Annotated in this window: 43 protein-coding genes (1 of these 43 running past the window's edge); 25 read left to right on the top strand and 18 right to left on the bottom strand. The window is 71.3% G+C overall.

The window, feature by feature from the left end:
• From ABZY33_RS20115 to ABZY33_RS20095, 5 genes are all read left to right on the top strand, one after another.
• Positions 1-55, top strand: partial view of a 3' terminal RNA ribose 2'-O-methyltransferase Hen1 gene (locus ABZY33_RS20115; RefSeq protein ID WP_356492962.1) — the end only. Its footprint begins 1,463 nt before the window's first position; the window shows 55 of its 1,518 coding nt (coding positions 1,464-1,518); its start codon lies beyond the left edge, outside the window; the stop codon is at positions 53-55.
• Positions 52-2,649: a polynucleotide kinase-phosphatase gene (locus ABZY33_RS20110; RefSeq protein WP_356492961.1), complete on the top strand. Its 2,598-nt coding sequence runs from the start codon at positions 52-54 to the stop codon at positions 2,647-2,649. The genes ABZY33_RS20115 and ABZY33_RS20110 overlap by 4 nt, the downstream gene beginning before the upstream one ends.
• Positions 2,650-2,927: 278 nt before the next feature.
• Positions 2,928-4,157: an arginine deiminase gene (locus ABZY33_RS20105; RefSeq protein ID WP_356492959.1), complete on the top strand. Its 1,230-nt coding sequence runs from the start codon at positions 2,928-2,930 to the stop codon at positions 4,155-4,157.
• Between the two features lie 105 nt (positions 4,158-4,262).
• The gene (gene argF, locus ABZY33_RS20100; RefSeq protein ID WP_356492958.1) at positions 4,263-5,279 is read left to right on the top strand and encodes an ornithine carbamoyltransferase; all 1,017 of its coding nucleotides are present in this window, start codon (positions 4,263-4,265) and stop codon (positions 5,277-5,279) included.
• 119 nt (positions 5,280-5,398) lie between these two features.
• Positions 5,399-6,880, top strand: a complete 1,482-nt coding sequence (locus ABZY33_RS20095) for an amino acid permease (RefSeq protein WP_356492957.1) — start codon at positions 5,399-5,401, stop codon at positions 6,878-6,880.
• On the opposite strand, the gene ABZY33_RS20090 is transcribed toward ABZY33_RS20095, so the two are convergent.
• Complete coding sequence (locus ABZY33_RS20090; RefSeq protein ID WP_356492956.1) at positions 6,837-7,289, bottom strand: ATP-binding protein; 453 nt, start codon at positions 7,287-7,289, stop codon at positions 6,837-6,839. The genes ABZY33_RS20095 and ABZY33_RS20090 overlap by 44 nt on opposite strands.
• 287 nt (positions 7,290-7,576) lie before the next feature.
• Here ABZY33_RS20090 and ABZY33_RS20085 point away from each other — a divergent pair, with 287 nt between their 5' ends.
• Both ABZY33_RS20085 and ABZY33_RS20080 read left to right on the top strand, forming a co-directional pair.
• Entirely contained in the window at positions 7,577-8,407 is an 831-nt protein-coding gene (locus tag ABZY33_RS20085; RefSeq protein WP_356492955.1) for an enoyl-CoA hydratase family protein, read from the top strand.
• A gap of 7 nt (positions 8,408-8,414) precedes the next feature.
• Complete coding sequence (locus ABZY33_RS20080; RefSeq protein WP_356492954.1) at positions 8,415-10,703, top strand: bifunctional salicylyl-CoA 5-hydroxylase/oxidoreductase; 2,289 nt, start codon at positions 8,415-8,417, stop codon at positions 10,701-10,703.
• 206 nt (positions 10,704-10,909) lie between these two features.
• On the opposite strand, the gene ABZY33_RS20075 is transcribed toward ABZY33_RS20080, so the two are convergent.
• Both ABZY33_RS20075 and ABZY33_RS20070 read right to left on the bottom strand, forming a co-directional pair.
• Complete coding sequence (locus ABZY33_RS20075) at positions 10,910-11,746, bottom strand: PaaX family transcriptional regulator C-terminal domain-containing protein (RefSeq protein ID WP_356492953.1); 837 nt, start codon at positions 11,744-11,746, stop codon at positions 10,910-10,912.
• A gap of 4 nt (positions 11,747-11,750) precedes the next feature.
• A complete protein-coding gene (locus ABZY33_RS20070; RefSeq protein ID WP_356492952.1) occupies positions 11,751-13,388 on the bottom strand; it encodes an AMP-binding protein in 1,638 nt (545 codons plus the stop codon).
• 133 nt (positions 13,389-13,521) lie between these two features.
• Here ABZY33_RS20070 and ABZY33_RS20065 point away from each other — a divergent pair, with 133 nt between their 5' ends.
• Together ABZY33_RS20065 and ABZY33_RS20060 are read left to right on the top strand one after the other, a co-directional pair.
• Positions 13,522-14,706 carry an acyl-CoA dehydrogenase family protein gene (locus ABZY33_RS20065; protein ID WP_356492951.1) on the top strand — a complete coding sequence of 395 codons (1,185 nt, stop codon included), beginning with the start codon at positions 13,522-13,524 and terminating at the stop codon, positions 14,704-14,706.
• The gene (locus ABZY33_RS20060) at positions 14,703-15,122 is read left to right on the top strand and encodes a RidA family protein (protein ID WP_356492950.1); all 420 of its coding nucleotides are present in this window, start codon (positions 14,703-14,705) and stop codon (positions 15,120-15,122) included. Before ABZY33_RS20065 ends, ABZY33_RS20060 begins: the two co-directional genes overlap by 4 nt.
• Positions 15,123-15,245: 123 nt before the next feature.
• Here ABZY33_RS20060 and ABZY33_RS20055 read toward each other — a convergent pair whose 3' ends face one another.
• Positions 15,246-16,244, bottom strand: coding sequence for a helix-turn-helix domain-containing protein (locus ABZY33_RS20055; RefSeq protein WP_356492949.1), 999 nt, complete (start codon positions 16,242-16,244; stop codon positions 15,246-15,248).
• A gap of 157 nt (positions 16,245-16,401) precedes the next feature.
• On the opposite strand from ABZY33_RS20055, the gene ABZY33_RS20050 reads away from it, so the two are divergent.
• From ABZY33_RS20050 to ABZY33_RS20040, 3 genes are all read left to right on the top strand, one after another.
• Positions 16,402-16,986 (top strand): isochorismatase family protein, encoded by a 585-nt coding sequence (locus ABZY33_RS20050; protein ID WP_356492948.1) that lies wholly within the window; start codon positions 16,402-16,404, stop codon positions 16,984-16,986.
• Positions 16,986-17,702: an isochorismatase family protein gene (locus ABZY33_RS20045; protein ID WP_356492947.1), complete on the top strand. Its 717-nt coding sequence runs from the start codon at positions 16,986-16,988 to the stop codon at positions 17,700-17,702. The genes ABZY33_RS20050 and ABZY33_RS20045 overlap by 1 nt, the downstream gene beginning before the upstream one ends.
• Positions 17,703-17,882: 180 nt before the next feature.
• Positions 17,883-18,998: a hypothetical protein gene (locus tag ABZY33_RS20040; RefSeq protein WP_356492946.1), complete on the top strand. Its 1,116-nt coding sequence runs from the start codon at positions 17,883-17,885 to the stop codon at positions 18,996-18,998.
• 55 nt (positions 18,999-19,053) lie between these two features.
• Here the strand turns inward: ABZY33_RS20040 and ABZY33_RS20035 are convergent, their stop codons facing one another.
• From ABZY33_RS20035 to ABZY33_RS20020, 4 genes are all read right to left on the bottom strand, one after another.
• A complete protein-coding gene (locus ABZY33_RS20035) occupies positions 19,054-21,294 on the bottom strand; it encodes a SpoIIE family protein phosphatase (RefSeq protein WP_356492945.1) in 2,241 nt (746 codons plus the stop codon).
• Between the two features lie 303 nt (positions 21,295-21,597).
• A complete protein-coding gene (locus tag ABZY33_RS20030) occupies positions 21,598-23,127 on the bottom strand; it encodes a hypothetical protein (RefSeq protein ID WP_356492944.1) in 1,530 nt (509 codons plus the stop codon).
• A gap of 545 nt (positions 23,128-23,672) precedes the next feature.
• Complete coding sequence (locus ABZY33_RS20025) at positions 23,673-25,202, bottom strand: UDP-N-acetylglucosamine 1-carboxyvinyltransferase (protein ID WP_356492943.1); 1,530 nt, start codon at positions 25,200-25,202, stop codon at positions 23,673-23,675.
• Positions 25,203-25,278: 76 nt separating this feature from the next.
• Complete coding sequence (locus ABZY33_RS20020) at positions 25,279-25,479, bottom strand: DUF4236 domain-containing protein (protein ID WP_356492942.1); 201 nt, start codon at positions 25,477-25,479, stop codon at positions 25,279-25,281.
• A gap of 345 nt (positions 25,480-25,824) precedes the next feature.
• Here ABZY33_RS20020 and acnA point away from each other — a divergent pair, with 345 nt between their 5' ends.
• Positions 25,825-28,539: an aconitate hydratase AcnA gene (acnA, locus tag ABZY33_RS20015; RefSeq protein ID WP_356492941.1), complete on the top strand. Its 2,715-nt coding sequence runs from the start codon at positions 25,825-25,827 to the stop codon at positions 28,537-28,539.
• 93 nt (positions 28,540-28,632) lie between these two features.
• Here acnA and infA read toward each other — a convergent pair whose 3' ends face one another.
• The 4 genes from infA to ABZY33_RS19995 all read right to left on the bottom strand — a co-directional run bounded on the left by infA (position 28,633) and on the right by ABZY33_RS19995 (position 30,816).
• A complete protein-coding gene (gene infA / locus ABZY33_RS20010; protein WP_356492940.1) occupies positions 28,633-28,851 on the bottom strand; it encodes a translation initiation factor IF-1 in 219 nt (72 codons plus the stop codon).
• Complete coding sequence (locus ABZY33_RS20005) at positions 28,851-29,615, bottom strand: GNAT family N-acetyltransferase (RefSeq protein WP_356492939.1); 765 nt, start codon at positions 29,613-29,615, stop codon at positions 28,851-28,853. The genes infA and ABZY33_RS20005 overlap by 1 nt, the downstream gene beginning before the upstream one ends.
• 179 nt (positions 29,616-29,794) lie before the next feature.
• Complete coding sequence (locus ABZY33_RS20000; RefSeq protein ID WP_356492938.1) at positions 29,795-29,995, bottom strand: DUF397 domain-containing protein; 201 nt, start codon at positions 29,993-29,995, stop codon at positions 29,795-29,797.
• Complete coding sequence (locus tag ABZY33_RS19995) at positions 29,992-30,816, bottom strand: helix-turn-helix transcriptional regulator (RefSeq protein ID WP_356492937.1); 825 nt, start codon at positions 30,814-30,816, stop codon at positions 29,992-29,994. The genes ABZY33_RS20000 and ABZY33_RS19995 overlap by 4 nt, the downstream gene beginning before the upstream one ends.
• 114 nt (positions 30,817-30,930) lie before the next feature.
• On the opposite strand from ABZY33_RS19995, the gene ABZY33_RS19990 reads away from it, so the two are divergent.
• On the top strand, positions 30,931-31,350 hold the full coding sequence (locus ABZY33_RS19990; protein WP_356492936.1) for an ATP-binding protein: 420 nt from the start codon (positions 30,931-30,933) through the stop codon (positions 31,348-31,350).
• A 271-nt stretch (positions 31,351-31,621) separates the two neighbouring features.
• On the opposite strand, the gene ABZY33_RS19985 is transcribed toward ABZY33_RS19990, so the two are convergent.
• Both ABZY33_RS19985 and ABZY33_RS19980 read right to left on the bottom strand, forming a co-directional pair.
• A complete protein-coding gene (locus ABZY33_RS19985; RefSeq protein WP_356492935.1) occupies positions 31,622-35,449 on the bottom strand; it encodes a GH92 family glycosyl hydrolase in 3,828 nt (1,275 codons plus the stop codon).
• A 180-nt stretch (positions 35,450-35,629) separates the two neighbouring features.
• Positions 35,630-35,962, bottom strand: coding sequence for a hypothetical protein (locus tag ABZY33_RS19980; RefSeq protein ID WP_356492934.1), 333 nt, complete (start codon positions 35,960-35,962; stop codon positions 35,630-35,632).
• Positions 35,963-37,153: 1,191 nt separating this feature from the next.
• Between ABZY33_RS19980 and ngcE the strand changes: the two genes are divergently transcribed.
• From ngcE to ABZY33_RS19930, 10 genes are all read left to right on the top strand, one after another.
• Positions 37,154-38,563 carry an N-acetylglucosamine/diacetylchitobiose ABC transporter substrate-binding protein gene (ngcE, locus tag ABZY33_RS19975; RefSeq protein ID WP_356492933.1) on the top strand — a complete coding sequence of 470 codons (1,410 nt, stop codon included), beginning with the start codon at positions 37,154-37,156 and terminating at the stop codon, positions 38,561-38,563.
• A 7-nt stretch (positions 38,564-38,570) separates the two neighbouring features.
• Positions 38,571-39,632 (top strand): sugar ABC transporter permease, encoded by a 1,062-nt coding sequence (locus ABZY33_RS19970; RefSeq protein ID WP_356492932.1) that lies wholly within the window; start codon positions 38,571-38,573, stop codon positions 39,630-39,632.
• Entirely contained in the window at positions 39,629-40,537 is a 909-nt protein-coding gene (locus ABZY33_RS19965) for a carbohydrate ABC transporter permease (RefSeq protein WP_356492931.1), read from the top strand. Before ABZY33_RS19970 ends, ABZY33_RS19965 begins: the two co-directional genes overlap by 4 nt.
• 216 nt (positions 40,538-40,753) lie before the next feature.
• Complete coding sequence (locus ABZY33_RS19960; protein WP_356492930.1) at positions 40,754-41,953, top strand: ROK family transcriptional regulator; 1,200 nt, start codon at positions 40,754-40,756, stop codon at positions 41,951-41,953.
• Between the two features lie 121 nt (positions 41,954-42,074).
• A complete protein-coding gene (locus ABZY33_RS19955; RefSeq protein ID WP_356492929.1) occupies positions 42,075-43,199 on the top strand; it encodes a substrate-binding domain-containing protein in 1,125 nt (374 codons plus the stop codon).
• Between the two features lie 180 nt (positions 43,200-43,379).
• On the top strand, positions 43,380-44,171 hold the full coding sequence (locus tag ABZY33_RS19950) for an ATP-binding cassette domain-containing protein (protein WP_356492928.1): 792 nt from the start codon (positions 43,380-43,382) through the stop codon (positions 44,169-44,171).
• On the top strand, positions 44,168-45,448 hold the full coding sequence (locus tag ABZY33_RS19945; protein WP_356492927.1) for a sugar ABC transporter permease: 1,281 nt from the start codon (positions 44,168-44,170) through the stop codon (positions 45,446-45,448). Before ABZY33_RS19950 ends, ABZY33_RS19945 begins: the two co-directional genes overlap by 4 nt.
• A gap of 226 nt (positions 45,449-45,674) precedes the next feature.
• Positions 45,675-47,603 (top strand): 1-deoxy-D-xylulose-5-phosphate synthase, encoded by a 1,929-nt coding sequence (gene dxs, locus ABZY33_RS19940; protein WP_356492926.1) that lies wholly within the window; start codon positions 45,675-45,677, stop codon positions 47,601-47,603.
• A gap of 142 nt (positions 47,604-47,745) precedes the next feature.
• Entirely contained in the window at positions 47,746-49,251 is a 1,506-nt protein-coding gene (locus ABZY33_RS19935) for an amino acid permease (protein ID WP_356492925.1), read from the top strand.
• Between the two features lie 72 nt (positions 49,252-49,323).
• Complete coding sequence (locus ABZY33_RS19930) at positions 49,324-50,787, top strand: glycosyltransferase family 39 protein (protein ID WP_356492924.1); 1,464 nt, start codon at positions 49,324-49,326, stop codon at positions 50,785-50,787.
• A 29-nt stretch (positions 50,788-50,816) separates the two neighbouring features.
• Here the strand turns inward: ABZY33_RS19930 and ABZY33_RS19925 are convergent, their stop codons facing one another.
• The gene (locus ABZY33_RS19925) at positions 50,817-51,167 is read right to left on the bottom strand and encodes an NTP pyrophosphohydrolase (protein WP_356492923.1); all 351 of its coding nucleotides are present in this window, start codon (positions 51,165-51,167) and stop codon (positions 50,817-50,819) included.
• A gap of 64 nt (positions 51,168-51,231) precedes the next feature.
• Here ABZY33_RS19925 and ABZY33_RS19920 point away from each other — a divergent pair, with 64 nt between their 5' ends.
• Entirely contained in the window at positions 51,232-52,266 is a 1,035-nt protein-coding gene (locus ABZY33_RS19920; RefSeq protein WP_356492922.1) for a hypothetical protein, read from the top strand.
• Between the two features lie 419 nt (positions 52,267-52,685).
• On the opposite strand, the gene ABZY33_RS19915 is transcribed toward ABZY33_RS19920, so the two are convergent.
• The 3 genes from ABZY33_RS19915 to ABZY33_RS19905 all read right to left on the bottom strand — a co-directional run bounded on the left by ABZY33_RS19915 (position 52,686) and on the right by ABZY33_RS19905 (position 57,566).
• Positions 52,686-54,818, bottom strand: coding sequence for a 3-hydroxyacyl-CoA dehydrogenase NAD-binding domain-containing protein (locus tag ABZY33_RS19915; RefSeq protein ID WP_356492921.1), 2,133 nt, complete (start codon positions 54,816-54,818; stop codon positions 52,686-52,688).
• On the bottom strand, positions 54,815-56,041 hold the full coding sequence (locus ABZY33_RS19910; RefSeq protein ID WP_356492920.1) for an acetyl-CoA C-acyltransferase: 1,227 nt from the start codon (positions 56,039-56,041) through the stop codon (positions 54,815-54,817). Before ABZY33_RS19910 ends, ABZY33_RS19915 begins: the two co-directional genes overlap by 4 nt.
• A gap of 253 nt (positions 56,042-56,294) precedes the next feature.
• Positions 56,295-57,566 (bottom strand): ribonuclease D, encoded by a 1,272-nt coding sequence (locus ABZY33_RS19905; RefSeq protein WP_356492919.1) that lies wholly within the window; start codon positions 57,564-57,566, stop codon positions 56,295-56,297.
• Positions 57,567-57,671 lie beyond the last annotated feature (105 nt).

Genomic DNA, 57,671 nt, shown 5'->3' with positions numbered 1-57,671 from the left:
GACCCACACCGAGCCCGAGAAGAAGCCTGAGAAGAAGAAGGAGGAGGCGGCATGAGTACCACCGGCACCGTGGAGCGGGGCAGCGGGCGGACGCTGCCCGTCACCGACCTCTCGCTCGTCGTGCTGGTCGGCGCGTCCGGCTCGGGCAAGTCCACCTTCGCCCGCGCCCACTTCGCGCCCACCGAGATCATCTCCAGCGACTTCTGCCGGGGTCTGGTCGCCGACGACGAGAACGACCAGAGCGCGAGCGGCGACGCGTTCGACGTGCTGCACTACATCGCGGGCAAGCGGCTCGCCGCGGGCCGGCTGACCGTCGTCGACGCGACCAACGTCCAGCAGGACGGTCGTCGCCAGCTCATCGAGCTGGCGCGGGCGCACGACGTGCTGCCGATCGCCATCGTCCTCGACGTCCCGGAGGAGGTGTGCGCCGCGCGCAACGCGCAGCGCACCGACCGCGCCGGCATGCCGCGCCGCGTCATCACCCGGCACATCCGTGAACTGCGCCGCTCCATCAGGCACTTGGAGCGTGAGGGCTTCCGCAAGGTGCACGTGCTGCGCGGCGTCGCGGAGGTCGGGAGCGCGAGTGTCGTGCGCGAGAAGCGGTTCAACGACCTGCGGCACCGCACCGGACCGTTCGACATCGTCGGCGACGTCCACGGTTGCGCGAGTGAACTGGAGTCCCTGCTCGGCGCGTTGGGGTACGTGGACGGCGTGCACCCCGAAGGCCGTACCGCCGTGTTCGTCGGCGACCTCGTCGACCGCGGCCCCGACACCCCCGGCGTGCTGCGCCGCGTGATGGGGATGGTGCGGGCCGGCACCGGCCTGTGCGTGTCCGGCAACCACGAGAACAAGCTGGAGCGCTGGCTCAAGGGCAAGAGCGTGCGGCACACGCACGGACTCGCCGAGACCGTCGCGCAGCTGGAGGGTGAGAGCGAGGAGTTCCGCGCCGAGGTGCGGGAGTTCGTCCGCGGCCTCGTCAGCCACTACGTCCTCGACGGCGGCGGCCTCGTCGTGTGCCACGCGGGGCTCCCCGAGAAGTACCACGGGCGGACCTCGGGCCGGGTGCGCGCGCACGCGCTGTACGGGGACACGACCGGGGAGACGGACGAGTTCGGGCTGCCCGTGCGCTACCCGTGGGCCGAGGACTACCGCGGCCGGGCCGCCGTGGTCTACGGCCACACCCCGGTGCCCACGGCGACCTGGCTGAACAACACGATCTGCCTCGACACGGGCGTCGTCTTCGGCGGCAAGCTGACCGCGCTGCGCTGGCCGGAGCGCGAACTCGTCGCCGTACCGGCCGAGCGGGTCTGGTACGAGCCCGCCAGGCCGCTCGCGACCGAGGCGCCGGGCGGGCACGAGGGCCGGCCCCTCGACCTGGCCGACGTGCACGGGCGCCGGACCGTGGAGACCCGGCACATCGGCCGGGTCACGGTGCGCGAGGAGAACGCGGCGGCGGCGCTGGAGGTGATGAGCCGGTTCGCGGTCGACCCGCGCCTGGTGCCGTACCTGCCGCCGACGATGGCGCCGGCCGCGACGTCCGAGGTGCCCGGGTACCTGGAACACCCGGCCGAGGCGTTCGCCCAGTACGCCGCCGACGGGGTGGCCCGCGTCGTGTGCGAGGAGAAGCACATGGGGTCGCGGGCCGTGGCGCTGGTCTGCAAGGACGCGGAGGCCGCGCGCGAGCGGTTCGGGGTGTCCGCAGTCTCCGGGGCGTCCGAGGCGGGCGGTGCGCAGGGCGGCGTCGTCACCGGGTCGCTGTACACGCGCACCGGGCGTCCGTTCTTCGACCGGGCGGAGACGACCGAGGCCGTGCTCGGCCGGATCCGGGACGCCGTGACGGCGGCCGGGCTCTGGGCGCGGCTCGACACCGACTGGCTGCTGCTGGACGCCGAGTTGCTGCCGTGGTCGCTCAAGGCGTCCGGGTTGCTGCGCGCGCAGTACGCGGCGGTCGGCGCGGCCTCCGGGGCCGTCTTCCCCGCGGCGCTCGGCGCCCTGGAGTCGGCGGCCGCGCGCGGCATCGACGTGGGCGGGCTCCTGAAGCGGCAGCGCGGGCGGGCCGCGGACGCGGAGGCGTTCACGGCGGCGTACCGGCGGTACTGCTGGAGCACGGACGGGCTCGACGGGGTGCGGTTCGCGCCGTTCCAGATACTCGCCGCGCGGGGCCGCTCGCTCGCCGGGCTGCCGCACGACGAGCAGCTCGGGCTCATCGACCGGCTCGTCGAGCACGACGGGAGCGGGTTGCTGCGGACCACGCGGCGGCTGTACGTCGACACCGGGGACCCGGAGTCGGTGCGGGGCGGCGTGGACTGGTGGCTGGAGATGACCGGGCGCGGCGGCGAGGGCATGGTCGTCAAGCCCCTCGGGGCGCTGGTCCGGGACGCGAAGGGGCGGCTCGTGCAGCCCGGTGTGAAGGTCCGGGGGCGGGAGTACCTGCGGATCGTCTACGGGCCGGAGTACACGCGGGCGGAGAATCTGGCGTCGTTGCGGCAGCGGTTTCTCGGGCACAAGCGGAGTCTCGCCGTTCGGGAGTACGGGCTCGGGGTGGAGGCGTTGGAGCGGCTGGGGGAGGGGGAGCCGTTGTGGCGGGTGCATGAGGCGGTGTTCGCGGTGTTGGCGCTGGAGTCCGAGCCGGTTGATCCTCGGCTGTGATGCTTTGGATCGGGCCGCCTGTGGCGCGTTCGCGCCCGTGCCGGTCGGGGGGGCTTGTGCGGGTGCGGCGCCGTTGGGGTTGCTCGCGCCGTTCCCCGCGCCCCTTTCGGGGCGCCTTCGCGCCGTGGTTGGTTGCGTGGGGTGTGCGGGTGCGGCGCCGTCGTGGTTGCTCGCGCCGTTCCCCGCGCCCCTGACGGGCGCCTCGCGCCGTTCCCCGCGCCTCTTGTGGGGCGGCCTCGACCCGGTCTGTGTGGTCCCTGGCGGGGCAAGGATGTCGCATGGGATTTCACGTGGACTCCGAGGCCGGGCGGCTGCGCCGCGTCATATTGCACCGGCCCGATCTGGAGCTGAAGCGGCTCACGCCCAGCAACAAGGACCAGCTGCTCTTCGACGACGTGCTCTGGGTGCGCCGGGCCCGGCAGGAGCACGACGGGTTCGCCGACGTGCTGCGGGACCGGGGTGTCGTCGTGCACCTCTTCGGTGACCTGCTCACCGAGACGCTGGAGTCCGGCGCTGCCCGCTCGCTCGTCCTGGACCGGGTCTTCGACGAGAAGGAGTACGGGCCGCTGGCCACCGACGCGCTGCGGGCCGCCTTCGAGACGCTGCCGGCGCGGGAGCTGGCGCAGGCGCTCATCGGCGGGATGACCAAGCGGGAGTTCCTGGCGCGGCACGCCGAGCCGACGTCGGTGCGGTTCCACGTCATGGAGCCCGACGACTTCCTGCTCGGCCCGCTGCCCAACCACCTCTTCACGCGCGACACCTCGGCCTGGATCTACGACGGCGTCTCGATCAACGCCATGCGGTGGCCGGCCCGGCAGCGCGAGACCGTGCACTTCGAGGCGATCTACCGGCACCACCCCCTCTTCCGCGACGAGGACTTCCACGTGTGGTCGGAGGGGCAGGCCGACTTCCCGAGCACGATCGAGGGCGGCGACGTGCTCGTGATCGGGCAGGGCGCCGTGCTGATCGGGATGAGCGAGCGCACCACGCCGCAGGCGGTCGAGATGCTCGCGCACAAGCTCTTCGCGGCGGGCTCGGCGCGGACCATCGTCGCGCTCGACCTGCCGAAGCGGCGGGCCCTGATGCATCTGGACACCGTGATGACGATGGTCGGCGCGGCGACGTTCACGCAGTACGCGGGGCTCGGCATGCTGCGCTCGTACACGATCGAGCCGGGCGGTTCGGCCCGGGAGCTGAAGGTCACCGACCATCCGCCGGAGCACATGCACCGGGCCATCGCGGCGGCGCTCGGGCTGAGCGGCATCCGGGTGCTGAGCGCCAGCCAGGACGTGCACGCCGCCGAGCGCGAGCAGTGGGACGACGGGTGCAACGTCCTGGCGGTGGAGCCCGGTGTCGTCGTCGCCTACGAGCGGAACGCGACCACCAACACCTATCTGCGCAGGCAGGGCATCGAAGTGATCGAGATCCCCGGCAGTGAGCTGGGCCGGGGCCGGGGCGGGCCACGGTGCATGAGCTGTCCGATCGAGCGGGACCCCGTCTCGCCCTGACCTGTGCGGCGGGCGGCGGACAGGCTGTATAGAAATGTGCGGTGTCGTATAGACTTCCATTCGTACGTGTACTGCCCTGTCCCGTCGTATCCCAGGAGCGCCCCCATGGCGACTGACCAGCGTCCCGACCTCACCGGCCGCCACTTCCTCAAAGAGGTGGACTTCACCGCCGAGGAGTTCCGCGGCCTGGTCGGGCTGGCCGCGGAGCTGAAGGCCGCCAGGAAGGCGGGGGCCGAGCCGCAGTACCTGCGCGGGAAGAACATCGCGCTGATCTTCGAGAAGCCCTCGACCCGCACCCGGTGCTCGTTCGAGGTGGCCGCCGCCGACCAGGGCGCCGCCACGACCTACCTCGACCCGGCCGGCTCGCACATAGGCAAGAAGGAGTCGGCCAAGGACACCGCCCGGGTGCTCGGCCGGATGTTCGACGCCATCGAGTTCCGGGGCGACGCGCAGGAGACCGTCGAGACGCTCGCCGCGCACGCGGGCGTCCCCGTCTACAACGGCCTGACGGACGACTGGCACCCCACCCAGATGCTCGCCGACGTGCTGACGATGACCGAGCACAGCACGAAGCCGCTGACGGACATGGCCTTCGCCTACCTCGGCGACGCCCGGTTCAACATGGGCAACTCCTACCTGGTCACCGGCGCCCTGCTCGGCATGGACGTACGCATCGTCGCGCCCCGCTCGTACTGGCCCGCGGACGAGGTCGTCGCGAAGGCGCGCGAGCTGGCCGCCGGCAGCGGGGCCCGCATCACCCTCACCGAGACCGTGGACGAGGGCGTCGCGGGCGCCGACTTCGTCGTCACCGACGTCTGGGTCTCCATGGGTGAGCCGGAGGATGTCTGGGCCGAGCGCATCGCCTCGCTCGCGCCGTACGCGGTGACGATGGACGTGCTGCGCGCCACGGGCAACGCGGACGTGAAGTTCCTGCACTGCCTGCCCGCCTTCCACGACCTGGACACCGAGGTCGGCCGCGCGATCCACGCGCAGTACGGCCTGGAGTCGCTGGAGGTCACCGACGAGGTCTTCGGGTCGGCGCACTCCGTGGTCTTCGACGAGGCCGAGAACCGGATGCACACCATCAAGGCCGTCATGGTCGCCACACTCGGCCAGAAGTGATCAGCGCCCCCTCCCGCGTCTGACCGTTCAGACTGGTGGGACCGGACCACCCCCTCCGGACCCACCGGCCCGCGGCCCCACCCCGGCCGCACCGCACCACAGGAAAAGAGCACCATTCCATGTCGAGGCAGTCGAGGCAGCCGAGGCAGTCGTCGCGGCCCCCTACCGGCCTGCGCATCAAGTCCCCCGCGTCCCTCCTCGCCGAATCCGGCGCCGACCTGGAAGGGCACGGCCTCAGGCGCACCATGGGGCTCTTCCAGCTCGTCTGCTTCGGGATCGGCGCGATCGTCGGCACCGGCATCTTCGTCGGCCTCTCCGACACCGTCGCCGAGGCCGGGCCCGCCGTCATCGTCTCGTTCGTGCTCGCCGCGCTCACCTGCGTCTTCACGGCGTTCTCCTTCGCCGAGCTGGGCGGCGCGATCCCGGTCTCCGGCTCCTCGTACTCGTTCGCCTACGCGACCCTCGGCGAGCGCGCCGCGTTCCTCGTCGGCTGGTGCCTGCTCCTGGAGTACGGGGTTTCGGTCTCGGCGGTCGCCGTCGGCTGGAGCCAGTACCTGAACGAGCTGCTGCACAGCCTCGTCGGACGGCAGCTGCCCGCGGCGCTCTCCGCGGGGCCCGGCGACGGCGGCGTCGTCAACCTGCCCGCCGTCCTCGTGATCCTGATGGCCGCCGCCCTCCTGGTGCGCGGCGTGCGCGAGAGCGCGCGGGCCACCGCCGCCATGGCGATCCTCAAGCTCGGCATCCTGGCCGCGTTCTGCGCGATCGGCTTCAGCGCCTTCCGGGCGGGCCATCTGACGCCGTTCCTGCCGGCCGGGATCGGCGGCCTCACCTCGGGGGCCTCGCTCGCCTTCTTCTCGTACATCGGCTTCGACGCGATCACCACGGCCGGCGAGGAGGTCAAGGACCCGCGGCGGAACATCCCGCTCGCGATCCTGATCTGCATCGGTCTGGTGACGCTGCTGTACTGCGCCGTCGCCGTCGCGGCCATCGGCGCGCTCGGCGCGGAAGCCGTCGGCGACAAGCCCGCCGCGCTCTCGCTCGTCGTCGACCAGGTCACGGACTCCACCGTCGGCGGCGGCATCATCGCGTTCGGCGCGGTCGTCGCCATCGCCTCCGTCGTGCTGGCCGTGATGTACGGGCAGACCCGCATCCTGCTGTCGATGTCCCGCGACGGGCTGATCCCGCGGATCTTCGAGCGGGTCTCCCCGCGGACGTCGACACCGGTCGCCAACACCTGGATCGTCGCGCTGGTCTTCGCGGTCCCCGCGGCGTTCTCCTCGCTCGACGCCGTCGTCGGTCTGACCACCATCGGCACGCTCGCCGTCATGGCCGTCGTCAACGTCACCGTGATCGCCCTGCGCCGCTCCCACGCGGCCCTGCCGCGCTCGTTCCGGGTACCGCTGTACCCGCTCAGCCCGGTCCTGGGCGTGGCGATGTGCCTGTACCTGATCTGGGGGACGGGCTGGACGACCTGGGTCCAGTTCCTGGTGTTCCTCGTGGCGGGCGCGGTGGTCTACGCGTGCTACGGCCGCCGGAACTCGCGGTTCGGCCGGGCGGCTACTCCGACGGCGGGCGCTGGCGCGGCACCGCGGGAAGAGTGAACCAGACCGCCTTGCCGGACTCGGTGGGGCGGTGCCCGCACGACGCGCTGAGCGTGCGGATGAGCAGCAGGCCGCGGCCGTGCTCCTGCCACGGGTCGGGCATCCGCGGGTCGTCCGGGTTGGTGAGGTCCGCGGGCGGTGACGGGTCGGGGTCGTGCACCTCGACCTGGCAGCCGGTCTCGAGCAACTCGACCACCAGCTCGATCGGGGTCTCGCCCGTGGTGTGCTCCACCGCGTTCGCGACCAGCTCCGCCGTGAGCAGTTCGGCGGTGTCCGTGTCGGTCGCGGGCGACTCGATCTCGGCAAGGGCGGTGCGGACGAGGGCGCGCGCGACCGGTACCGCCGCAGCCGTGTGCGGCAGGGCCAGGCGCCACAGGGCGGGGGTGGGCGGGCCGGCGGAAGGAGGCAAGGCGAGTCCTGAGTGGGATGGCTCGGGGACGGGCGGCAGGACGGCCGGGGACCGCCGTCCTGCTTTCAACCTTATGAATGGTACGGCGTGTGCCGATAGAGGCTCCCGGTGGTCTTCCTCGGGACATTGGGCCCTATGGGCCGATCTGCGGCATATCGGCGTGGGCGCGGGCCCCGGACGCGGGCCGGCCCAGACGCTTATCGCGCACTACTGACGGGCGTCACGAACCGGTGATAACTTCGAGGGGCAGCGTCGCGCACGCCCGCCCCGCAGGAGGCCGCACGCGTATGAGTCCCTTCACCGGCTCCACCCCGCGCACCGAGACCTGGCGCCACCTGGGCTACGCCGTGGACGCGCGCGGCGTCGCGACCGTCACGCTGGCCCGGCCCGAGAAGCTCAACGCCCTCACGTTCGGTGCCTACGCCGACCTGCGCGACCTGCTCGCCGAGCTGAGCCGCGAGAAGACGGTCCGCGCCCTCGTCCTCACCGGGCACGGGCGCGGCTTCTGCTCGGGCGGCGACGTCGACGAGATCATCGGCGCCACCCTCGCCATGGACACCGCCCAGCTGCTCGACTTCAACCGGATGACCGGCCAGGTGGTGCGGGCCCTCAGAGAGGCGCCGTTCCCGGTGGTCGCCGCCGTGCACGGGGTCGCCGCGGGCGCGGGCGCCGTCCTTGCCCTGGCCGCGGACTTCCGCATCGCGGACCCCGGCGCCCGGTTCGCGTTCCTCTTCACCAGGGTCGGGCTCTCCGGCGGGGACATGGGCGCCGCGTATCTGCTGCCCCGCGTGGTCGGCCTCGGCCACGCCACGCGTCTGCTCATGCTCGGTGACCCCGTCCGCGCCCCGGAGGCCGAGCGCATCGGCCTGATCAGCGAGCTGGCCGGCGAGGGCCGGGCCGACGAGGCGGCGCTCGCCCTCGCCCACCGCCTGGCCGACGGGCCCGCCCTCGCCCACGCGCAGACCAAGGCCCTGCTCACCGCCGAACTGGACATGCCGCTCGCCGCCGCCGTCGAGCTGGACGCGGCCACGCAGGCGCTGCTCATGCACGGCGAGGACTACGCCGAGTTCCACGCCGCCTTCACCGGGAAGCGCCCGCCCCGGTGGCAGGGGAGGTGACCGGGGCGTGACCCCCCGTGCGCGGCGCATCGCCGTCATCGGAGGCGGCCCGGGCGGCCTGTACACCGCCATGCTCCTGAAGCGACTCGCGCCCGAGCGGGAGATCACCGTCTGGGAGCGCACCGCGCCGCACGACACGTTCGGCTTCGGCGTCGTGCTGTCCGACGAGACCCTCGGCGGCATCGAGCACGCCGACCCGGCCGTCCACGCGGCCCTGCGGAAGGAGTTCGTGCGCTGGGACGACATCGACGTGGTGCACCGCGGGACCCGCCACACCTCCGGCGGCCACGGGTTCGCCGCACTCGGCCGGCGCCGCCTCCTGGAGCTGCTCCAGAGCCGCTGCCGCCACCTCGGGGTCGACCTGCGCTGCCCCGCCCAGGCACCGCCGGTCGCCACCCTCCGCGCCGCGTACGACCTGGTCATCGCCGCCGACGGAGTGCACAGCCGGACCCGCGCCCAGTACGCCGACGCGTTCGGGCCGCGCGTTGAGGAGCACCGCAACCGGTACATCTGGCTGGCCGCCGACACCGCCTTCGCGGCGTTCCGCTTCGAGATCGCGGAGACGCGGCACGGCGTGATGCAGCTGCACGGCTACCCGTACAGCGACCACGCGTCGACCGTCATCGTCGAGATGCGCGAGGAGGTGTGGCGGGCGGCCGGTCTCGCCGCCCTGGACGTGCGCGCGTCGGTCGACCGCGTCGCCACGGTCTTCGCCGACGCCCTCGGCGGCCGCACCCCGCGGTCCAACGACTCCTCCTGGCTCACCTTCCGCACGGTCACCAACGACCGTTGGTCGCACGGCAATTGCGTCCTCCTCGGCGACGCCGCGCACACCGCCCACTTCTCCATCGGCTCCGGCACCAAGCTCGCCGTGGAGGACGCGCTGGCCCTCACCGCGTGCCTGCACGAACTCCCCACCATCGAGGAGGCGCTGGCGGCCTACGAAGCCGAACGGCGGCCCGTCGTCGCCTCCACGCAGCGCGCCGCGCGGGCAAGCCTCGAGTGGTTCGAGGAGCTGGCGCGCCATCTCGACCAGCCGCCCCGGCAGTTCGCCTTCAACCTGCTCACCCGCAGCCGCCGCGTCACCCACGGCAACCTGCGGCTGCGCGACGCCGGCTTCACGGCGGCGGTGGAGGAGGAGTTCGGCTGCCCCGCGGGGACGCCGCCGATGTTCACGCCGTTCGCCCTGCGCGGGCTGCGTCTGCGCAACCGGGTCGTCGTCTCCCCGATGGACATGTACTCCGCGGTGGACGGCGTCCCCGGCGACTTCCACCTCGTCCACCTCGGGGCGCGGGCGCTCGGCGGGGCGGGTCTGGTGATGACGGAGATGGTGTGCGTCAGCCCGGAAGGCCGCATCACCCCGGGCTGCACCGGCCTCTACACCTCCGCACAGGCCGCGGCCTGGCGCCGCATCACCGACTTCGTGCACCGGCAGGCGCCCGGCACCGCGCTCGGCCTCCAGCTCGGGCACGCCGGCCGCAAGGGCTCGACCCGGCTCATGTGGGAGGGCATCGATGAGCCGCTGCCGGTACCGGCGGAGAACTGGCCGCTCGTGGCGGCGTCCGCGCTCCCGTACCGGCCGGACAGCCAGACACCGCACGAGCTGACGCGTGCCGAACTCGGCGCCGTCCGGGCGCAGTTCACGGCGGCGGCCCGCCGCGCGGCGGAGTGCGGCTTCGACCTCCTGGAGCTGCACTGCGCGCACGGCTATCTGCTGTCCGGGTTCCTCTCGCCGCTGACGAACCGGCGCACGGACGCGTACGGCGGTTCGCTGGAGGGCCGCCTGCGGTTCCCGCTGGAGGTGTTCGACGCGGTCCGTGCCGTGTGGCCGCAGGAGCGGCCCATGACCGTGCGGATCTCCGCGACGGACTGGGCCGAGGGCGGCACGAGCCCCGAGGACGCGGTCGCGCTCGCGCGGGCCTTCGCCGCGCACGGCGCCGACGCGATCGACGTGTCCACGGGACAGGTCGTCGCCGAGGAGCGGCCCGCGTTCGGACGCTCCTATCAGGTGCCGTACGCGGACCTGATCCGCGCCGAGGCCGGGGTCCCGGTGATCTCGGTCGGCGCGATCTCCTCCTGGGACGACGTCAACTCCCTGATCCTGGCGGGCCGTACGGATCTGTGTGCCCTGGCCCGCCCGCATCTGTACGACCCGCACTGGACGCTGCACGCTGCCGCGGAGCAGGGGTACACGGGGCCGGGGGCGGTCTGGCCCCGGCCCTACGCTGCGGGGAGCCGGCGGCCGCAGACGGGGCGGCTGGACGCGCCCAGGCCGCGGCTGGCCCTGCCGGGCTGAGGCGGCAGGACGGCGGGTGCGGCACCGTCGTGGCCGGGCGCGCAGTTCCCCGCGCCCCTGGAGCATGCGGCTCCGCCCCAGCCCCCAGGGGAGAGCGCGCGCAGTGCGCCTCTCAGGGACGCGGGGAACTGCGCGCCCAGCCCCCACCGGCCGTCCGCGGACGACACACCTCACCCCCCCCGGGCCTGCCGGCGAGGCCGGACGCGTCACCCCGCCGCGACGAACCGCCCCCCAGCTTCCCGCAACCGCTCATGCAGCGCCCGGAACACCCGCGCGGCCCGCACCCCCGGCCAGTCCCGCGGCAGCAGCGACGCAGGAAGCCCCGGATCCGCGTAGGGCAGATGGCGCCACGAGTCCAGGGCCAGCAGATGGTCCCGGTAGGCCTCCCGCGGCGGGGTGTCGCCCCGCGCCTGCCAGGCCCGCAGCACCGGCTCGTGCTCGTCGAGGAACGCGTCGTGCAGCGCGGCCAGCCCCTTCAGGTCCCACCAGCGGGCCACCGCCTCGGCCGTCGCCGCGAACCCCAGGTGCTCACCGCGGAACAGGTCGACGTACCCGGCGCAGCCGGCCCGCTCCAGCGTGTGCCGCGCCTCCTCGTACAGGGCCGCCGGGGCGAGCCACACGCCGGGCGCGGCCGTGCCGAAGCCGAGGCCGGCCAGCGTGGAGCGGAGCACGTGCCGCCGGGCCCGCTCCGTCTCGGGCACGGAGAAGACCGCGAGCACCCAGCCCCCGGCGGCCGGTTCCGTCGGCACGGGCGCGTACACGCGCCGGTCACCGTCGGAGAGGAGCTGGCGCGCGTCGTCCGACAGCGCGTACCCGGCGGCGCCCGCGCCGGCGCGGGCGGGCACGAGCAGCCCGCGCCGCTTCAGCCGGGAGACCGCCGAGCGCACCGAGGGCGCGTCGACCCCGGCGGCGCCCAGCAGCCGGATCAGTTCGGCGACCGGGACGGGCCCGGGAAAGCCGCGCCCGTAGGCGCCGTAGAGGGTGACGATCAGGGAGCGGGGGGTGTGGGGCCGGCCGGGGGGCGAGGTCTGCTGCTCGGACACCTGGTCACTCTACGGTCGTGGCCCGGCGCAACCGGAACCGCTGGAGCTTGCCGGTGGCGGTCCGCGGCAGCGCGTCCAGGAAGACGATCTCGCGCGGGCACTTGTACGGCACCAGTTCCGCCCGGACGAAGGCGCGCAGCGCGTCCGGCTCCGGCCGGGCTCCGGGCCGCGGCACCACGTACGCCACCGCGATCTGCCCGCGCGCCTCGTCGGGGCGGCCGACGACCGCGGCCTCCGCCACGTCCGGGTGGCGCAGCAGCGCGTCCTCGACCTCCGGGCCCGCGATGTTGTACCCGGCGGAGATGATCATGTCGTCGGCGCGGGCCACGTACCGGAAGTAGCCGTCCGGCTCGCGGACATAGGTGTCCCCGGTGATGTTCCAGCCGTGGCGCACGTACGCCGTCTGCCGCTCGTCGGCGAGGTAGCGGCAGCCGACCGGGCCGCGCACGGCGAGCAACCCGGGCTCGCCGTCGGGGAGCTCGGTGCCGTCGGCGTCGATGACACGGGCCTGCCAGCCGGGCACCGGCACGCCGGTGGTGCCCGGGCGGATCGCGTCGTCGGCGGCGGAGACGAAGATGTGCAGCAGCTCGGTCGCCCCGATGCCGTTGATGACGCGCAGGCCCGTCGCCTCGTGCCAGGCGTGCCAGGTGGCGGCGGGCAGGTTCTCCCCGGCGGAGACGCAGCGGCGCAGCGAGGCGATGTCGTACGCGCCCGTGGACAGCTCGGCGAGCATCGCCCGGTACGCGGTCGGCGCCGTGAACAGGACCGACACCCGGTGCTCGGTGACGGCCGCCAACAGGCGGCGCGGGCCCGCGTGTTCGAGCAGCAGCGCCGAGGCGCCGGCCCGCAGCGGGAAGATCACCAGGCCGCCGAGCCCGAAGGTGAAGCCCAGCGGCGGACTGCCCGCGAACACGTCGTCCGGTGTCGCCTTGAGGACGTGCCGCGCGAAGGTGTCGGCGATCGCCAGCACGTCCCGGTGGAAGTGCATGCAGCCCTTGGGCCGCCCGGTCGTCCCCGAGGTGAAGGCGATCAGCGCGACGTCGTCGTCGGCGGTGGCCACGGCCTCGTAGGACGGCGGCTTCGACGCGGCCCGGCGGTCGAGGTCGTCCGCCCCGTCCCCGCCGAACGTGACGACGCGCAGGCCGGGCACGTCCGCCTTGTCCAGGTCGTCGAGGGTCCGGACGTCGCACAGCGCGTGGCGCACCCGCGCGATCGCACACATCGTGGCCAGCTCGGCCGGCCGCGCCTGCGCCAGCACGGTCACGGCGACCGCGCCCGCCTTCATGACCGCGAGCCAACAGGCCGCCAGCCGCGGCGTGGTGGGGCCGCGCAGCAGGACGCGGTTGCCGGGGACCACGCCGAGGTCCTCGGTCAGCACGTGCGCGATCCGGTCGACGCGGGCCCGCAACTCACCGTAGGACCAGGTGGGCCGGCCGGGGGAGTGGAAGGCGGGCCGGTCCGGGCCGAACCGGCGCACGGTCGTGTCGAGCAGTTCCGCGCCGCAGTTGAGCCGCTGCGGATAGCGCAGGGCGGGCAGGTCGAAGGTGAGGCGGGGCCACCGGGCCGCGGGCGGCAGATGGTCGCGCGCGAACGTGTCGGTGTGGGCGGACGCGTGCAGGGACTGCTGGGACCGTGGCCTCATCGTGGAGCGCCCCCTTGCCGTGGCGTGGTCGCGCACCGAGCGTATCGTGATGGTGACGGCAGTCAACGGGGCGCGATACGGTGCGGGGAGTCCGAGGGCCGGCCGGCCACCGTCGTGGGAGGAGCTCCGGAGTATGGGCACTTTCTCGCTCGCACCCCACCAACTCGCCTGGTGCGCCGAGCTGCGCGCCCTGGCGGAGCGCCACCTCGCTCCGCTCGCCGAGCAGGGCGCCCCGGACCGGGTCAACCGTCCCCTCGTCGCCGCGCTCGGCCGGTTCGGCCTGCTGGAGCGCCTGTTCACCTCCGGCGCGCTCGATCTGTGCCTGATGCGCGAATCCCTCGCCCAGGTCTGCACCGAGGCCGAGACGGCCCTCGCCCTGCAAGGGCTCGGGGCGCATCCCGTGCACGCGTACGGCACGAAGGAGCAGCGCGAGCGGTGGCTGCCGGAGGTGGGCGCGGGCCGGGCGGTCGCCGCGTTCGCGCTCAGTGAGCCGGGCGCGGGCTCCGACGCGGCGGCCCTCGCGCTGCACGCCGGGGCGGACGGCACGGGCTGGCGCCTGACCGGGGAGAAGTACTGGATCTCGAACGCCCCGGAGGCCGATTTCTACACGGTCTTCGCCCGGACGGGCCCGGGCACGGGGGCCGCCGGGGTCACCGCCTTCCTGGTCCCCGCCGACCGGCCGGGGCTCGGCGGCGACCACCTCGACATGCTCGCCCCGCACCCCATCGGCTCGCTCGTCCTCGACGGCGTGCCGGTGGGGGAGTCGGACGTGCTCGGTGAGGTCGGCGGCGGTTTCCGGGTCGCGATGCGCACCCTGGACCTGTTCCGGCCCAGCGTCGGCGCGTTCGCGGTCGGCATGGCGCAGGCGGCCCTGGACGCGACCGTGGCCCACACCGCGCAACGCGAGGCGTTCGGCGGCCCGTTGAGCGAGCTGCAGACCGTCGCCCACCAGGTCGCCGACATGGCGCTCGGCGTCGAGTCGGCCCGGCTCATGGTGTACGCGGCCGCGTCCGCCTACGACGAGGGCGCGGACGGGGTGCCCGCGCGGGCGGCGATGGCCAAGCTCCTCGCGACGGAGACGGCGCAGCGCGTCGTGGACACGGCGGTGCAGCTGCACGGGGCGCGGGCGCTGCGCAGCGGCCACCTCCTGGAACACCTGTACCGCGAGGTGCGGGCGCCGCGCGTCTACGAGGGCGCGTCCGAGGTCCAACGAGCCGTCATCGCCCGCGCCTTGTACCGGCGTCAGGCGCACCAGGCGGAGCCGCGCGCTCAGCGGCCGCACCCGCAGGGGGCCGACGGGAAGGGGGCGGTCCGATGAGCCCGGCGCCGACGGGCCGGGGCCCCCAGCGGATCAACCCGCCCGAACTCCCGCCGCCCGCGGGCTTTACGCACGCCGTCGTCGCCACCGGCAGCCGCCTGGTCCTGCTCGCCGGGCAGACGGCCCTGGACGCGGACGGGGCGATCACCGGCACGACGCTGCCCGAGCAGTTCGAGCGGGCCCTGCGCAATCTCCTCACCGCGCTGCGCCACGCGGGCGGCACCCCGGCCGACCTCGCGCGCGTCACGGTCTACACGACGGACGTCCCGGACTACCGCGCCCACGCCGGTGAACTCGGGCGGATCTGGCGGGGGTTGGCGGGCCGTGACTACCCCGCGATGGCGGTGATCGGCGTGGTCCGGCTCTGGGACGCACAGGCCTTGGTCGAACTGGACGGCACAGCGGTCCTGCCCTGACCGGACGCGCGGCACGGCCTTGGCCCCCGACGCACGGCCCCGGCCCCGAAGCACCGGCCCGTGCCGCCCGACGCGCGGCACGGACCCGACCGCCCGACGCACCGGACCGGTCCGGGCTCGCGGTCACGGGGCCAGCGGCACCCGGAACCGCCGCCGGTACTCCGTCGGCGTCAGGTTCAGGCGGCGGCGGAACGCCCGGACCAGCGTGTCCGTCGTCCCGAACCCGCACAGCGTGGCGACCCGCTCCACCGTGGCGTCCGACGACTCCAGTTCGTGGCGGGCCTTCTCCACCCGGACCGACTCGATGTACGCGTGCGGCGTGGTGCCCAGTTCCGTCTTGAAGAGGCGGGTCAGGTGCCGGTCGCTGACATGGGCGTACGCGGCGAGGTCCACGACGGTGAGCGGCTCCCCGATGTGCCGCAGGATGTGGTGGCGCAGGTCCTCGATGCGCCGCGTCGTCGACACCTGCTCCAGCGGGACGCTGAACTGGCTCTGGCCGCTGGGCCGTTTCAGGTACATCACCAGTTGCCGCGCGACCCGCAGGGCGACCGCCTCGCCGAGGTCGTCGGCGATCAGCGCGAGCGAGAGGTCGAGGCAGGCGCTGATCCCGGCCCCCGTCCACACGTTCCCCTCGCGGATGAAGATGGGGTCGGCGTCGACCTCCACGGCCGGGTGGTCCGCGGCGAGTTGCTGCGCGGTCGACCAGTGCGTCGTGGCGCGCTTGCCGTCGAGCAGCCCGGCGGCCGCGAGCAGATGCGCCCCGACGCAGACCGACGTGATCCGGTGCGTCCGCCCGGCCAGCACCCGCACCCACTCCACAAGGCGCGGGTCGACGAGCGGATGGACCCGGCGCTCCTCGTCGAACTCCACCGCCCCCGGCACGATGAGGGTGTCGATGCTGCCCGCGGCGGCCCGCGCGAAGGTGATGTCCGGCAGGATGCGCACCCCCGCGCCCGTGGTGACGGGGTCCAACGTCTCGGCCGCGAGCAGCACCCGGTACCCCGCCGCCTCCTCGGTCTCGCGCAGGGCCAGCGAGAACACCTCCGGCGGCCCGGTGACGTCGAGCAGGTCGACGCCCTCGAAGAGCACGATCAGGATGAGTCGTCCGGCGGTCTCCGGCACGCGCTTCCCCCTCCAGAGCAGACCGACACCAGTCATGTCGGTATCTGCATGTTAGACGTCATTGCCGACGTCACAGCGGGGTCATAGCTTTATGGACGTGGCCCGGCGATCATCCCGGACCGCGCCTCCCACCCGGATTTCCGAAGGCGGTACACCCATGTCCCGAACCACGCTGCGCGAGCTGAACGGCTTCGACGAGACCCCCGCGACGCTGGCCGGCTCGACCCTGATCCTCATCGACTTCCAGAACACCTACACCCAGGGCGTGATGGAGCTCGACGGCTGGGAGGCGTCCCTGGACGCCGCCGCGCAGCTCCTGGCACGGGCCCGGGAGGCTGGCACCAAGGTCGTGCACGTCATCAACGACGGTGGCGAGGGCACCCCGTACGACATCCGCGCCGAGATCGGGCAGATCCACCCCAAGGTCGCGCCGGTCGACGGGGAGCCCGTCGTCGTCAAGCAGGTCCCGAACGCCTTCGTCGGCACGGACCTCGCCGGTCACCTCACCGAGGGCCAGGACGTCGTCGTCGCGGGCTGGATGACGCACATGTGCGTGGCGTTCACGGCGCAGGGCGCGTTCCTCGCCGGCCACCGGCCCACCGTCGTCGCCGAGGCCAGCGCCACCCGTTCGCTCCCCGTCGCGGGCACCGAGGTCCCTGCGGAGCAGGTGCACCAGGGGGCCCTCGCCACCATCGCCGACCTGTACGGCGTCGTCGTCCTGTCGCAGAAGGAGATCGTCTGATGAAGCTGCTCCGCTCCGCCGCCGCCCTGGGCGCCGCCGCCGTCCTCGCGGCCACCATGACCGCGTGCGGCGGCAGCTCCGAGGCCGCCACCCGCACCGACGACGGCGACCGCCGGCCCGAGAAGAACTACGCGCAGGACACCACGACGCTGCGGCAGCTGACGAAGGCCGACGAGACCCCGGCGACGCTGTCGGACTCCACGCTCGTCCTCGTCGACTACCAGAACGTCTACACCGGCGGCGCGATGGAGCTGACCGGCTGGCGCGCGGCCGTCGACAACACCAAGGCCCTCCTCGACCGGGCCCGCAAGGCCCACACCCCGGTCGTCCACATCGTCGAGAAGGGCTACGACCTCACGTCGAAGGCCGGTCAGATCATCCCGGCGCTCAAGCCGGCCAAGGGCGAGACCGTCGTGGAGAAGGCCGTCCCGAACGGCTTCCACGAGACGAACCTCGACGCCGTGCTCAAGAAGACCGGCCGCAAGAACGTCATCATCTCCGGCTTCATGACGCACATGTGCACCCTGTTCACCACCGAGGGCGCCGTCTACCAGGGTTACGCCCCGACCGTCGTCGGCGACGCCTCCGCCACCCGGCCGCTGCCGGTCCGGGGCAACCCCCGGGGCATCCCGGCCCGCCAGGTGCACGAGGCCGCGCTCGCCACGATCCAGGACCGGTTCGGCGTCGTCGTGCCCAAGCAGCGCGACATCAAGTGACGTAGCCGCACCGGGGAGAAAGGCGCCCAGGGCCCGGGCGCCCCTCTCCACTCCCACACACCACAACCACCCCCCCTGATCCCCCCATCCCCCCAATCCCCCCAAAGAAGGTCCCCCCATGTACGTGATCCCCCCGCGCCACAAGAAACCGCACCTCACATCCCCAGGGAGAGAACGAAGATGGCTACGCGCAGAGGATTCATAGGCGGCGCCACCGGCATCGGCACCGCTGCCCTGATCGGCGCCTCCGCGGCCCCGAGCGCGGCGGCGGAGGCGACGGCGGCGGTCACCCAGACCCAGGCCCGCGATTCGCTCTTCGCGGTCAACGCGGGCATGCGGGCCAACTACGCCACGCTGAAAGCCGAGTTGATCAAACACCTCGCCCCGGTCGTCGTGGTCCAGAACGACGCCAAGGGCGGCCGCTTCACCCTCGTGACCCAGGACGGACAGGTGTCCGCCAACCCGGTGCCGCAGACGTTCGAGCTGGCGAAGTCCATCGCTCACGTCCCCCTCGGCATCTTCTCGGTGATCGCTTCCTACCTGGCGGACAAGATTCCGAACCTGCCCAACGCGAACCGGATCGACCCGCACGACCTCGTCATGGTCGCGTTCAACGACGAGACGTCCACCGCCTGGATCGAGCCCCTCAAGGCCTACGCCGCCAAGCTCACCACCGCCCGCGCCAACCTCGCCGCGGCAGCGCTGCCCGCCGCGCTGACCACGTCCTGCGCGACCATCCTCGACGGCGGCCTGAAGTTCATCAACGCCTCGATCTCCGCGAAGCGTTTCGACATGAAGTCCTTCGAGGACTTCTCCGGGAGCGTCTACCCGGCCATCCGCACCAACATGGAGCACGCCTCGCAGGCCCAGATCTCGGGCGTGCGGGAGATCATGAAGACGTGGCGCGCCAAGGTCGGCGAGGCGGCGTGGGCCGATCTCTACTGCGTGGTGCTCTCCCAGTGGACGACCAGCGTCCTCAACCAGAACACCATCATCCTCAAGGACTGCATGAACGCGGCGAAGGTCGCCACGCACCTCATCGACCTGCCCGGCCTGGAGCCGCCGGCCGACCCGGTCTTCACCGCCCTCGACAACCTCGCCCGCATCGTCCAGGACAACATCGCCGCCGAACTGGTCTTCCCGAAGGACACGACGGTCGCCGACGCCCTCAAGGGCCAGCAGGACCTGCTCTCCGACGAGATCCTCAAGCAGCTCGGCAGCAACACGGTGACGGCCCCCGCCGCCCCCTCCTACAACACGGTCGCCGCCGCGGGGGTGTGCCCGGTCCCGCACTAGCCGCTCCGCAAGCCGCTCGCGCCCTGGGTTCCACCCCCCAGGGCGCGGGCGCTCCTCAGCCGCCCGAAGCGTGAGCGCGCGGGCCGGTGGCGGTCAGGGCGAGCACCGCCTGGTCGTCGTCGATCTCGCGGGCGCCGGTGAAGGCGCGGACCGCCCGGGTGAGCGCGTCGATGACGTCCTGCGCGCCGCGGGGCGCGCCGGGGCCGCCCACGACCGCGCGCAGGCGTTCCTCGCCGAACTGCTCCCCCTGGCCGTTGCGGGCCTCGGTGATGCCGTCGGTGTACAGGAGCAGGGTCTCGGACGGGCGCAGACGGAAGCGGTGGGTGGCCAGCGGGGGGTCGGCGGTGATGCCCAGCAGGGAACCTTCACTGGGGACGAAGGCCGCGTTCCCCTGCGCGTCCACGCGCAGGGGCAGGGTGTGCCCGGCGCGGACCAGGGTGATGTCGAGCCCGCCGTCGTCCGCCGGGGCGAGGTGGCCGTGGACCAGGGTCACGAAGCCCTGCCCGTGGCTGGCCGGGCGGGCCAGGAGCGCGTTGTTGACGGCACGGACGACCGCGTCGGGGCCGGGCAGCAGCGGGGCGACGGCGCGTGCGGTGTGGCGGACCAGGGCGGTGGTGGTCGCGGCGAGGGCGCCGCGTCCGCACACGTCGCCGAGCATGAAGGCCCAGGTCTCTCCCGCCAGCGGGAAGATGTCGTAGAAGTCACCGCCGATGTCGAGTCCTTCGCCGGCCGGATGGTAGAACGCGGCGGCCTCGGCCCCCGGCAGATCGGGCAGGTCGGTGAGGAGCAGCCCGGCCTGGAGGTCGCGGGCGAGGGCGGCGCGGTGGCTGTACTGGCGGGCGCTGAGCGCGGAGGAGGCGGCCCGGCGGGCGAGTTCCTCGGCCAGGGCGACCGTGCGGCCGTCGAAGCTGACCTCACCGGTGGACAGCAGCGTCAGGGCGCCGAAGGGCCGGCCGCGGTCGAGCAGGGGCACGCACACATAGCCGGTCACCCTCAGGTCGTGCCAGGGGCCCGGCCCGCTCGGGGCGCGCCGGGCGACCTCGCTCACCCCGGTGGCCAGGACGCGGCCCAGCGCGTCGTCCAAGTCGTCGTGGACCGGGGAGTGCGCGCCGAGCAGCTCCTCCTGCCACGGGGCGGCCGCGGCGCAGCCCACCCGGCGGACCCGGCCCGCCTCCACGATGTCGACCGCGCACAGCGGCGCCAGGGCCGGCGCGCACACGGCGGCCAGCCGCTGGAGGGTCCGGGTGTGGTCCAGGCCGGCGGAGAGCGCGGTGCTGGCCTCCAACAGGAACGCCAGGTCCTTGTGCGCGGCCGCCTCCTTCGCCTCGGCGGCCAGCCGGGCCTGCTCGGTGTGGTGGCGTTCGATCGCCAGCGCGGCGGTCCCGGCGAAGACCCGCGCCAGGACGAGGTCGGCGTCCTCGGGCGCACGAGGAGCGCGGTGGTACATCGCGAAGGTGCCCAGCAGCGAACCGTCCCGGCCCAGGATCGGGGTGGACCAGCACGCCGCGAGGCCCGCGCTGTCCGCGAGGTCGCGGAAGTCGTCCCAGAAGGGGTGGGAGGCGATGTCCTCGACGATGACCATCTGCCGCCGGTGCGCCGCCGTGCCGCACGAACCGACCCCCTCACCGGCGGCGATGCCGTCGATGGCCCGGTTGTAGAAGTCGGGCAGGCTGGGAGCGGCGCCGTGGTGCAGGTGCCGCCCCTCGGCGTCGGCGAGCAGCACCGAGACCAGCACCCCGCCGGGGGCGAGGCCCTCGATGGCCCGGGCCATGCCCTCCAGGATCTGCTCCAGCGGGGCCTGGAGGGCTATCTGCTCCAGCAGCGCCCGGTGCTCCGCGGTCAGCCGCTGCGCGTGGACCGCCTGGGTGCTCTCCACCCCGATGATGCGCACCCCGGTCACGCTGCCGCCCCGGTCGCGGCGGGGCTCGTAGGAGAAGTCGAAGAACGCCTCGCGGGCGGCGGGGCCCGGGTCGAGGAGCAGCCGCATCCGGTGGCCGGTGCAGGGCCGGCCGGTGCGGTAGACCCGGTCGAGCAGGGCGACGAACCCCTGGTCCACGAGTTCCGGCACCACCTGGCCGATCGGCACACCGGTCCGCACGCGTTCTCCGCCGCCGATGGCCTGGAAGAAGGCCGGGTTGGCGGCCTCCACCATGTGCGCGGGTCCGGCCAGCGCCGCGAAGACGGCCGTGGCCCGGCCGAACAGCACGTGGAGATCCTGCTCCGCGCCGTCCCGCGCGTCCCGGTCGCGCCGCCGCTCACCGGCCGGAACGGTCTGTTGTGCCGGAACGCGGGTCATGGCCCCTGCTGCCTCTCGCTCGTCGGCCACCACTCCTGCCGGCCGGTCGGTGCGTACCGCGTCCGCTGCTTCGCGCAGCCGCACGGCCCTGTCGGAGACCGGCTGCCCGCGATCCGAGCACACAGGCACACGCGTTCGACGCAATATCCTCCGAGAACGTCCACAGATCCCCACCGGGGACGGGGACCGCTCCCCGGTCTCGGGCGGCCCGACACCGCCGGAGCGCGTCGTAGTGGCCTGCTGCCAGAGGGACGTGCCTCGCCTGTACGAGTTCGACGCCGGCCGGGATCGTGTGACGAGCCCTCAGCAGTGGCTCCGCCGCGGCCGGTACGAACTGCCGACCTCATAGCGGCCGGCCCCCGGCACCCTGAACCGCACCCACGCACCGTCACGTTCGATGCAGCCCGCGCTGGTGCGCAACCAGGGGGAGTAGGCGACGCGCAGGCGTACCGTCCCCTGTCTCCGGGCGCGGACGGTGACGTGGGCGTTGTCGCTGCCGACCACGGACGCGCCGGCGCCGGTGACCAGAGGGCGGGCGTTCTTGACGGCGTAGATCCGCCAATGGGCGTCATGCCACACAGGCGTCAGCCAGTTCGGTTCGCTCCGTACCAGCTCGGCCTCCTCCTCCGCCGCACCGTCCGGCTCACCGTCGGGCAGGACGACGTACGTCACCGCCCAGTTGCTGAGCCAGGAGCGGTACGTCGCGGCCGAGAACCGGCCGTCGTAGAAGAGGCGGCCGCGCTCCACATCGACCTGGCGGTTCCAGCCGCGGGCAAGATGCAGGTGGGGGCCGAGCACGGTGGTCTCGCGGTGGTCGACCGCCGGCACGACCTCCACGCGGGCCCGGTCCGCGCCGAGCCGCCTGAGCGCTGCCAGGACGCCGTCCGCCTCCGTGGCCCAGGCGGGCACCGGTGTCGACATCTTCGTCACGTGAAGGGTGTGCGAGGTGACCCAGTGGAGGGAGATGGCGAGCGCCACCGCGAGCGCCGCTTTGTGCAGCAGGCGTCCCTTTTCGGCCAGTACCGCGGCGAGGAGTACCGGGCCGCCGAACAATTCGGCCAGCCGGACGGCATTGGACCCCACGGGCGTGGGGATCAGCGCCGACAACACGATGCCGAGGGCGTATGCCGCGGTGCCGCAGCGGAGCACGCGCCACTCGCGCGGAGCGAAAGCGGCGAGGAGGACGCTGAAGAGGACCGGCTTCCACAGATCGCTCGCGGACATGGGCATCACGCCACGGAACGGGAAGAGCAGCGTCGTCAGGCCCACCACCGCGACCGGGGGAGCGATCAGGGCGACGGCGGTGCCGCATTCGCGGTTCAGGAGCCGGCCCGCACCGCATACGAGAAGGAACAGCCCGGAAACCGGGCTGGCCAAGGTGGCAAGCATGCTGAAAATGCCGGCGGCGGCAAGGCGCCTATTGTTCCCGGTCGACATCAGACAGGCACCCAGCGCAGGCACGATGCCCAGCGCGAAAGTGGACCGGCCCGACGCGACGTTGCCCCATAGGAACAGCACCGCCAGGAGCGCGGGCCCCATCGGATGACGGACGCCGCTGCGTACGAACACGCAGCCGACGAGCCATGAGGCGGCAATGCCTGCGGCCGCGGTGACGGTACGTACCCCGAACAGCGCCATCAAGGGCGGCGCCAGAACGCTGTAATTTCCTACATGGACGCCGCCGTACCAAGCGAGGTTGTAAGGCGAACCCGGGTGCTCGGCGACAAAGCGCGTCCAGGAAACCTGCGCGGCGAGATCCCCGCCTCCGGTGGCCAGGAAGAGGGCCCACAGAACATACGCGGGGAGAGCGAGCGTGGCGGCCGCGATGGGCACGCGGTGCCGTTCCCGGAAAGTGCGTATCCGTCTCGGCTCGGCGGGGCGGGTGTTCTTCCGCTGAGTGGGCAGCACGGCCGTCGACGGGAGAGCGGATTCCGCGAGAGGATTCCGTTCGGTATCCCGTTCGGTGAATCTCTGCGAGATTTTCCCGTCCTCAGGTCGGTTCCATGGCCCGTGACGCGGAACGGGATCCATCTCTCCGCTGTACGGTGCCCTGCCGGGCGAACGACCTGCATGCAAGCATTGCCTTCCTGCGAAGGTCAACGCGTTTATGGTGCTTCGGCGCGGCGCAATGGCTGGAATTGGCCGTCATGTGAGCGCCGGCACGGACGCGGCGGGGCCATATCGCGTCCCGCGGCCGCCCGGCCGGTAGGCCCCGTCGATGAGTCACCGGCCGAACGATGTGCCCGGAGTTCACTGCGTCACCCGCCCACCCCCGCCGGGACCCGGCTCCAGGTGGTCGTCGGGGAGCCGGCCGTCGGCAGCTGGACCGTGCCCCGCCGGGCAGCGGGCCGGAGAGGGGCGCGGCGGCGCTCGTGCGCTCAGATGTCCCGGAACGTCTCGATCTGCGCCCCCACGGAGTTGAGCCGCTCCGCCAAGTCCTCGTAACCCCGGTTGATGACGTACACGTTGCGCAGCACCGACGTGCCCTCCGCCGCCATCATCGCGAGCAGGACGACCACGGCGGGGCGCAGGGCCGGCGGGCACATCATCTCGGCGGCCCGCCAGCGGGTCGGGCCCTCGACGAGGACCCGGTGCGGGTCGAGGAGTTGGAGGCGGCCGCCGAGGCGGTTGAGGTCGGTCAGGTAGATGGCGCGGTTGTCGTAGACCCAGTCGTGGATGAGGGTCTGACCCTGGGCGGCCGCCGCGATCGCCGCGAAGAACGGCACGTTGTCGATGTTCAGGCCGGGGAACGGCATCGGGTGGATCTTGTCGATCGGGGCCTCCAGCTTGGAGGGCCGGACGGTGAGGTCCACCAGGCGCGTGCGGCCGTTGTCGGCGACGTACTCGGCCGTGCGGTCGTGGTCGAGCCCCATCTCCTCCAGGACCGCCAGCTCGATCTCCAGGAACTCGATCGGCACCCGCCGCACCGTCAGCTCCGACTCGGTGACGACGGCGGCGGCGAGCAGGCTCATCGCCTCGACCGGGTCCTCGGACGGCGAGTAGTCCACGTCGACGTCGATCCGCGGGACGCCGTGCACGGTGAGGGTCGTCGTGCCGATGCCGTCCACCCGCACGCCCAGGGCCTCCAGGAAGAAGCACAGGTCCTGCACCATGTAGTTGGAGGAGGCGTTGCGGATCACCGTGGTGCCGTCGTGCCGGGCCGCGGCGAGCAGCGCGTTCTCCGTGACGGTGTCGCCGCGCTCGGTCAGCACGATGGGCCGCTCCGGCACGACGTCCGCCTGCACCTCGGCGTGGTACAGCCCTTCGGTGGCGGTGATGTCCAGGCCGAACCGGCGCAGCGCGATCATGTGCGGTTCGATGGTGCGGGTGCCGAGGTCGCAGCCGCCGGCGTACGGCAGCTGGAAGCGGTCCATGCGGTGCAGCAGCGGGCCGAGGAACATGATGATCGAGCGGGTGCGGCGGGCCGCGCTCGCGTCGATGGCGCCCATGTCGAGCCGGGCGGGCGGGACGATCTCCAGGTCCACGCCGTCGTTGATCCACCGGGCGCGCACGCCGATCGAGCTGAGCACTTCGAGCAGGCGGTAGACCTCCTCGATCCGCGCGACGCGCCGCAGCACCGTGCGCCCGTCGTTCAGCAGCGAGGCGCAGAGCAGTGCGACGCACGCGTTCTTGCTCGTCTTCACGTCGATCGCACCGGACAGCCGCCGGCCGCCGACCACGCGCAGGTGCATCGGGCCCGCGTAGCCCAGGGAGACGATCTCGCTGTCCAGCGCTTCGCCGATCCGGGCGATCATCTCAAGGCTGATGTTCTGGTTGCCGCGCTCGATGCGGTTCACGGCGCTCTGGCTGGTGCCGAGCGCCTCGGCAAGCTGGCTCTGTGTCCAGCCCCGGTGCTGTCGGGCGTCACGGATGAGCTTGCCGATGCGTACGAGGTAATCGTCTGCCATGCCGGAAGGCTATCTCACATATGAGATGCCGCATGCCCGGTGACCCGTGTGGGGGACGAGGAAAGCGGCAACCGGCTCAGCGGCGCCTGGCCGACCGCGTCCGGCGCCAGCCGAAGGGGCCCGGCAGGTCCATCGAGGTCGTGCTCCGGCCGGTACTGCTGTGCGTGTGCCGCGGCCCGTGCGAGCCGCCGCCCGTCGTGATCGACCACGACTTGCGGTTGATGTTGAGCCGTACTCCCGGCAGGATCCGGAAGCTCTTGCGGAACGTGAGCGGCATGACTGCGGGCTCCTTCCGTACGGTCCGTCCGTGCGGTTCTCCCCGCATACCCCGGCGCGGCGCGATCAGTCGGGGGGCCGGGCGGGAGCGCTGGTGCTTCTCCCGGCCCCGTACGACGATGGGAGGGGCGCGCACGGGTGCGCGACGGCACCGCTTGATGGCCCCGCCGGGTGATGTACTAGAGTTATCTCGACATCGAGATATCTGCCGAGGCGCACCGCCGCCACCGGCGCCGCCGACACTGGTGGTAAGGGTTACCTAACTTAGCCTTGCCTCAGCGAATTCGGCAACGTGGCGTGACGGCAGGATTGCGGTGGAACGCGCACATATATGAAGGAGACTGTCGTGTCGGCGAACAGCTTCGACGCCCGCAGCACGCTGCGCGTGGGCGACGAGTCGTATGAGATCTTCAGGCTGGACAAGGTCGAGGGCTCTGCTCGCCTTCCCTACAGCCTCAAGGTGCTGCTGGAGAACCTGCTCCGCACCGAGGACGGCGCGAACATCACCGCCGACCACATCCGTGCCCTCGGCGGCTGGGACTCCCAGGCCCAGCCCGCGCAGGAGATCCAGTTCACGCCGGCTCGCGTGATCATGCAGGACTTCACCGGCGTGCCCTGCGTCGTCGACCTCGCCACCATGCGTGAGGCCGTCAAGGAGCTGGGCGGCGACCCGGCCAAGGTCAACCCGCTCTCCCCGGCCGAGCTGGTCATCGACCACTCCGTCATCGCCGACAAGTTCGGCACGAAGGACGCCTTCGGCCAGAACGTCGAGCTGGAGTACGGCCGCAACAAGGAGCGCTACCAGTTCCTGCGCTGGGGGCAGACCGCCTTCGACGACTTCAAGGTCGTCCCCCCGGGCACCGGCATCGTCCACCAGGTCAACATCGAGCACCTGGCCCGCACGGTCATGGTCCGTAATGGCCAGGCGTACCCCGACACGCTGGTCGGCACCGACTCGCACACCACGATGGTCAACGGCCTGGGCGTGCTCGGCTGGGGCGTCGGCGGCATCGAGGCCGAGGCCGCGATGCTCGGCCAGCCGGTCTCCATGCTCATCCCGCGCGTCGTCGGCTTCAAGCTGACCGGTGAGCTCAAGGCCGGCACCACCGCCACCGACCTCGTCCTCACGATCACCGAGATGCTGCGCAAGCACGGCGTCGTCGGCAAGTTCGTCGAGTTCTACGGCGAGGGTGTGGCGGCCACGAGCCTCGCCAACCGCGCCACCATCGGCAACATGTCGCCGGAGTTCGGCTCCACCGCCGCGATCTTCCCGATCGACGACGAGACGCTGAAGTACCTGCGCCTGACCGGCCGCGACGAGCAGCAGGTCGCGCTCGTCGAGGCGTACGCCAAGGAGCAGGGCCTCTGGCTCGACCCGGCCGCCGAGCCCGACTTCTCCGAGAAGCTGGAGCTCGACCTCTCCACGGTCGTCCCCTCGATCGCCGGCCCGAAGCGCCCGCAGGACCGCATCGTCCTCGCGAACGCCGCCGAGCAGTTCAAGACGGACGTGCGCAACTACGTCGACTCGGTCGACGAGGCGGGCAAGGAGTCCTTCCCGGCCTCCGACGCCCCGGCCACCACGGACGGCGTCCCGTCGAACCCGGTCCTGGTGACCGCCCCCGACGGTTCGACGTACGAGCTGGACCACGGCGCGGTGACGGTCGCGGCCATCACCTCCTGCACCAACACCTCGAACCCGTACGTGATGGTCGCCGCCGCGCTCGTCGCGAAGAAGGCCGTCGAGAAGGGCCTGACCCGCAAGCCGTGGGTCAAGACCACCCTCGCCCCGGGCTCCAAGGTCGTCACCGACTACTTCGACAAGGCGGGGCTCACCCCCTACCTCGACAAGGTCGGCTTCAACCTCGTCGGCTACGGCTGCACCACCTGCATCGGCAACTCGGGCCCGCTGCCCGAGGAGGTCTCCCAGGCCGTCAACGACCACGACCTCGCCGTCACCTCGGTCCTCTCCGGCAACCGGAACTTCGAGGGCCGCATCAACCCCGACGTCAAGATGAACTACCTGGCGTCCCCGCCGCTGGTCGTCGCGTACGCCATCGCCGGTTCGATGAAGGTCGACATCACCAAGGACGCGCTCGGCGTCGACCAGGACGGCAAGCCCGTCCACCTGGCCGACATCTGGCCGACCGAGGCCGAGGTCAACGACGTCGTCGCCAACTCCATCGGCGAGGACATGTTCAACAAGTCCTACGCCGACGTCTTCGCGGGCGACGCCCAGTGGCAGGCGCTGTCGATCCCGACCGGCGACACCTTCGAGTGGGACAGCGAGTCCACCTACGTCCGCAAGCCCCCGTACTTCGAGGGCATGACGATGGAGACCACTCCGGTCTCCGACATCACGGGCGCCCGCGTCCTCGCCAAGCTGGGCGACTCGGTCACCACCGACCACATCTCCCCGGCCGGCGCGATCAAGGCCGACACCCCGGCCGGCAAGTACCTCACCGAGCACGGTGTGGAGCGTCGTGACTTCAACTCCTACGGCTCGCGCCGGGGCAACCACGAGGTCATGATCCGCGGCACGTTCGCCAACATCCGCCTGCGCAACCAGATCGCGCCGGGCACCGAGGGCGGCTACACCCGCGACTTCACGAAGGAGGACGCTCCCGTCTCCTTCATCTACGACGCCTCGCGCAACTACATCGAGCAGGGCACCCCGCTGGCCATCCTGGCCGGCAAGGAGTACGGCTCCGGCTCGTCGCGCGACTGGGCCGCCAAGGGCACCGCGCTCCTCGGCGTCAAGGCCGTCATCGCCGAGTCCTACGAGCGCATCCACCGCTCGAACCTCATCGGCATGGGCGTCCTGCCGCTCCAGTTCCCGGAGGGCCAGACCGCGTCCTCCCTCGGCCTGACCGGCGAGGAGACGTTCTCCTTCACCGGCGTCGAGGAGCTGAACAACGGCACCACCCCGAGCACGGTCAAGGTCACCACCGACACCGGCGTGGAGTTCGACGCGGTCGTCCGCATCGACACCCCCGGCGAGGCGGACTACTACCGCAACGGCGGCATCATGCAGTACGTGCTGCGCAACCTGATCCGCAACTGAGCGGCGGGTCGCAGTAGTGAGGGCCGCGTCCCGGGGGTGCCCGGGGCGCGGCCCTTCGCGTTGCGCACGGTGCTCAGTGAGCGCCGGGGCGGATCAGTTGCGGTAGCGGTAGAGGATCCGGCCGCGCGTCAGGTCGTAGGGGCTCAGCTCCACCAGGACCCGGTCGAACGGCAGGATCTTGATGTAGTTCTTGCGGATCTTGCCGCTGATGTGGGCGAGCACCTTGTGCCCGTTCGTCAGCTCCACTTGGAACGTGGCGTTGCGCAGGCACTCGGTGACGGTGCCCTCGATCTCGATACCGGTCTTGGACATCAGTGAAGTACGACCTCCAGGTTGGTTCCGACGCGTTCCGCGCCGATGTCGTCGAACAGTGCGGCGGCGGCCGTGTTGGCCGCGCCGATCTCGGCCGTGGCCCGGGTGGTCCCCGACCGGTGCAGGGAGTTCAGCACGTCGGACAGGAGCGCCCGCGCGATCCCGCGCCGCTGCCGCTCCGCCCGTACGGCGAGCAGCCCGATCCTGGGCTGCCGGGGGACCGGCGCCACCCGGATCAGCCCTGCGTACCGGTCGCTCTCGGCGGCGACCGCGTACTTCGTCGGGTCGACCACCGTGGCGTCGTCCAGGCGCGGCAGCACCTCGGCCGGCATCTCCCGCCAGCCGAGCGTCGCCTCGACCTCGGCCCTGATCGCGCGGTCCAGCTCGCGCAGGGGTTCCTTCTCCGCCGCGCCCAGCGGGAGGATCGTCACGCCCTCAGGCGGGCGGGCCGCGCCGAGTCCGGTGATCTCCGGGTCGGTCGGTACGCGGTACACGTGCTCGGTGCGCGCGGGGGTGAATCCCGCCTGCTCCCACCGGGACGACAGCGCCAGGTCGGCGGTGTCGACCAACGTGTACAGCGGCCTCGGCAGCTCCGCCAGCATGGCGGCGGCGAGCCGGTCGAACGCCGTGTCGTGCCAGGCGTCGATGCTCAGGAAGGTCCGGCCGTCGTGCCTGCGCCAGGTCTCGCCCCGGCCGACCACCTGGTCGTCCTCCAGCGCGTGCCAGTGCCGGTCGGCCACGCGCGTGATCTCTGTGGTGTCCATAGGTCTCTGCCTCTCGGAATCGCCCAGTACGGGCGCTCCCGGCGACCTATGTCAGTGGCCGGCCCGTGAGAAGGAGGAGAGCACCCACGTGCGTACTGCTGTCATGGGTCCCACCTCCTCGGGGTGCGTCACGGTTCGCGCCAGACTGTAAGCGACGTGCTGCCGCCGCGTCCACGCAATTAGGCGCGGGGCAACTGGAGGAACGCCGCCCAGGCGCGGGGCGCCACCGTGCAGTGGGGGCCTTCGGGGTTCTTGGAGTCGCGGATGTGGATGGCGGTGGGGTGGGTGCACATCCGGGTCCAGTTGTAGGCGACTTCGAGACAAGCGCCGCCCTCGTCACTGCTGTAGCTCGACTTGAACCAGTTCTGTGCGGTCGTCATTGCTCTCCTAGCAGCCGGTCCAGCAGGCCCTTCGTCGCCTCTGGGCTCAGAGCCTGTGACCGCAGCATCGCATACTTGCGTTCCAGGACGGAGACTTCGCCCGGGTGGGAAACCCACTGGCTGCCGCGCTGCGACTCGGTGTAGGCGAGGTGTTGATGGTCCGGGGTTTCAAGGAGGATGAACGGCCCTGCCGTTCCAGCGTTCTCCGGCGCGTCGAGGGCCAGTACCTGCAACGACAGTCCAGGAAGATCGGCGCATTCGCGCAGGAACCGCAACTGCCCGGCCCGTACCAGCGGTTCGGCGATAGCCAGCTTGAGCGCGGGCTCCCACACGACGAAGCTGAGCGTCGGCGGGCACTTGCGGTGCAGGATCTCCTGCCGCTCGGCACGCCCTGCCACCTTGGTCTCGATCTCGTCCTCGTCGTACGCGGGTACGCGCTGCCCGAGCAGCGTCCGGGCGAACTCCGAAGTCTGGAGGAGACCGGGCACGACCAAAGTGTCGTACCAGGACAGGGCGATGGCCTCCCGCTCGTGCTGGATGTACGACTCGGCCCACAAGGGGAACTGGTCGATCTCCGGCACATTGGCGACCGCGACGGCCAACGCCCCTTTGGTGTCCAGCGCTTGATCCATCAGCACGGCCGTGTCCATCGGCAACGGTCGCCTGCCCTGCTCGTACGCCGCGATGGTGGACTCCGCGATCACCAGTCTGGTGGCCAGCGTCGCCTGGGTGTATCCGGCCGCCTTGCGGAACAGGGCGAGCAGCTCACCGACCATCCTCAACGCCGACGGATTCTTCGGCGGACGCTTCCCAGGGCTCATGACGGTCAATCTCCCCGCCCCCACTCCCACTCGACCCCACGGGAACCCCGACAAAAAATCTGTCGGGGTCGACCCACTGTCCCGAGTGAATCACCCTCCACGACATTGGCATCCATGAATGAGGCAACCCGCGAGCGCTTCTACCGCCGTGAACGTCAATCGGTGCCCGCCGCCCGGGAGTTCACCCGAGCCGCCCTCGCCGCCTGGGGAAAGACGGCCCGCGCGGACGACATCCTGCTCTGCGTCAGCGAGCTGACGACCAACGCGCTGCTCCACGGGGTGCCGCCCGGCCGGGGCTTCCTGCTGCGGATCACGCGCGACGAGGCAGAGGGCACCGTCCACGTGGAGGTCCACGACAGCGGCACCGGAACCCCGGCCGTCCCCCGGTGGAGCGCCACCGCCGAGAACGGGCGCGGGCTGATCCTCGTAGAGGCACTGGCCGACACCTGGGGCGTGGGGGAGCGGGACCCGGGCAAGGTGGTGTGGTGCGCGTTCGGGCCCGGTGGCCGGGGCGCGCGGCCGCCCTGCGGGTGACGGCGCGGAGCCCTGTGGTGGAGGGCATGCGCGGGCACCGAGCACTGACGCGCCCCCTGTCCGCCGTCGGCGCCACCGGCCGTTCCCCCGGGCCCAGCGGCGGGAGACGTGACGGCCGGGACGGGCCCGCGGACCGGCGGCAGGACCGGCGCCTGCCCCTTCCTGACCGGTCGGGGCTCCCGCCCCGCCCGAGACCGCCCTCCGGGAACGCCAGAGGCGGACGTGAACCCGCCACGCCCGCCCCTGACCTCACCCGCTCATCGCGGGTCCGTCACGACAGCAGCTCCACCTCCGCCACCGTCGGCGCGTCGCCGGTGAACACCAGGCGGTAGTGCCGGTGCGAGCCCGGCGCCGCGACCGTGAACGCCCGCGTCTGCTTGTCCCACGCGAAGGACTCGCCGGACCGCTTGTCCACCGGCTTCCAGGACGTGCCGTCGTCCGAGGCCTCCAGGGCCCAGGCCGTGGGGGCCTTCGCCTTGTCGGCCGAGGTCAGCGTGTACTGCACGGCCTTCGTGCCGTCCGCGCCGACCGGCAGCTCCACCGGCTGCGACAGGCTCGCGCTCGTCGCCGAGGAGTTGTCGAACAGCGCCCCCGACCCGGTGATGGCGTCCTTGCGCGGCGAGGGCACCTTGTCGTCCTGCGTGATCGAGGTCGGCGCCGCGTCCTTGCCGGTGCCCCACGCCGACGGCTTCGAGCCCATCGCGAACTCGATGACCCCGCCCTTGGCGACGATCGAGTGCGGCAGCGACGTCTTGTTCCACGCCTTGCCGTTGACCTTCAGGCCCTGCACGTAGATGTTCTTCGCGCTGTTCTTCGGCGCCTTGATGACGAGCTTCTTGCCGTGCTCCAGGTGCAGCGTCATCTTCGTGAACTGCGGGGAGCCGATGGCGTACTCGCCGCTGCCCATGACCAGGGGGTAGAAGCCCATCGAGGAGAAGAGGTACCAGGCCGACTGCTCGCCGTTGTCCTCGTCGCCGTGGTAGCCCTGGCCGATCTCGCTGCCCGTGTAGAGCCGGGAGAGGACCTCGCGGACCTTCTCCTGCGTCTTCCAGGGCTGGCCCGCCGCGTCGTACATGTACGTGACGTGGTGCGCGACCTGGTTGGAGTGGCCGTACATGCCCATCCGCACGTCCCGCGCCTCGGTCATCTCGTGGATGACCCCGCCGTAGGAACCGGCGACGTCCGACGAGCCGGTCTCGGTCGTCGAGAAGTACGTGTCGAGCTTCTTGGCGAGACCGCTTCTGCCGCCGTAGAGGTTCGCGAGGCCCTTGCTGTCCTGGACGGCGGTGAACGCGTAGCCCCAGGCGTTGGTCTCGGTGTAGTCGTAACCCCAGATCGCGGGGTCGAACTTGTCCGAGGCCACACGCCAGCCGCCCTTGGCGTCCTTGCCCTGGAAGAAGCCCGTGCCGGCGGCCTTGTCGTCGAACATGTTCACGTAGTCACGGGCACGGTTGAGGAAGTACTCCGACTCCTCCTTGTACTGCTTCTTGCCCGTCTTCTTGTAGAGGGCCTGGCCCATCTGCGCGATGCCGTAGTCGTTGAGGTAGCCCTCAAGAGCCCACGACAGGCCCTCGTGCGTGTCGGAGCTGGTGTAGCCGAGGAAGGGCGAGGTCTCCATGCCCTTGCGGCCGACCCCCGACTGCGGCGGCACCACGGTCGCGTTCTTCACCGCCGCCTTGTACGCGTCCTCGGCGTCGAAGTCGACGCCCTTGACGTACGCGTCGGCGAAGGCGACGTCCGAGGACGTGCCGGTCATCAGGTCCGCGTAACCGGGCGAGGACCAGCGCGAGATCCAGCCGCCGTCCTTGTACTGCTGCACGAACCCGTCGACCAGCTCACCCGCCTTGTCCGGCGTCAGCAGCGAGTACGCGGGCCAGGTGGTGCGGTAGGTGTCCCAGAAGCCGTTGTTGACGTACGGCTTGCCGTCGACGATCTTCGCGCCGGTGTGGGTCGGGGTGTCGGGACCCGTCATCGGCGAGAACGGCGAGGCGTACTGAGACTTCGAACCGACCTGCTCGAAGCCGGAGTTGGGGTACAGGTACAGCCGGTACAGCGAGGAGTACAGCGAGGTCCGCTGGTCCTCGGTGGCACCCTCCACCTCCACCTTGTTCATCAGCGCGTCCCACTGGGCGCGCGCGGCGTCGCGCACGGACGTGAACGACTTCTTCTGCGGCAGCTCCTGCGCCAGGTTGGCCTTGGCCTGGTCGAGACCGATCAGCGAGGTCGCCAGGCGCAGCGTGACCGTGCGGTCCTTGCCCGCGTCGAAGGTGAAGTGCCCCTTCACGCCCGAGGACTCGGCGTCCTTGACCGGCTTGTCGAAGACGCCGTAGACGAACAGCCGTGTGGCGCCCGTCGACAGGCCCGACTTCACGTCCGAGTAGCCGGTGACGACGCCGTTGTCCTTGTCGAGCGTGAGACCGCCCTGCTCGGAGACGTTGTCGAAGACGACGCTCGCGTCCTTGCCCGGGTAGCTGAAGCGCAGCGCGGCGGCGTGGTCGGTCGGCGTCATCTCCGCCTTCACGCCGTTCTCGAACGTCACGCCGTAGTAGTACGGCTTCGCCGTCTCGTTCTCGTGCTTGAAGGGCAGCGCGCGGCCGGTGCGGGAGGTGTCCACCGTGGCCGCGGCCGACGGCATCATCTGGAACGTCTGCCGGTCGCCCATCCACGGACTCGGCTCGTGGCTCGCCGCCAGCGCCTCCATCGTGGGCAGGTTGTCCGCGTCGTTGTCCCGCGCGTAGTCGTACAGCCAGCTCAGCGAACCGGCGTTGGTCACCGGCGTCCAGAAGTTGAACCCGTGCGGCACGGCCGTCGCCGGGAAGGTGTTGCCGCGCGAGAAGCCGCCGCTGGAGTTGGTGCCGCGCGTCGTGGAGGCGTAGTCGCTCAAGTGCGCCTTGGGACGCACCGGTGCGGCCTGGTCGACAGTGATGTCGTCGACCCAGCCGCGGAACTTGGCCGGCCCCTTCGGGGAGTCGTACGCGACCAGGACGCGGTCGATCGTCTTGCCCGCGGCGACCGAGCCGATGCCCGACTTCACCGCGTTCCACTGGTTCACGTACAGCCGCTTGGCCGCGCCCTGCCCCTGCGGGGTCAGCAGTCCGCCGTTGGAGTCGACGGCCTTCAGGTCGCTCAGGTACGTGCCGTCGGTGAAGGCGAGGTCGACGGAGACGTTCGTGGCGTCGTAGTCCAGGTCCGTGTCGGCCATCTGCGGGAAGACCTTGTACGACAGCTCGGTGTTCTTGCGCACCGCCACGTCGACGTCGAAGACCTTGTTGTACGAGTACGCGCGCCCGTCGCCCTTGTGCGTGCCCGCGTAGCGCAGCGCGCGCTTGCCGGTGAAGCCGGCGCCGGCCTTGGCCGTCGGCGAGCCGCTCGGCCCGCGGTCCACGAGCGAGAGCATGTCCTCGGGCGCGGGGGCCTGGTCGTCCCCGGTCGAGAGCTGGAGGTCGGCGAGCTGGGTGGCGTCGGTCGCGCCGTTGTTCTTGGTGAACTCGATGCGGAAGTGGGCGTACTTCGCCGGCTTCTCGATCGTGTACGTCTTCGTCTGGAACCGCTTGTCGAACGTTTCGCCCGAGCGGGAGTCCAGCGTGGTCCACTGCGTGCCGTCGGCCGAACCCTTGAGGGTCCAGTCCTTCGGGTCGCGCTCGTCGTGGTCGTTGGCGGAGGTCAGCGCGTACTGGGTGACCTCGGCCGGCCCGTCCAGGTCGTACTCGACCCAGGCGGCCGGGGTGAACGCCAGCCACTTGCTGCTCGACTCGCCGTCGAGCAGGTGCTCCTTGGTCTCGCCGCCGCCCGCGTTCTCGTCGCTGGCGCGGACCTCGGTGACATGGCTGTTGACGCTGCCCGGTATGCCGCCGCTGTAGCCGCCGTCGACGCCGCTCGCCCGCTTGCCGCCGCCCGGGGCGGTGTCGACGGTGTTCAGCCAGTCCGGCGCGGGCTGGCCCTCCTCGAAGGAGGAGCTGAACTCCGTGGCCGGCCGCGGCTTGTGGGCCTGGCTCGCGGCCGCCGCCCCCTGGCCGGCCGCGGTCAGTACCAGTGCGGCCGCCCCCAGGGCCGCCGTACTGGCGAGTTTGTGTCTGGATCGGATCGATCTGCCCTGCATGGGTGAGCCCCTCCCGGAGCTGTCGACAACGTTGTCAGTTGGCTGCGCAACGTCCAGTAGGGAGGCAAGGGGTCAGTGGTGTCAAGGGTGTTGGCGCGGGTCGGGGAGCGGGCCGGGACGGATCACCCCCGCCGCGCCGGGCCGATCGCGCCGGCCGCCGTGGCGGCGGGGGCGGCACCGTCAGGCGGGGCTGAGCCGCAGCGTCTCGATCCGGTCCCATTCCGCGGCCGCGAGCCGCTCGTGGACGCGCAGTCCGGGGGCGGCCAGGACGTGCAGGTACTGGGGCGGCGTGAGGTTGCGCGCGAGCGCGACGAGGGTCTCCAGGGCGCCGTTCGCCAGGTACTTGACCTGTGCCAGGTCCACCGTGATCGCTTCGGCCTCCCGGCCGGCCTCGGCCACGGCGACCGCCAGGGGGGCTTTGTGGGCTCCGACGATCTCGCCGCAGAGCCGGACACCGGGGGTGTGCCGCAGGGGGGTGATGAGGAGGCGTTCGTCGACGAAATAGCCGCGCATGCGGGGGTCCCAGGGGCCATGCGCCGTCCGGCGAGGAGCGGTGGGTCCCACTTCGGCCGGGCCCGCCGTCGAACGGCTCGTTCGGAGCGGGACCGAGTACCCGCGAATGGCAGCCGCTGGCGTAGGGCCTCCCTGGGCCCGAGTGGTCGCCGGACGCAGGGTCACCGCGCTGACGGCGACGAAGAGTCCACGGACTGCTACGGAGCGTACAGGGCGGGTCCGTGCGCGGGTAGTCCCGCGATTCCGGAGCGCGGAGCGGCGCGAGCCTCGCGGGTGGTGGGGGGAGCCGGGTTCGGGCCGGAGCTGAAGATGGCCAGAACGCCTTCTTGAATCCCGGGCGTTCGTTCATTTTCCGAACACAGCGACCCCGAAACGTGCACCGAGATGCCCCACAAGAATGTTTTCGCGCCGCTTCACCCCACCTGGACACCTCGGTGGCTTCCCGTCCGGGCCGTACCACTACATCCTTTGGAGGCAACGGAGTTGGGAAGATCGACATCTACCGGGCTGCGGCTTATTTCCGGGAGGTCTCAACTCGGAAAAGACCGGCGCCCAAACCTGCATTCGATCTTGCCCAGCTCACAGTGAGTGGACTATACCTGTCGGCGTCCGCCCCGGCCGTGTTCAGGCCGCGGCCGGACCCGGGGGGACCAGGGGGAATCGGCGGCGCGTGCGGTGCGTGCGAGCCGGGTGTCTCTGTCGATCCCGGAACTCCCGTACCACCCAGCTCCATCTGCGTTCCCCCGGGACGGAGCATTTCCGGAAGGCCTTCCGGAAATGCTTTTCCGGTCCGGGGCCCGGGATTCGCTCCCGGCACGACACAGCACATCACCGCGGTGCCGGGGAAGATCCCGTTCACCGCCTGAGTCCTGTTGGAAGGCGAGGACTTGAGCATGGGACCCACCCCCGGCGTAGGCCATCGCGATCTGATCGAGCGGAGCGCGACCGTGGCTCCCGCCGCGGCTCTGGCGACCGCCTCTTCGGCATCGCTCAGCTGATCGCCGACGGCGCCCCCGAGCGGCTCCGAGACGACACGAAACGCCCCGACGCGCATCTCCGCCGCAGCTCAGGCGAAGACCCGCACCAGGGCGCGCTCCACGAGACGTGCGGCCGGCGCAGGGCCGACCCGGCCCGGCGGCCGCACACTCAGCACACCCCGTACAGCTCCATTCGATCAGTGAGGATGCAGAGATGACCATTCGTGCCGGCTCTCTTGACAGGCGGACGCTCCTGCGCGGGGCGATCGCGACCGCGGCCATGGGTTCCTTCGCGGTCGCGTGTGGCTCTCCCTCCAGCAAGGACAGCGACAGCGACAGCGGCCCGAAGGGCGAGAAGAGCGCCAAGAACCCGTTCGGTGTCGCCGCGAACTCCAAGGTCGACGCGGCCATCTTCAACGGCGGCTACGGCACCGACTACGTCAGCTACACCGGCAAGGTCGTCGGAAGCCAGGTCAAGGGCCTCACGGTCCAGGTCAAGCCGGTGGTCGACATCGCCCCTGAGCTCCAGCCCCGCTTCGTCGGCGGCAACCCGCCGGACCTGATCGACAACTCCGGTGAGGACCAGATCGGCTTCCTCGGCATCCTCGACCAGCTCGAGGAGCTCGACGACGTGTTCGAGGCCAACACCTACGAGGGCAAGAAGATCGCCGACATCGTCTACCCCGGTGTCAAGGGCCCCGGGACGTTCAAGGACAAGTTCGTCGGGCTCAACTACGTGATGACGGTGTACGGCGTCTGGTACTCGAAGACGCTGTTCGAGGCCAACAACTGGACCCCGCCGAAGACCTGGGACGAGGCGCTCGACCTCGGCCAGAAGGCGAAGAAGAAGGGCAAGTACCTCTTCGTCCACGGCAAGGAGGCGGCGACCTACTACCGCACGCTCCTGATCGACTCGGCGATCAAGGAGGGCGGTGACGAGGTCCGCATCGCGCTGGAGAACCTGGAGAAGGACTCCTGGTCGCACCCGGCCATCCAGGGCGTGCTCAAGGTCATGGAGACCATGGTCAAGCAGAAGATGTTCGTCCCCGGCGGCTCCGGCACCCAGTTCCAGAAGGCGCAGGCGATCTGGAGCAACGACCAGAAGGCGCTGCTCTACCCGTCCGGTGGCTGGATCGAGAACGAGATGAAGAAGGCCACCAAGGCCGACTTCCAGATGACCGGCATTCCGTCGATGACGCTCACCGACAAGCCGAAGCTGCCCTACGAGGCGATTCGCGCGGCCGCGGGCGAGCCGTTCATCGTGCCCAAGCAGGGCAAGAACCCGGCCGGCGGCAAGGAAGTCCTGCGGGCGATGCTGTCCGAGAAGGCGGCGGCGAACTTCTCGAAGACGAAGCTGGCCCCGACGATCGTCAAGGGCACCGTGCCCGCCGACGGTTACGGGTCGTCGGCCCTCGTCTCGCAGACGAAGATGCTCGATGCCGCCGGCACCAACATCTTCACGTACAACTTCATCGAGGCGTACGGGATGAACACGGACCAGCTGGTGCCGTGGAACTCCTTCCTCGCCGGTGACCTCGACGCCAAGGGTCTGACCTCGGCTCTTCAGAAGATCTCGGACAAGGTCAGGGAAGACGACTCCGTCGACAAGATCAAGGTCAGCTAAGACAGCGATGAAAGACACGATCACCACATCCGACACCGCGAGCCGCCGGCCCACGCCGGCCGCTCGCGGTGGGCGGCCCCGGCGCCGCAAGCTCACCTTCGACCGGGTGACGTTCTTCCTCGCGTTCCTCGGTGTCCCGCTGGCCATCTTCGTGCTCTTCGTCCTGTACCCCTTCGTCCAGGCGGTCTTCTGGGCGATGACGGACTGGCGCGGCTTCAGCCCGGACTACGAGTTCGTCGGCCTCGACAACTTCACCAAGATGTTCCAGGACGACATCTTCCTGAAGGCCTTGCGCAACGTCGTGCTGCTGGCGGTCTGCGTGCCCCTGGTGACGCTGACGCTCGCCCTGTGCGTCGCGGTGGCCATCACCCTGGGCGGGCCCAGCAAGGGCCCCGTCCGGGGGATCAAGGGAGCGTCGTTCTACCGGATCATCTCGTTCTTCCCCTACGTCGTGCCGGCGATCATCGTCGGCCTGATCTGGGCGCAGATGTACGACCCGAACGCAGGCCTGCTCAACGGCGTCCTCACCGGGCTCGGTCTCGACGGGTTCGACAAGTTCGCCTGGCTGGGCGAGACGACGACCGCGATGCCGGCCCTGATGTTCGTCATCGTCTGGGGGCTCGTCGGGTTCTACGCGGTGCTCTTCATCGCCGCGATCAAGGGGGTTCCCGGCGAGCTGTACGAGGCCGCCAAGATCGACGGGGCCGGCCGGTTCCGGACGACGATCTCGATCACCCTGCCGTCGATCCGGGACACGGTGCAGACGGGCTACATCTACCTGGGCATCGCCGCCCTGGACTCGTTCGTCTACGTACAGGCCATGCTGCCGGGCGGTGGACCGGAGAACTCGACACTGACGATCAGCCAGCGGCTGTTCAGCGTCGCTTTCGCCAAGCAGCAGTTCGGCTACGCCACCGCGATGGGTGTCGTCCTCGCCGTCGTCACCCTGGTCTTCGCGGCGCTGGTCTTCCTCGTCAACCGTCTGACGGGCGGCGGCGAGGGCGAGGGCAAGAAGAACGCGCGTGGGTTGAAGGCTCGGCGTGCCGGAGCCAAGGGAGTTGCCCAGTGAGCGTCATAGCCGCTGACCGCAAGCAGGCGAGTGAGCGCAAGCCGGCGCGGGACCGGAAGCTGGCGAGAGCTGCCGAGAGCAGCGACCGCAGGTTCGCGGTGATCTCGCACACCTTGCTGATCCTGTGGTCCGTGATCGTGATCGTGCCCATGCTGTGGGTGCTGGTCTCGTCGTTCAAGTCGACCAGCGAGATCCTGTCGTCGCCGTTCGCTCTGCCGCACCGCTGGCGGTTCGAGAACTACGCGCACGCGTGGACCGACGCGAGCATCGGGAAGTACTTCCTCAACTCGGTGATCGTCGTGGTCTGCGCACTGGTCCTGGTGATGCTGCTGGGCGCGATGTGCGCCTACATCCTGGCCCGGTTCGAGTTCCCCGGCCGCCGGCTGATCTATTACGTGATGCTCGCCGGGCTGACCTTCCCCGTCTTCCTGGCGATCGTGCCGCTCTTCTTCCAGCTCCAGAACTTCGGGCTGCTGAACACGCGGCCGGGGCTGATCCTCACCTACGTCGCGTTCGCGCTGCCGTTCACGATGTTCTTCCTGTACTCGTTCTTCCGGTCCCTGCCGCACGACGTCTACGAGGCCGCGCTGATCGACGGCGCGGGGGACTGGCGGGCGTTCTTCCAGGTGATGCTGCCGATGGCCCGTCCGGGCATGGCCGCGGTGGCGATCTTCAACTTCCTCGGGCTGTGGAACCAGTTCCTGCTGCCGGTGGCACTCAACACCAACCAGGACAAGTGGGTCCTCACCCAGGGGATGTCCGCCTACGCGTCCTCACAGGTCTACAACATCGACTACGGCGGCCTGTTCGCGGCGATCGTGATCTCGGTGGTGCCCGTACTGATCGTGTACATCATCTTCCAGCGCCGGATCGCCGGTTCGGTGTCGCAGGGCACCTTCCGCTGACGCCGGCACGTAACCGCCGTCTCACCCGGCGCGCACACGGGTCCGGCCCCGGAGAGACACCTCTTCGGGGCCGGACCCGTGCGCGCGCTCGCTGGAACCGATTTCCGTCAAGGGCTTGACGGCAGATGCCCCTTCAGCGGAGCTTGGAGTTCATAACTTGTACAAGGGTCGGTCACCCGGTGTGACGCGGACCAGGGGCAGAGGTGGGATGAGTCAATGGAGACTCCGGGGTCGCAGTCATCGCTGCACCGGGCCAATCTGGAGCGGGTCGTACGCGCCGTGCGGCTCGCCGGTTCGCTGACGCAGGCGGAGATCGCGAGGACGACAGGGCTCTCCGCGGCCACGGTCTCCAATATCGTCCGCGAGCTGAAGGAGGGCGGGACCGTCGAGGTCACGCCGACCTCGGCCGGGGGGCGCAGGGCGCGCAGCGTCTCGCTCAGCGGTGACGCGGGCATCGTGATCGGCGTCGACTTCGGCCACACGCACCTGCGCGTGGCCATCGGCAACCTGGCCCACCAGGTGCTCGCGGAGGAGTCCGAGCCGCTGGACGTGGACGCCAGCGCCGCCCAGGGCTTCGACCGGGCCGAGGAGCTGGTGGAGCGGCTCGTCGCCGCCACCGGCGTGGACCGCGCCAAGGTCGCGGGGGTGGGGCTCGGCGTGCCGGGCCCCATCGACGTGGAGAGCGGCACGCTGGGCTCCACCTCGATCCTGCCGGGCTGGTCCGGCACGCGGCCCGCGGAGGAGCTGGGCCGGCGCCTGGGGGTGCCGGTGCACGTCGACAACGACGCGAACCTCGGCGCGCTGGGCGAGCTGGTGTGGGGCAGCGGGCGCGGCGTGCGGGACCTCGCGTACATCAAGGTGGCGAGCGGCGTCGGCGCCGGGCTCGTCATCGAGGGGAAGATCTACCGGGGGCCCGGTGGCACCGCGGGCGAGATCGGGCACATCACGCTGGACGAGTCGGGCCCGGTCTGCCGCTGCGGCAACCGCGGCTGCCTGGAGACCTTCACCGCCGCCCGGTACGTGCTGCCGCTGCTCCAGTCGAGCCACGGCACCGATCTGACCATGGAGGGCGTGGTCCGGCTCGCCCGCGACGGGGACCCGGGCTGCCGCCGCGTCATCGCCGACGTGGGCCGGCACATCGGCTCGGGTGTCGCGAATCTCTGCAATCTGCTCAACCCCAGCCGGGTCGTCCTCGGCGGCGATCTGGCGGAGGCCGGAGAGCTGGTCCTGGGGCCCATCAGGGAGTCCGTGGGACGCTATGCGATCCCGAGCGCCGCCCGTCAACTCTCCGTCCTCCCAGGGGCGTTGGGGGGCCGCGCGGAGGTGCTCGGCGCGCTCGCGCTGGCCCTCAGCGAGATGGGTGATTCGACCCTTTTGGATGGATCTGTTCCATCGGTAGCACCTGCCTTCACTTAGAGAACGCATGACACCGTTGCCATCTCGTTAAGGATTTACTCCTTGACGCTGGGGTTGCGGCCGAGTTGACTTCCAGCCACCTCGGCCGCAACGTCGCGGCCTCGTCAGGGAGGTTTCTGAAGTGAACACGCGTACGCGTCGTGCCGCCGTTGCGTTCTGTGCCACCGCCATGGCCGTCTCTCTCGCCGCCTGCGGCTCCGCCAAGGAGTCCAAGGGTGACGACGGGGACAAGTCGTCCAGCACCAAGAAGGGCGACGACATCACCGTCGGTCTGCTCCTGCCGGAGAACCAGACCGCTCGCTACGAGAAGTTCGACAAGCCGATCATTGAGAAGCAGATATCCACGCTGACCAATGGCAAGGGCAAGCTCGAGTACCTGAACGCCAAGCAGGACGCGACCCTCCAGTCGCAGCAGATCGACACGATGATCACCAAGAAGGTCGACGTGCTGATCCTGGACGCGGTCGACTTCAAGGCCGTCGCCAGCGGCGTCAAGAAGGCCAAGGACGCGGGCATCCCCGTCGTCGCGTACGACCGCCTGGCCGAGGGTCCGATCGCCGCCTACACCTCGTTCGACAACACCGAGGTCGGCAAGACCCAGGGTGAGGCGCTGCTGAAGGCCATGGGCTCCAAGGCCACCAAGAGCAGCAAGATCGTCATGATGAACGGCGCGGTCACCGACCCGAACGCCAAGCAGTTCAAGGACGGCGCCCACTCCGTCCTCGACGGCAAGGTCACCATCGCCAAGGAGTACGACACCAAGGAGTGGAAGCCGGAGAACGCCAACGCCAACATGGAAGGCGCCATCTCCGCGGTCGGCAAGGACAAGATCGCCGGCGTCTACTCCGCCAACGACGGCATGGCGGGCGGCTCCATCACCGCGCTGAAGGCCGCGGGCGTCAGCAAGCTCCCCCCGGTCACCGGCCAGGACGCCGAGCTCGCCGGTGTGCAGCGGATCATCACCGGTGACCAGTACATGAGCGTCTTCAAGTCGTACCCGCAGGAGGCCGAGACCGTCGCCAAGATGGCCGTCTCCATCGCGAAGAACGGCAAGCTCGACGAGGGCATCGCCACCGGCACCGTGGACAGCGGCAGCGAGAAGGGCGTCCCCTCGGTGATCGTCCCGGTCGTCTCCCTGACCAAGGACAACATCAAGGACACGGTCATCAAGGAGGGTTACTACACCCTCGGCGAGATCTGCACCGCCAAGTACAAGGCGGCCTGCGACAAGATCGGTCTGAAGTAACCCCCCTGTCCCGCACGGGACCTGCGCGCCACCACTGGTAGCGCTCCTGTGTGAGCACGTCCGGCGCCCCGCCGCCGACAGCCCCGCAAGCTCAACGGCGGGGCGCCGGACGCAGCACACCCCCTCAGTCTTCACTTCTGTTCAACCTCCCGCCAGGTCAGGCCTTTGGCGGCGAAGGAGATGGTTCACGTGTCCGCTACGCCCGTGCTGGCGTTGCGCGGGGTCTCCAAGCGATTCGGTGCCGTCCAGGCGCTCACCGACGTAGAGCTTGAGGTCCACGCCGGTGAGGTGGTCGCCCTGGTGGGCGACAACGGTGCCGGAAAGTCCACCCTGGTCAAGACGATCGCCGGGGTGCACCCCATCGACGACGGCGTCATCGAGTGGAACGGCAAGGCCGTCGCGGTCAACCGGCCGCACGACGCCCAGGCTCTCGGTATCGCGACCGTCTACCAGGACCTCGCGCTCTGCGACAACATCGACGTCGTCGGCAACCTCTTCCTGGGCCGCGAGATCAAGCGCCGCGGAGTCCTCGACGAGATCGAGATGGAGCGCCGCTCGCGCGAGCTCCTGGAGACCCTCTCGATCCGCATCCCCAGCGTGCGCATCCCGATCGCCTCGCTCTCCGGCGGTCAGCGCCAGGTCGTGGCCATCGCCCGTTCCATGCTCGGCGAGCCCAAGCTGGTCATCCTCGACGAGCCGACGGCCGCCCTCGGCGTCGAGCAGACCGCCCAGGTCCTCGACCTCGTCGAGCGGCTGCGCGAGCGCGGCCACGCGGTCATCCTCATCAGCCACAACATGGCCGATGTGAAGGCCGTCGCGGACAAGGTCGCCGTGCTGCGGCTGGGCCGCAACAACGGTGTGTTCGAGGTCAAGACGACCTCGCAGGAAGAGATCATCTCCGCCATCACCGGCGCCACGGACAACGCCGTGACCCGTCGTGCGGCGCGCAGCAACGCGGAGGCTCAGAAGTGAGCATCGACAAGACCAAAGCCCCCGTGGACGCCGCCCCCGCGGCGGCCGGTGCCACGGTGACCGCCGTCGACCCCCGCCTCCTCGTGCGGGAGCAGGGGTTCGCGGGCTACCTGAGCGAGTTCAAGCGCAAGATCCGCGGTGGTGACCTCGGCGCGATACCGGTCGTCATCGGCCTCATCGTCATCTGCGCGATCTTCCAGAGCCTGAACTCGGCGTTCCTGGGCGCGCAGAACCTCAACAACATCTTCGTTGCCATGGTGGCCACGGGCATGATGTCGGTCGGCATCATCTTCGTGCTGCTGCTCGGTGAGATCGACCTGTCGGTCGGCTCCGTCTCCGGTGTCTCCTCGGCGATCATGGCCGTGATGAGCATCACCCACGGGGTCAACGAGTGGCTCGCCGTGCTCACCGCCCTCGCGGCCGGTGCCGTCATCGGCGCCCTGCACGGCTTCTTCTTCGCCCGGATCGGCGCGCCCGCCTTCGCCGTGACCCTGGCCGGCCTGCTGTTCTGGAACGGCTTCATGCTCCAGGTCCTGGGCTCCAACGGCACGATCAACATCGACAGCGACGGCGTCGTCGGCAAGCTCACCGGCTACTACTTCTCGGACGTCGCCGCCGCCTACGGGCTCGCGGTCGTCGCGGTCCTCGCCTACTTCGTGCCGACCTTCCTGGCCAACCGGCGCCGCGAGGCCGCGGGCATCCCGTCCCGGCCGCTGAGCGACATCGTGCTGCGCACGGTGCTCCTCGCGATCGCCGTGTTCGGCATGGCGATCATCTTCAACCAGTACAAGGGCCTGCCGCTCGCGGTGCTGCTCTTCGCGATCGTGCTGGTCGGCTCGGACTTCGTGCTGCGCCGCACCTCCTACGGCCGCAAGGTCTTCGCGCTCGGCGGCAGCGTCGAGGCCTCGCGCCGCGCCGGCATCAACGTGACGGCGGTGCGGGTCTCCGTCTTCGCCATCGCGGGCCTGTTCGCCGCGGTCGGCGGTCTCTTCTGGGCCTCCAAGATCGCGGCGGCCAACCAGAGCGCCGGCTCCGGCGACCTGCTGATGAACGTCATCGCCGCGGCCGTCATCGGCGGCACCAGCCTCTTCGGCGGCCGGGGCCGCACGTGGAACGCGCTGCTCGGTGTGCTGGTCATCACCGCGATCCAGTACGGCCTGGCCCTCCAGGGCATCGAGACGCCGATCCAGTACATGATCACCGGCGGTGTGCTCCTCGCCACGGTCGTCATCGACTCGGTGAGCCGCAAGACCCAGAAGTCGGCCGGCCGCGCCTGACCGGTTCCGACCCCGCTCATCAGGGCTGACTGTGCCCGGCGTCAAGGACGACGCCGGGCACAGTCATGGTCGGGCGCGAACGCGCGTTCGCACCCCCTGCGCCGAACGTGTGACCGGTGACGCGCAGCCCGGCCTCCGTCCACGCCGGTGGAACATTAGACTCGACGCACCCGGCAAGCTCGTACAGCTCAGCCAGCTCACACAGCTCTAACGCAAGGAGGCACGGGTGCCGCTGCTGACCCGCATCACGGGACCGCGCGATCTGGACCGGCTCAGCCTGGAGCAGCTGGACCAGCTGGCGGATGAGATCCGGACCTTCCTCGTCGAAGCGGTCTCCAAGACCGGCGGCCACCTCGGCCCCAACCTCGGTGTCGTCGAGCTGACCATCGCCCTGCACCGCGTCTTCGAGTCGCCGCGCGACAAGGTGCTGTGGGACACCGGCCACCAGTCCTACGTGCACAAGCTGCTCACCGGCCGCCAGGACTTCTCCAAGCTGAAGATGAAGGGCGGCCTCTCCGGCTACCCCTCGCAGGCCGAGTCCGAGCACGACGTCATCGAGAACAGCCACGCCTCCACCGTCCTCGGCTGGGCCGACGGCCTCGCCAAGGCCAACGAGGTCCGCGCCAAGGACGACCACGTCGTCGCGGTCATCGGCGACGGCGCCCTGACCGGCGGCATGGCCTGGGAGGCGCTGAACAACATCGCCGCCGCCAAGGACCGCCCCCTGGTCATCGTGGTCAACGACAACGAGCGCTCCTACGCGCCCACGATCGGCGGCCTCGCCAACCACCTGGCCACGCTGCGCACCACGGACGGCTACGAGCGCTTCCTGGCCCGCGGCAAGGACCTCCTGGAGCGCACCCCGGTCGTCGGCCGCCCGCTCTACGAGACGCTGCACGGCGCCAAGAAGGGCCTCAAGGACTTCATCGCGCCGCAGGGCATGTTCGAGGACCTCGGCCTGAAGTACGTCGGCCCGATCGACGGCCACGACATCGAGGCGCTGGAGTCCGCGCTGACCCGCGCCAAGCGGTTCGGCGGCCCGGTCATCGTGCACTGCCTCACCGAGAAGGGCCGCGGCTACACGCCCGCCCTCCAGGACGAGGCGGACCGCTTCCACGGCATCGGCCCGATCCACCCTGACACCGGCCTGCCGGTCAAGGCCTCCGGCGCCGACTGGACCTCCGTCTTCGGCGACGAGATGGCCCGCCTCGGCGAGGAGCGCGAGGACATCGTCGCCATCACCGCCGCGATGCTCCAGCCCGTCGGCCTCAAGAAGTTCGCGGACAAGTTCCCGGACCGGGTCTACGACGTGGGCATCGCCGAGCAGCACGGCGCGGTCAGCGCCGCGGGCCTCGCGGCCGGCGGCCTGCACCCCGTCTTCGCCGTCTACGCGACCTTCCTCAACCGCGCCTTCGACCAGCTCCTGATGGACGTGGCCCTGCACAAGTGCGGCGTCACCTTCGTCCTGGACCGGGCCGGGGTCACCGGCACCGACGGCGCCTCGCACAACGGCATGTGGGACATGTCGATCCTCCAGGTCGTCCCGGGCCTGCGGATCGCCGCGCCGCGCGACGCCGACCAGGTCCGTGCCCAGCTGCGCGAGGCCGTCCAGGTCGACGACGCCCCCACCGTCGTGCGCTACTCCAAGGGCGCGGTCGGCCCCGCGGTCGAGGCGGTCGGCACGGTCGGCGCCATGGACGTGCTGCGCGAGCCGGGCAGCGACCGCCCCGACGTGCTGCTCGTCTCGGTCGGCGCCCTCGCCCCCATGTGCCTGGAGATCGCCGCGCTCCTCGACAAGCAGGGCATCACCACGACCGTCGTCGACCCCCGCTGGGTCAAGCCGGTCGACGAGGCGATGGCCCCGCTCGCCGAGCGCCACCGCGTCGTGGTCACCGTCGAGGACAACTCCCGGGTCGGCGGCGTCGGCTCGGCCGTCGCCCAGGCCCTGCGCGACGCGGGCGTCGACGTCCCGCTGCGCGACTTCGGCATCCCGCCGCGCTTCCTCGACCACGCCTCCCGCACGGAGATCATGGCGGAGATCGGCCTCACCGCCCCCGACATCGCCCGCCAGGTCACCGGCCTGGTCGCGAAGCTGGACGGCCGCCACGAGCGCGACCGCGCCCCGCAGGAGGAGATGGAGCCGGCCCGGGACTGAGGGCTGCCTGAGCGCCGGGCCGGACTCACCCATTGGGTGGTCCGGCCCGGCGCTCTTTCGCGTGAACAGGCACGACTGATCGGCCGGTCGGCGGTTACTTGTCCGAATCATGTCGCAGGACGCCAGACGACGGAGGTAGCCGGTGACCACCCAGCCAGACACGGGACGCGCACGCAGCGGGCTGTTCAGAACCAAGTCCATCGAACAGTCCATCCAGGACACCGAGGAACCCGGGCACAAGCTCAAGAAATCCCTCTCCGCCCTCGACCTCACGGTCTTCGGCGTCGGCGTCGTCATCGGCGCCGGCATCTTCGTCACCACCGGCACGGTGGCCAAGGACTACGCGGGCCCCGCCGTCGCCCTCGCGTTCGTCGTCGCCGGCATCGTCTGCGCGCTCGCGGCGCTCTGCTACGCCGAGTTCGCCTCGACCGTCCCGGTCGCGGGCTCCGCGTACACCTTCGCGTACGCCTCGCTCGGTGAGTTCGTCGCCTGGATCATCGGCTGGGACCTGGTCCTGGAGCTGGCCCTCGGTGCGGCCACGGTCTCCGTCGGCTGGTCCGGATACGTCCAGTCGCTCCTCGACAGCTGGGGCATCCCGCTGCCCGCCGTGCTCGTCGGCCCGCAGGACGGCAAGTTCGGCTTCAACCTCGCCGCCGCCCTGCTCATCCTGGTGATGACCGGCGTCCTGGTCGCGGGCGTCAAGCTCTCCGCCCACGTCACGTCGCTGGTCGTCGCGGTCAAGGTCCTCGTCGTCCTGATCATCATCGCGGTCGGCAGCTTCCACCTCGTCGGCGCCAACTACAAGCCGTTCATCCCGCCGCAGAAGGAGGTGTCCGGCGGTTCCGGGCTCAGCGCGACGCTGCTCGAATCGATCTTCGGCTACACCCCGTCGGCCTTCGGCATCATGGGCATCTTCACCGCCGCCGCCATCGTCTTCTTCGCGTACATCGGCTTCGACGTCGTCGCCACCGCCGCCGAGGAGACCATCGACCCGGCCAAGGACGTGCCGCGCGGCATCATCGGCTCCCTCGCCATCTGCACGGCCCTGTACGTCGCCGTGTCGGTCGTCGTCACCGGCATGCAGAAGTACAGCTCGCTCAGCGCGGACGCCCCGCTCGCCGACGCGTTCAAGGCGATCGACCAGCCGTTCTGGGCGGGACTGATCAACTTCGGCGCCATCATCGGCCTGGTCACGGTCGTCATGATCCTGCTGCTCGGCCAGGGCCGGGTCTTCTTCGCGATGAGCCGCGACGGACTCCTGCCGAAGGTCTTCAGCGAGGTCCACCCGAAGTTCCGCACGCCCTACCGCTCCACGATCATCCTCGGCATCGCGTCGGCGGTCCTCGCCGGCTTCGTCTCCCTGGAGGAGCTCTCCAAGCTCGTCAACATCGGCACGCTCTTCGCCTTCGTCGTGGTCGCCCTCGGCGTGATCATCCTGCGCCGGACCCGCCCCGACCTGCACCGCAACTTCCGTGCTCCCTGGGTGCCCGTGCTGCCGATCGCCTCGGTCGCCGCGTCGGTGTGGCTGATGCTCAACCTCTCGGTGGAGACCTGGCTGCGCTTCCTCGCCTGGATGGTGCTCGGCCTCGTCATCTACTTCCTCTACGGCCGCCGCCACAGCCGCCTCGGCCGCCGCGACGCCGCGTAACCGTCAACCCGCGACCCCGGCCCCGTATGTCCCATTCAGGTGTGGACTGCGGGGCCGGATAGTTTGGCGCCCATGCTCACCGAGGCGCCCAGGCCATCACCGTACGTGTCCGAAGTCCGGCGGGACGCCCCGGACCCCGGCCTCGGCTACTGGCGGCGCCTCGTCCCGCTCCTCGCCCTGCTCGCCTGCGTCACCCGGGTCCCGTCCTTCGTCGGGCCGCTCTGGAACCCCGACGAGGGCTACCTCGCCGTCCAGGCCCGGATGCTGGCACACGGCGGCACGCTCTACGAGAGCGTCGTCGACCGCAAACCACCGCTCGTGCCCTGGCTCTACGAGGCCGCGTTCGCCGTCTTCGGCTCCGGCTCGCTCACCCCGCTGCGCCTGTGCGCCGTCGCCGCGCAGCTGGCCACGGCCCTGCTGCTCGCCTCGGTCGCGCGCCGCCGCTGGGGCGCCACCGCCGGTCGCACCACGGGCGTCCTGTACCTGCTGATCTCGGTCGGGCTCAACCCGCAGGACGCGCAGGCCGCCACTTTCGAGGTCTTCATGCTGCCGTGGACCGCGGCCGCCCTGTGGTGCGCCGACCGGCGCCGCTGGGGCTGGTGCGGGGCCGCCGTCGCCGGCGCGTTCCTGACCAAGCAGACCGGGGGAGCGGTCCTGGTGCCGGTCGCCTGGATGCTGTGGCGGTGCGGGCCGTCCCGGCGGGGCGTGCTGCGGTGCGCGGCCGGCGCGGCGCTGCCGGTGCTCCTGGCGGCCCTCGCCACCGACCCGGCGGGCTTCCTGTTCTGGACGGTGACCGGATCGGCCGCGTACGCCTCCTTCGCCGGCTCCGAACTGCACGTCCTGGCACGGGGGCTGACCAACGCGGCGATCCTCGGCGTGGCCTGCGCCGGCCTCCTGCCCCCGCTCACGCGGGCCCTGCGCACCCTGCGCACCGGCTGCGCGGAGCTGTGGATCTGGCTCGCCTCCTCCGCCGGGGCGGTCCTCCTCGGCTTCCACTTCTTCGGCCACTACTACCTGCAACTCACGCCGCCGCTCGCCCTGTTGGGCGCCGCCGCGCTGCACGTCCTGCCGCGCGGACGCCGCGGCACGGCGCTGCTGACCTCCGCGTGCTGCTGCGCGATCTTCCTCACCTGGGGAATGCTCGCGCCCCGCCCCGACCTCGCGCACACCCAGCGCGTCGCGGACGCGGTGCGGGCGCACTCCGCGCCGCGGGAGCCGGTGCTCGTGTGGGGCATACACCCCGAGACGTACTGGCTCGCCGACCGGGAGCCCGCGAGCCGCTTCCTGACGGCCGGGCTGCTCACGAACTACAGCGGGGGCCGGGACGGGCCTCAGGTGGGCGAGAAGTACGCCGTACGGGGCGCCTGGGCGGCCTTCCGCGGGGAGTTCGCCGCCCGCGCGCCCCGGCTCGTGGTGGACGACTCGCGCGGCGCGCCGTACGGGCCTCAGCGGGTCAGGTCCCTGCGGCGGATGCTGGCACCTTACGAGGTCGCGGGAACCGTGGACGGCGCGGTCCTCTACGTACGCCGGCCGTAAGGGGGGCGGGCATGAGAGGGGAGCGCTGCTTACGGGTAGACCGTCCGCGGCCCCACGCAGCGCGCCCCCGTCTCCTCGACCCGGCGCCGCAGCTCCCGGTCGGCCGTCACGACCACGCAGGGCCCCGCCGCACCGGCCGCCACCGCCACGATGTGGTCGTCGCCCTCGCCCGGCGCCTCCTCGATCCGCACGCCCCGCACCGCCTCGACGCCCCGGGCCCGGCCCTCGACCACCAGCACGACCTCCTCGTCCGGGTGCCGCTCGGCGTGGACCGCGAGCCGGTCGCGCAGCCGGACGGCGGCGGCCCGCCGGTCGCGCCACCAGCCGTCGGGGACGGAGCCGACGACGTTCGCGCCGTCCACCACCAGAAGAGTCCTCATACGGAAAACCGTACGTGCCGGGGGCGCGACGTGAGCACGGCCGCCCGCCGCCTAAAATGGAACGGTGAACGGCGACTGGCTGATACGCGCACGCGACGGCAGGCTCTGCGCCTACGCGTACACCCCCGACGGCGACGCGGTCTGCTGCCGCACCGAGCGCGCGCCGGACCACGCCTGGTCCGAGCCGCGCACCGTCGGCGGCGACCAGCGGCTGCACACGGTGCTCGCCCTGGCCCAAGCCCCCGGCGGATACACCCACTTGGTGTCGTGGCGCCCCACGGTCCCCGGCGAGTCCGGCCTGGTCCACTCGACGCACTTCCAGGCGCACCTCGCGGCGCTCGACTGGACCTCCATCGGCCATCCGAACAAGACGGGCGACCGCACCGGCCCGCCCGCGGTGGCCGTCGACGCGCAGGGCCGCGCCCACGTCTTCGTGCGCAACCGGGGCGGCGGGGTCAACATGCGCGCCCAGCAGGAGAAGGGCGGCTGGGGCCCGTGGCGTGACCTCAAGGGCCGCCGCCTGCTCGGCGAACTCGCAGCGGTGGCCGGGGAGTCGGGACTGATCACCCTGTACGCGGCGAGCGACGACTGCCTCTTCCGCTGGCGCCAGCAGGAGCCCGGCGGCATCCCGCGCGAGGACGACAAACCGCTGCGGGTGGTGGCCCGCCCGGACTCGCTGCGCGCCCTGGCGACCTCGGCCGAGCACACCACGCTCTTCTACACGGACGACGAGACCGGCGGCCTGTGGGCGTGGCGGGGCGACGAGGCCCCGGTCCGCCTGATGGACGCGGCGGGACCCGGCCCGGTGACGGTGGTCCGCTGTTCGCTGGACGGCGTGGACTGCACGGTGCTCGCGCAGCGTGCCCACAGCGGCCGTGTCGCCTTCGCCGCGTACCCCACGGAGCTGGAGTCGGCCGGCGCCTGGTGGACGGAGTCGGGCCCGGCCCTGCCGCCGGACGCGCGCATCGCCCTGGCGACGGACGCGGACGGCCGCGTGGTGGCGGCCACGTACGTCCCCGGCAACCCACCCCGCATGCACCTGACCCGCCGCAAGAACGAACCGGGCCTGGCCCTGGAGGCATGGCACGAGGTGCCGTAACCCCCAGAAGGACGCGACGAACGGCGCGAGAACCCCCACGGCGGGTCAGCCGGTAAACGACCGAAGGGGGCCGGGGCATCCGGCCACCGGCTGCGCTGAACGCCGCGGAGGGGCGCGGGGAACGGCGCGAGAAGCCCCACCGGCCGGTCAGCGGGTCAACGGCTGCAGAGGGGGGCAGGGCATCCGCCCACCGGCCGCGCCCAACGCCGCTGAGGGGCGCGGGGAACTGCGCGAGAAGCCCCACCGGCCGGTCGTCAGCCGCCCAACAGCCATAAGGGACGCGGGGAACGGCGCTAGAAGCCCCATCCGGCCGCAAGTCGCCCAACGCCGAAGGGGGCGCGAGGTGACCGCGGACCCAGAACGAACTGGTCCGGGGTCGCCCCACGCCCCCTCAACCGTCGGAGACGAACCGCGGGCCCCTACACAGGCACGCTGGCCACACCCGCCGCCAGGAACCGCCTACCGACAACCCGCTCCGAGACACCCTCCCGGTCCAGGTACGGCGTGATCCCACCCAGGTGGAAGGGCCAGCCCGCCCCCGTGATCAGGCACAGGTCGATGTCCTGCGCCTCGGCGACGACACCCTCGTCGAGCATGAGCCCGATCTCCTGAGCGACAGCGTCGAGCACACGGTCCCGCACCTGCTCCTCGGTCAGGACGACATCGCCCTGCTTCAGAAGCGCCGCGACCTCAGGGTCCAGCTCCGGCTTGCCGCTGTCGTACACGTAGAACCCACGCTTGCCCGCCTTGACGACGGCGGCAAGGTTCGGCGAGACGGTGAAGCGCTCCGGGAAGGCGCGGTTCAGGGTCTCGGAGACGTGCAGCCCGATCGCCGGCCCGACCAGCTCCAGCAGGACCAGCGGCGACATCGGCAGACCGAGCGGCTCGACGGCCTTCTCGGCGACCTCGACGGGGGTGCCCTCGTCGATGACGTTCTGGATCTCGCCCATGAAGCGGGTCAGGATGCGGTTGACGACGAACGCCGGGGCGTCCTTCACCAGCACCGCGGTCTTCTTCAGCTTCTTGGCGACGCCGAACGCCGTGGCCAGCGCCGCGTCATCCGTCTGCTCGCCGCGCACGATCTCCAGGAGCGGCAGGATCGCGACCGGGTTGAAGAAGTGGAAGCCGACGACCCGCTCGGGGTGCTTCAGCTTCGACGCCATCTCGGAGACCGAGAGCGAGGAGGTGTTGGTGGCGAGGATCGCGTGCGCCGGGGCGACCGCCTCGACCTCGGCGAACACCTGCTGCTTGACGCCGATCTCCTCGAAGACGGCCTCGATGACGAAGTCCGCGTCGGAGAAGCCCTCGGCCTTGTCGAGGACGCCGGAGACGAGCCCCTTCAGGCGGTTGGCCTTGTCCTGGTTGACTCGGCCCTTGCCGAGCAGCTTGTCGATCTCGGCGTGGACGTAGCCCACACCCTTGTCGACGCGCTCCTGGTCGATGTCGGTGAGCACCACCGGCACCTCCAGGCGGCGCAGGAAGAGCAGCGCGAGCTGCGAGGCCATCAGGCCCGCGCCCACGACGCCGACCTTCGTCACCGGACGGGCCAGGCTCTTGTCCGGGGCGCCCGCGGGCCGCTTGGCGCGCTTCTGCACCAGGTTGAACGAGTAGATGCCCGCGCGCAGTTCGCCGCCCATGATGAGGTCGGCGAGCGCCTTGTCCTCGGCGTCGAACCCGGCCTGGAGGTCCCCGCTCTTCGCGGCGGCGATGATCTCGAGCGCGCGGTACGCGGCCGGGGCCGCGCCGTGCACCTTGGAGTCGGCGATGAAGCGGCCGCGCGCGACGGCCTGGTCCCAGGCCTCGCCGCGGTCGACGTCCGGCCGCTCGACCTTGACGTCGCCGTTCAGCACCTGGGCGGTCCAGATCAGCGACTGCTCCAGGAAGTCGGCACCTTCGAAGAGCGCGTCGGCGATGCCGAGTTCGAAGACCTGAGCGCCCTTGAGCTGCTTGTTCTGGTTGAGCGAGTTCTCGATGATCACCGAGACGGCCTTGTCGGCGCCGATCAGGTTCGGCAGCAGCGCGCAGCCGCCCCAGCCGGGGACCAGGCCGAGGAAGACCTCGGGCAGCGAGAACGCGGGCAGCGCCTTGGAGACGGTGCGGTACGAGCAGTGCAGTCCGACCTCGACGCCACCGCCCATCGCGGCGCCGTTGTAGTACGCGAACGTCGGTACGGCCAGGCCCGCGAGGCGCTTGAAGACCTCGTGGCCGCCCTTGCCGATGGCGAGCGCGTCGTCGTGGTTCTTCAGCAGCTCGACGCCCTTGAGGTCGGCGCCGACCGCGAAGATGAACGGCTTGCCGGTGATGCCGACACCGACGATGCCGCCGTCGGCCGCCTCCTTCTCGACCTGGTCGATCGCGGCGTTCAGGTTCGCGAGCGAGCCCGGGCCGAAGGTGGTCGGCTTGGTGTGGTCGAAGCCGTTGTCCAGCGCGATCAGCGCGAACCGGCCCGCCCCGTAGGGCAGATCGAGGTGGCGGACGTGCGCGGAGGTGACGACCTCGCCGGGGAACAGCTCGGCCGCGCCCTTCAGGAGTTCAGCGGTGGTGGTGCTCACTTGTCGCCTCCGGCGTCCTTGTGGTGCGGGTTCTCCCAGATCACCGTGGCGCCCATGCCGAAGCCGACGCACATGGTGGTGAGGCCGTAGCGGACCTCCGGCTGCTCCTCGAACTGACGGGCCAGCTGCGTCATCAGACGCACGCCCGAGGAGGCCAGCGGGTGGCCGTAGGCGATGGCGCCGCCGTACTGGTTGACGCGGGCGTCGTCGTCGGCGATGCCGTAGTGGTCCAGGAACGCGAGGACCTGGACGGCGAACGCCTCGTTGATCTCGAAGAGGTTGATGTCCTCGATGGACAGGCCCGCCTTGGCGAGCGCCTTCTCCGTGGCCGGGATCGGGCCGTAGCCCATGACCTCGGGCTCGACGCCCGCGAAGGCGTAGGAGACGAGCCGCATCTTGACCGGCAGGCCGTGCTCGCGGGCGAACTCCTCGGACGCGATGATCGAGGCGGTGGCGCCGTCGTTCAGGCCCGCGGCGTTGCCCGCGGTGACGCGGCCGTGCGTACGGAACGGGGTCTTGAGGCCCGCGAGGTTCTCCAGGGTCGTGCCCGGACGCATCGGCTCGTCGGCGGTGACCAGACCCCAACCGGTCTCGCCCACCTCGGCGTTGGTGTTGCGCACCGAGATCGGGACGAGGTCCTGCTGGATCTTGCCGTTCGCGTACGCCTTCGCCGCCTTCTCCTGGGAGGCGACGGCGTACTTGTCGGCGCGCTCCTTGGTGATCTGCGGGTAGCGGTCGTGCAGGTTCTCCGCCGTCATGCCCATGAACAGGGCGGACTCGTCGACCAGCTTCTCGGAGACGAACCGCGGGTTCGGGTCGACGCCCTCGCCCATCGGGTGACGGCCCATGTGCTCGACGCCACCGGCGATCACGGCGTCGTACGCGCCGAACGCGACGGAGCCGGCGGCGGTGGTGACGGCCGTGAGGGCGCCCGCGCACATCCGGTCGATGGAGTAGCCGGGGACCGACTGCGGCAGGCCCGCGAGGATACCCGCGGTGCGGCCCAGGGTCAGGCCCTGGTCGCCGATCTGCGTGGTCGCGGCGATGGCGACCTCGTCGATCTTGGCCGGGTCCAGGTTCGGGTTGCGGCGCAGCAGCTCCCGGATGGCCTTGACGACGAGGTCGTCGGCGCGGGTCTCGTGGTAGATGCCCTTCGGGCCCGCCTTGCCGAACGGGGTGCGGACGCCGTCGACGAAGACGACGTCCCTGACGGTACGAGGCACGATGGCTCTCCTCCAAGATGCGGGACGGCACTGCCACGGCGCGCGGCTGAGCGCGCGCTCATGCCCTCATGCTACTTGCGGGTAACCATGCTGCCCAGCCCCCTCGCCTCAAGCGGCGAACGTCACACTTCCGCTGCGGGCCCGGTGGGGACTGGTCGCGCAGTACCCCGCGCCCCTGGGGCGCGGGGCTTCGCCGCTGCTCCAGGGGCCGACGAGATGGCGCACGTAGTGCGCATTTCAGGGGTGCGGGGAATCAGCGGGTTGCCAGGGCCGTGACCAGGGCGGGTGTCACTTGCTCCACCTGCCAGCGGCGGGCGCCGTGGGAAGCGAGAGCGGCGCCCACGGACTCGGGGTCCACGACGGCGGGCGGCTCCCAGCAGACCCGCCGCACCGTGTCCGGGGTGATCAGATTCTCCTGCGGCATGTTGAGCGCCTCGGCCCGCGTGGACACCGCGGCCCGCGCGGCGGAGAGCCGCGCCGCCGCGGCCGGGTCCTTGTCCGCCCAGGCCCGCGGCGGCGGCGGCCCGGCCACCTGCTGCCCGGGCTGCGGCAGCTCCGCGTCCGGCAGCGCCCGCGCCCGGTCCACGGCCGCCTGCCACTGCTCCAGCTGCCGGCGCCCCATGCGGTGCCCGAACCCGGGCAGCGCGGCCAGGGCGTGCACATTGACCGGCAGCGCGAGCGCGGCCTCGACGATCGCCGTGTCCCCGAGCACCTTGCCCGGCGACACGTCGCGGCGCTGCGCGACCCGGTCCCGGGCGGTCCACAGCTCCCGCACCACGGCCATCTGCCGGCGCCTGCGCACCTTGTGCATGCCGGACGTGCGCCGCCAGGGGTCCTTGCGCGGCGGCGCGGGCGGCGCCGAGGCGATCGCGTCGAACTCCTGGTGGGCCCAGTCGAGCTTGCCCTGCCGGTCCAGCTCCTTCTCCAGGGCGTCCCGCAGATCGACGAGCAGCTCCACGTCGAGGGCGGCGTAGCGCAGCCAGGGCTCGGGCAGCGGCCGCGTCGACCAGTCGACCGCCGAGTGCCCCTTCTCCAGGACGTAGCCGAGCACGCTCTCGACCATCGCGCCGAGGCCCACGCGCGGGAACCCGGCGAGCCGGCCCGCCAGTTCGGTGTCGAACAGCTCGGCGGGCACCATGCCTATTTCACGCAGGCACGGCAGGTCCTGGGTGGCGGCGTGCAGCACCCACTCCGCGTCCGCGATGGCCGCGCCGAAACCGGACAGGTCCGGACAGGCGACGGGGTCGATGAGCGCGCTCCCCGCGCCCTCGCGGCGCAGCTGCACCAGATAGGCGCGCTGTCCGTAGCGGTAACCGGAGGCGCGCTCGGCGTCGACCGCGACGGGTCCGGTGCCCGCGGCGAAGGCCGCGACCACCTGGGCGAGCGCGGCCTCGTCGGCGATCACCGGGGGGATACCCTCGCGCGGTTCGAGCAGGGGGATCGGCGCCGTCTCGACGTCGTCCGGAGGAGCGCCTCCGGTGGTGCGCAGTGAACTGTCTGCTGCGGTCTCTTGGGCGTCGGTCACCTGTCAAGGGTATCTGTGAACGGACGGGGCGCCGCGGCGGGCCGGTGAGGGGGCGGGGGCGCCAGGGGTTGGGCCCGCGAACAAACGGGCCGGGGGGGGGCGACG

The sequence above is a fragment of the Streptomyces sp. NPDC006552 genome (assembly GCF_040611655.1).
GTDB lineage: Bacteria > Actinomycetota > Actinomycetes > Streptomycetales > Streptomycetaceae > Streptomyces.
This window is presented reverse-complemented; position numbering and strand designations above follow the sequence as displayed.

Bases quoted from the DNA above. Each gene is read 5' to 3' on its own strand.
- ABZY33_RS19950 (WP_356492928.1), top strand. From the start codon at position 43,380: ATGGTTCACGTGTCCGCTACGCCCGTGCTGGCGTTGCGCGGGGTCTCC.
- infA (WP_356492940.1), bottom strand. From the start codon at position 28,851: ATGTCCAAGACCGGTATCGAGATCGAGGGCACCGTCACCGAGTGCCTG.
- ABZY33_RS19970 (WP_356492932.1), top strand. From the start codon at position 38,571: ATGAAAGACACGATCACCACATCCGACACCGCGAGCCGCCGGCCCACG.
- ABZY33_RS19985 (WP_356492935.1), bottom strand. From the start codon at position 35,449: ATGCAGGGCAGATCGATCCGATCCAGACACAAACTCGCCAGTACGGCG.
- ABZY33_RS20000 (WP_356492938.1), bottom strand. From the start codon at position 29,995: ATGACGACCGCACAGAACTGGTTCAAGTCGAGCTACAGCAGTGACGAG.
- ABZY33_RS20005 (WP_356492939.1), bottom strand. From the start codon at position 29,615: ATGGACACCACAGAGATCACGCGCGTGGCCGACCGGCACTGGCACGCG.
- ABZY33_RS19990 (WP_356492936.1), top strand. From the start codon at position 30,931: ATGAATGAGGCAACCCGCGAGCGCTTCTACCGCCGTGAACGTCAATCG.
- ABZY33_RS20095 (WP_356492957.1), top strand. From the start codon at position 5,399: ATGTCGAGGCAGTCGAGGCAGCCGAGGCAGTCGTCGCGGCCCCCTACC.
- ABZY33_RS20065 (WP_356492951.1), top strand. From the start codon at position 13,522: ATGGGCACTTTCTCGCTCGCACCCCACCAACTCGCCTGGTGCGCCGAG.
- ABZY33_RS19930 (WP_356492924.1), top strand. From the start codon at position 49,324: ATGCTCACCGAGGCGCCCAGGCCATCACCGTACGTGTCCGAAGTCCGG.
- ABZY33_RS20085 (WP_356492955.1), top strand. From the start codon at position 7,577: ATGAGTCCCTTCACCGGCTCCACCCCGCGCACCGAGACCTGGCGCCAC.
- ABZY33_RS19995 (WP_356492937.1), bottom strand. From the start codon at position 30,816: ATGAGCCCTGGGAAGCGTCCGCCGAAGAATCCGTCGGCGTTGAGGATG.
- ABZY33_RS20020 (WP_356492942.1), bottom strand. From the start codon at position 25,479: ATGCCGCTCACGTTCCGCAAGAGCTTCCGGATCCTGCCGGGAGTACGG.
- ABZY33_RS20045 (WP_356492947.1), top strand. From the start codon at position 16,986: ATGAAGCTGCTCCGCTCCGCCGCCGCCCTGGGCGCCGCCGCCGTCCTC.
- ABZY33_RS20040 (WP_356492946.1), top strand. From the start codon at position 17,883: ATGGCTACGCGCAGAGGATTCATAGGCGGCGCCACCGGCATCGGCACC.
- ABZY33_RS20060 (WP_356492950.1), top strand. From the start codon at position 14,703: ATGAGCCCGGCGCCGACGGGCCGGGGCCCCCAGCGGATCAACCCGCCC.
- ABZY33_RS20035 (WP_356492945.1), bottom strand. From the start codon at position 21,294: ATGACCCGCGTTCCGGCACAACAGACCGTTCCGGCCGGTGAGCGGCGG.
- ABZY33_RS19925 (WP_356492923.1), bottom strand. From the start codon at position 51,167: ATGAGGACTCTTCTGGTGGTGGACGGCGCGAACGTCGTCGGCTCCGTC.
- ABZY33_RS20025 (WP_356492943.1), bottom strand. From the start codon at position 25,202: ATGGCAGACGATTACCTCGTACGCATCGGCAAGCTCATCCGTGACGCC.
- ABZY33_RS20110 (WP_356492961.1), top strand. From the start codon at position 52: ATGAGTACCACCGGCACCGTGGAGCGGGGCAGCGGGCGGACGCTGCCC.
- argF (WP_356492958.1), top strand. From the start codon at position 4,263: ATGGCGACTGACCAGCGTCCCGACCTCACCGGCCGCCACTTCCTCAAA.
- ABZY33_RS20070 (WP_356492952.1), bottom strand. From the start codon at position 13,388: ATGAGGCCACGGTCCCAGCAGTCCCTGCACGCGTCCGCCCACACCGAC.
- ABZY33_RS19980 (WP_356492934.1), bottom strand. From the start codon at position 35,962: ATGCGCGGCTATTTCGTCGACGAACGCCTCCTCATCACCCCCCTGCGG.
- ABZY33_RS19960 (WP_356492930.1), top strand. From the start codon at position 40,754: ATGGAGACTCCGGGGTCGCAGTCATCGCTGCACCGGGCCAATCTGGAG.
- ngcE (WP_356492933.1), top strand. From the start codon at position 37,154: ATGACCATTCGTGCCGGCTCTCTTGACAGGCGGACGCTCCTGCGCGGG.
- ABZY33_RS20105 (WP_356492959.1), top strand. From the start codon at position 2,928: ATGGGATTTCACGTGGACTCCGAGGCCGGGCGGCTGCGCCGCGTCATA.
- ABZY33_RS20050 (WP_356492948.1), top strand. From the start codon at position 16,402: ATGTCCCGAACCACGCTGCGCGAGCTGAACGGCTTCGACGAGACCCCC.